This is a genomic window from Streptomyces sp. NPDC002004, from assembly GCF_053593975.1.
Genome location: NZ_JBSFDP010000004.1, coordinates 171,009 through 217,972 on the forward strand (window position 1 = coordinate 171,009; position 46,964 = coordinate 217,972).

Genomic DNA, 46,964 nt, shown 5'->3' on the forward strand with positions numbered 1-46,964 from the left:
AAGGGCCGTAGGGCGACCGGTATGACGACCCTCACTGACCGATCCGCACAGAGCCACGGATCAGAAGGTCGCAGGTTCGAGTCCTGCCGAGCGCGCACGGACCGCAGGCCCCGGAGAGATCCGGGGCCTCCGGCGTTTCCCGTCCCGCCACGGGGGTGCTGGTCGCCGAGGGCTGCTTCCTCCCTCGGGGCTCGGGGCGCGGCCGGCTGGGGTGCGTTCCCTGCCCCTGCCCCTGTCCCTGTCCCTGTCACCGTCGCCTTCGCTAATGCGTCAACTGGTGCATTAGTGTACGGTGTTGAGGAGATCACAACTGCACACGGGAGGGAGCATTCATGCCGTTGTCCCGGCGTATCGCTTCGGCGGTCCCGAGTGGTGTGCCCCTCGTCGGTGCGGCTCTCGGAGTCGGAGCAGGGTCCGCCGGTGCAGCCGACACCACCTTCAGCATGGCTCCTCACACCGACCGCAACGCCGTCTGCGCCTGCGTCAACACCGAGTTCGCCGGTGTCCACGGTGTCTGCTCCAGGCCTTGCGCGGTCGCGGCCTGAACCCCCCACAGCAGGGGCCCGCTCGGGGGAGGGGCTCGTGCGTGAGGCCGACGGTTCGGCCCGCCCGGCAGGGATGAGAGGCCCCGGACGTCGAGTCCGGGGCCTCATGCGTTGCCCGGACGGCGTCGGTGCGGAGCGCGTCAGGACACCCGGCCGTGCCGGAAGCTTCCCCCGGTGGCGTTGTCGGACCCCGGGGATAGCGTCGTCGTATGGCGTGGTGGTGCACCGGGGTGCGGTGGGACGCGGGGGACGGGGGCGTCCCCGTGCTCGGGTGGTACGGCGACGGGGTGGGGGCACGCGGGAGCCGGCTGGTGCTCGGCGCGGTGCCGGCCTTCCGGGGTGTCGGGGAGAGGCGCTGTCTCGGTGTCCCGCGGGGCGGGGGATGGATCAGGTGCCCCAGGGAGGCGGCGGTGCCCGCCCGGGGGACGCGGGCCCAGTGCGAGGAGTGCGCCCGGATGGACCGTGCGCACTCCGTCGCCGCCGACACGTTCGCCGACGATCCGCGGCCGTACCACGTGTACCTCGCCTGGTTCGGTCCCGGGATGGTGAAGGTGGGGATCACCCGGGTCGAGCGGGGGCGGGCACGGCTGCTGGAGCAGGGTGCCGTGGCGTTCACCTGGCTGGGGCGCGGGCCGCTCATGGCCGCACGGCGCACCGAGGAACTGCTGCGCGCCGCCCTCGGCGTGCCGGACAGGATCTCGTACGCGCAGAAGCGGGCGGTGCGGGCCCTGTTGCCGCCACCCCTCGAACGGGCCGCCGAACTCAGCGAGTGGCACCGGGCCGCCCTCGCTCTGGGCGACTGGCCCGAGTCCCTGGAACGACTGCCCTGTGCGATCAGCGACCACGGTGAGGTCTTCGGCCTCGAAGGACTGCCTGCCGCCGGTGCCGTGGTGAGCGAGCTGACGGACGGCGGGGTCGTCGCAGGCACCCTCATCGCCGTCGCCGGGCCCGATCTGCATCTGCGGGAGGCCGCGGGGCGAACGGGCGGGCGCGTGATCGTCCTCGACGGCCGGCTCCTCGCCGGGTGGCGTCTGGAGGCGGTGAGAGAGCGGGAGGGAGCGGGCGGAGCGCGGGCGGGGGGAGCGGAAGCGGGGGGAGCGATAGGGACTGGAGAGGCTGAAGGGGCTGGCGGAGCTGGAGGGGCGAAGGGCTCGGGGGACGCGGTGGTGCCCCGGGTGGGTGCCGGGCCCGGACCGTTGCGGACGACCGTTCCCCTGCGGGACGTATCGGCCGTCCAGGGCGGGCTCTTCTGAGGCTCGTCCGGCCGCACGTCAACGAACGGATCCCGTACGGTCAAGTGATCGATCCCGTACGGTCAAGGCTCGGTGACCGTTGTCCACAGGGGTGGACAGGCCCGCCGCCCGGACCGGATCGTGGTCGTCATGAGTGATCACGTCACAGCACCTGACGCATCCGTCCCGCCCGCCGACGCCTCCGCGCCGGTCGGTCCGTCCGCCCTCGCCGGGGCGCCCACTTCGGACCTCGCTCCCGCCGGCGCCCCGGCGTCCGTCGAAGGCCCCGCGTCCGTCGACCCCGCCGCCGGCGTCCCCGCCCCCCTGCCCGCCGGCCTCCCCGTCCCCGTCCCGGCTCACGAACCCCCTTACTACGCGGCCATCTTCACCTCCCTCCGCACGGACGGGGACAACGGATACGGCGAGACCGCCGCCCGTATGGACGAGTTGGTCAGGGAGATACCCGGGTTCCTGGGCGAGGACAGCGCGGCGACCCCGGGCGGGCTGCGGATCACCGTGGCGTACTTCCGTGACGAGACCGCGCTGGCCGAGTGGCGGGCGCATGCGGAGCACCGCGCGGCGCAGCGGCGCGGGCGCGCCGAGTGGTACGAGCAGTACGTCCTCCACGTCGCCAAGGTCGAGCGGAGCCATGGGTTCGTCCGTGCAGGAGAGTGAGGGAAGCGGCGCCGTCCGCGCGTTCTGGCAGCGGCTCGGGCTGCCCGGGCTCGTCGACGTGCACACCCACTTCATGCCCGAGCGCGTCCTGCGCAAGGTGTGGGAGTACTTCGACGGCGCGGGGCCGCTGACCCGGATCGAGTGGCCCATCGCCTACCGGCACGACGAGGAGCAACGGCTCGCGGTGCTCAGGGAGTTCGGCGTGCGGGCGTTCACCGCGATGCTGTACCCGCACAAGCCGGGCATGGCGGCATGGCTGAACGGATGGGCCGTCGAGTTCGCCCGCCGGACCCCGGACTGCCTGCACACGGCGACGCTCTTCCCGGAGCCGGGCGTGGCGGAGTACGTCAGGGAGGCGGTGGAGGCCGGGGCCCGGGTCTTCAAGGCGCATGTGCAGGTGGGGGCGTACGACCCGTCGGACCCCCTGCTCGACCCGGTCTGGGGTGTCCTCGCCGAAGCCGGCATCCCCGTCGTCATGCACTGCGGTTCCGGCCCCGCGCCCGGTAAGTACACCGGACCGGAGCCCGTGGCGCGGGTGCTGGCCCGGCACCCCCGGCTGCGGCTGGTGGTCGCACACCTGGGGATGCCCGAGTACACGGACTTCCTGGAGCTCGCCGAGCGCTATAGGGAGGTGCGGCTGGACACGACCATGGCGTTCACCGACTTCAGCGAGCGGTTCGCGCCCTTCCCCCGGGGCGAGTGCGGGCGGATCGCCGACCTGGGAGACCGGGTACTGCTCGGCAGCGACTTCCCCAACATCCCGTATCCGTACGTCCATCAGCTGCACGCACTGGAGCGGCTCGGCCTCGGGGACGACTGGCTGCGCGCGGTCTGCCACGACAACGGGGCGCGGCTGTTCGGCCTGACCTGAGCCGGCGCCCGCCGGGGTTTTCTCAGGGATTTCACAGGTTCCGGCAAGGCCGTTCTCAGAGCCGCGGCGCAGTCTGTGGGGCATGACCGCGACCGCGCCCCAGGGGCGTACCGAACTGCTGAGGCCGGACGGGAGCCCCGTCCGGGTGCTTGTCGTGGACGACGAGGTGGCGATCACCGAGCTGCTGTCCATGGCCCTGCGTTACGAAGGCTGGCAGATCCGCAGTGCGGGGGACGGGGCGGCCGCGGTGCAGACCGCGCGCGAGTTCCGTCCCGACGCCGTCGTGCTGGACATGATGCTGCCCGACATGGACGGGCTGGCCGTGCTCGGCAGGCTGCGCCGCGAACAGCCCCACGTCCCCGTGCTGTTCCTGACGGCGCGGGACGCCGTCGAGGACCGGATCGTCGGGCTGACCGCGGGCGGCGACGACTATGTGACCAAGCCGTTCAGCCTGGAGGAGGTCGTCGCCCGGCTGCGCGGACTCATCCGGCGGGCGGGCGCGGCCGACAGGCGCAGCGAGTCCCTGCTGATGGTGGGCGACCTGACCCTCGACGAGGACAGTCACGAGGTGTCGCGCGGCGGGGAGTCCATCCATCTGACCGCCACCGAATTCGAGCTGCTGCGCTATCTCATGCGCAATCCGCGCCGTGTGCTGAGCAAGGCACAGATCCTCGACCGGGTCTGGAGCTACGACTTCGGCGGACAGGCCAACGTCGTCGAGCTGTACATCTCCTATCTGCGGCGGAAGATAGACGCCGGCCGGGAGCCGATGATCCACACGCGGCGGGGCGCCGGATACCTGATCAAGCCGGCGGTCGACCCGGCCGTCGCCCCGTGAGACCCGGCCGGGAGTCCGGCGGACATGATCGCCGCACGGTGACACGGGACCACGGTTCCGGCGGACACGGCCGTCGCCCCCCGAGAGCGGGGCGGCGGTCGCCCCGTTCGCTGCGCACCCGGCTCGTGGTCTCGGCCGTCGTCCTGATCGCCGTCGTCGCCGCGGTGATCGGCACGGTCACCACACTCGCCGTGCAGTCCTTCCTCTACCAGCGGCTGAACGACCAGCTCAGGGTGGCCGTGCAGCGTGCGGAGCATCTGCCCGATCCCGAGCGGGACATGGAGCGGGACCGCGGCAGGCTGGACTTCGTGGCGGCCCCGGGCCAGCCGCTGGGCACCGTCGGCACCCGCACCGGTCCCGACGGACGGTTCACCAGCGGCGCGAAGAGCATCGACGGGACCGGTTCGCTGCCTTCCTCGCACCTGGCGTCCCTGACCGCGGACCAGCTCGCCGTGCTCACGTCCGTGCCGCGGGACGGCCTCCCGCACGACATCACCCTGCCCGGGCTCGGCGACTACCGCGTCCGGTCCACCGGCGACGGATCGGCCGTGATCGGCTTCCCCGAGAACGATGTGCAGGGGACCATCGGCACGCTGGTCCTCGTCGAGGTCTGTGTCACCGGCGCCGGTCTGATCGCCGCCGGGATCGCGGGCGTCGCGATGGTCGGGGTCGCGCTGCGGCCGCTGCGCAAGGTCGCCGCCACCGCCACCCGGGTCTCCGAACTTCCGCTGCACAGCGGCGAGGTGGCCCTGCACGAACGCGTCCCGGACGCCGAGGCCGACCCGCGCACCGAGGTCGGCCAGGTCGGCGCCGCGCTCAACCGCATGCTGGACCACGTCCACGCCGCGCTCGACGCGCGCCAGCGCAGCGAGACACGGGTGCGCCAGTTCGTGGCCGACGCCAGCCACGAACTGCGTACCCCGCTCGCGTCGATCCGCGGGTACGCCGAGCTGACGAGGCGGGGCCGGGAGGCGACCGGGCCCGACACCCGGCACGCCCTCGGGCGCATCGAGTCCGAGGCCGACCGGATGACGGGTCTCGTCGAGGATCTGCTGCTGCTCGCCCGCCTCGACGCGAGCGAGGCCGCCGGAGAGGCGGCGGCAGGGGGCGCGGCGCGCCCGCTCTCGTACGAGACCACCGACGTGTCCCCGCTGGTCGTGGACGCCGTCGCCGACGCCCGCGCCGCCGGGCGGGACCACGTGTGGCGCCTGGACCTGCCCGACGAGCCCCAGCTCGTCCTCGCCGACCCCGCCCGCCTGCACCAGGTCCTGGTCAATCTGCTGGCCAACGCCCGTACGCACACGCCCCCGGGCACCACCGTCACCGCGCGCGTGCACCGGCACGAGCCCTGGGTGTGCCTGGACGTCCAGGACGACGGGCCCGGCATCCCGCCCGCGCTGCTGCCGCACGTCTTCGAACGGTTCGCGCGGGGCGACTCCTCGCGCTCGCGCGCCTCCGGGTCGACCGGGCTCGGACTCGCCATCGTCCAGGCGGTGACGGCCGCGCACGGGGGCGCCGTGACGGTGGACAGCGTGCCCGGGTGCACGGTCTTCACGGTGCATCTTCCGGCGCACGCCCCGGGCGCACCGGCCCCGGGCGCGCACGCCCCCGCCGGCCGGCCCACCGGCCCCGTCCCGTACTCACAGCCCCGCCACAGGCTCACCACACAGGCCTGACAGGGCACTTGGCGAGTGTCGGTGCCATGCAAACCGACTCTCTCCCCGGCACCGGGTCCGCCCCGGGCGCCCTGCCGGCCCGGTGCCCCGTCCCGGTGGGCACGGACGGCGGCGTACCGGTTCTGGATGTGGTGATCCCCGTCTACAACGAGGAGAAGGACCTCCAGCCGTGCGTGCTGCGGCTGCACGACCATCTCGCCCGTACCTTCCCCTACCGCTTCCGCATCACGATCGCGGACAACGCGTCCACCGACCGCACCCCCCAGGTCGCGGCCCGGCTCGCGGACGCCGACGACCGGGTCCGGTACGTCCGGCTGGAGCAGAAGGGCCGCGGCCGAGCGCTGCGGGCCGTCTGGTCCGCGTCGGACGCACCGGTACTCGCCTATATGGACGTCGACCTGTCGACCGACCTGAACGCCCTGCTGCCACTGGTGGCCCCGCTGATCTCGGGCCACTCGGACCTGGCGATCGGCTCACGGCTGGCCCGCAGTTCGCGGGTCGTGCGCGGGCCCAAGCGGGAGCTCATCAGCCGCGCCTACAACCTGATCCTGCGCGGTTCGCTCGCCGCGCGCTTCTCGGACGCCCAGTGCGGCTTCAAGGCCATCCGGCGCGATGTGGCGAGGGTGCTGCTGCCGCTCGTCGAGGACACCGGCTGGTTCTTCGACACCGAGATGCTGGTGCTCGCCGAGCGGGCCGGGCTGCGGATCCACGAGGTGCCGGTCGACTGGGTCGACGACCCCGAATCGACGGTGCACATCGTGCGGACGGCGACGGAGGACCTCAAGGGGGTCTGGCGGGTGGGCCGTGCGCTCGCCGTGGGCGCGCTGCCCCTGGACCGGCTCGCCCGGCCCTTCGGGGACGATCCGCGCGACCGCGAGGTGCCCGGCGTACCGCGCGGACTGGCCCGCCAGCTCGTCGGCTTCTGCGTGGTGGGCGCGCTGTCCACGCTTTTCTATCTGCTGCTGTACTCCGTCTTCCGCACGGCCGCGGGGGCCCAGATCTCCAATGCGCTGGCGCTGCTCGTCTCGGCGGTCGCCAACACGGCGGCCAACCGCCGGCTCACCTTCGGCGTACGCGGCCGGGAGCGCGCGGTGCGGCACCAGGCGCAGGGGCTCGTCGTGTTCGGCGTCGGCCTCGCCCTGACCAGCGGCTCGCTCGCCGCCCTCGGCGCGGCGGCCGGCGGTGCGGCGTCCCACGGTACGGAGCTCGCGGTGCTGGTGGCCGCGAACCTCGCGGCGACCGTGGTGCGGTTCCTGCTGCTGCGGGCCTGGGTGTTCCCGGAGCCGGAGCCGGCGTACGGGCAGAGTGACCGGAGGGAACGACGTTGACCATGTACTCCCAGACCTCCCCGCAGCCGGTGGCGGGTGCCGTGCACGGTGCCTCCGGCGCGACGACCGCCCGCGGGGGCGGGAAGGAACCGTCCCGGTTCGCGCTCCCCGCGCTCCTCCTCGTCACCGCGCTGCTCTACCTCTGGAACCTGAGCGCCTCGGGATACGCCAACTCCTTCTACTCGGCGGCCGTTCAGGCGGGCAGCCAGTCCTGGAAGGCCCTCTTCTTCGGGTCGCTGGACGCGGGGAACGCGATCACGGTCGACAAGCCGCCGGCGGCGCTCTGGCCGATGGCGCTGTCGGTCCGCGTCTTCGGGCTCTCGTCCTGGGCGATCCTCGTCCCCGAGGTGCTGATGGGCGTGGCCACGGTCGCCGTCCTGTACGGGGCCGTGCGGCGCCGGTTCGGTGCGGCCGCGGGGCTGATCGCGGGCACGGTGCTCGCGCTGACGCCGGTCGCCGCGCTGATGTTCCGCTTCAACAACCCGGACGCGCTGCTCACCCTCCTCATGACCGTCACGGTGTACTGCGTATTGCGCGCACTGGAGGACGGGCGCACCCGGTGGCTGGTGTGGGCGGGCGTCGCGGTCGGCCTGGCCTTCCTCACCAAGACCCTCCAGGCGTTCCTGATCCTGCCGCCGCTGGCGGTCCTGTACGCGGTGTGCGCGCCGGTGCGTCCGCTCAGGCGCGCGGGTCAGCTGCTGCTCTCCGGACTGGTGACCGTCGCCGCGGGCGGCTGGTGGGTCGCGGTGGTGGAGCTCTGGCCGGCCTCGTCGCGCCCGTACATCGGCGGCTCGCAGCACAACTCGTTCCTGGAGCTGACCTTCGGCTACAACGGCCTCGGCCGTATCAACGGCGACGAGACCGGCAGCGTCGGCGGAGGCGGCGGGCCCGGCGGCGGCGCGGGCGGCCAGTGGGGCGAGACGGGCCTCACCCGGATGTTCGGCGCGGAGGTGGGCGCCCAGATCGCGTGGCTGCTGCCGGCCGCCCTGATCCTGTTCGCCGCGGGCATCGCGCTGACCTGGCGGGCGAAGAGGACGGATGCGGTCCGGGCGGCCTTCCTCGCCTGGGGCGGGGCGCTGCTGGCGACCGCCGCCGTCTTCAGCTTCATGGCCGGGATCTTCCACCAGTACTACACGGTGGCGCTCGCGCCCTACATCGCGGCGCTCGTCGGCATGGGCGCGACGGTCCTCTGGGAGGAGCGCACCCGCCTGTGGCCGAGGCTCGTGCTGGCCGGGACGGTGGCGGTGTCGGCGATCTGGGCGTACGTTCTGCTCGACCGCACCCCGGACTATCTGCCGTGGCTGCGCTGGGCCGTGCTCGTCGCGGGGATCGGGGGCGCGCTGGGGTTGCTGCTGGCACCGCAGCTGGGCCGCCGTGCGGCGCTCACGGCGGTGGCGCTGAGTCTGACGGCCTGTCTCGCGGCTCCGCTGGCGTACACCCTCTCGACGGTGAACACGGGCCACACGGGCTCGATCGTGACGGCGGGTCCGGCGGGGGCGAGCGGGATGGGCGGCCCGGGCGGCGGGCCGCGGGCCGGTGGTCCCGGCGGTGCTGCGGGCGGCATGGGCGGTCCCGGCGGTGCTGCGGGCGGCATGGGCGGTCGCGGTGGCGCGGCGGGTGGCACCGGTGGTCCGGGTGGCGCCATGGGCGGTGGGCCCGGGGGGAACGCTCCGGGCGGCGGCATGGGACAGTTCCCGGGTCCGGGCGGCGGGAACGGCGGCGCGGGTCGCGGTGCCGCCGGGGCGCAGCCGCCCGTGCCGGGCCGCGGGAACTCCGCAACCGGCCCCGGCGCCGGCGGACTCCCCGGCGGAGGCCGCCTGCCGGGCGAGCGGGGCGGCAGGAGCGGGGCGATGGGAGGCCTTCTCGACGGCCCGAGCGTGAGCGCCCGGGCCGAGGCGATGCTGAAGGACGGCGCAGGCGACTACACCTGGACCGCCGCGACCGTCGGCTCCCAGAACGCCGCGAGCTACCAACTCGCCACCGGCACCCCGGTGATGGCGATCGGCGGGTTCAACGGCAGCGACCCGTCCCCGACGCTCGCCCAGTTCAAGCAGTACGTCGAGGACGGACGGATCCACTACTTCCTGTCGTCCTCCGGAGGACGGGGCGGCGGCATGGGCGGCCCCGGGGGCCGGTCCGGCGGCACCGCCTCCCGGATCACCACCTGGGTGGAGGCCACCTTCAAGAAGGTCAAGGTGGGCGACGCGACCTTCTACGACCTCACCCGCAAGAAGGACATCCCCTAGCGGCCCCGCCGCAGCAACAGGTCCGCCACGACGGGGCGGTGGTCCGAGGCGAGCGTCTCGGCCACCGCCACGTCGCACACCCGGACGTCCCGCCGTGACACGGCGACGTAGTCGATCCGCTTCACCGGCACGTCCGCCGGGAACGTGTACCCCGCGGAACCCGCCTCCGGTCCCGGACCCGCGTCGGCCAGCTCCTGCCACAGCGGGGCGAGTTCGGGCGCGTCCGGCGTCGCGTTGAAGTCGCCGAGCAGCACCTGCCGCGGACACCGCCCGGGCCTGTCGCAGTCCTCAGCCATGATGCGCCGCATATCGGCGACCTGGGCGATCCGGACCGCGGGACCCTGCCGGTAGTCGAGGTGCGTGGCGTACACGTGCACGGGCAGCCCCCGTGCACGGACGACGACCTCGGCGAATCCGGGTGCCGGTGCCGGGACCGGGTTCGGGTCCTGCGTGGACAGCCGGGTGATGTCGTGGTTCTCCGCAGCCGTCACCGGATACCGGGACAGCACGGCGACCCCGAACTCCCGCCGTGGAGCACCCTCCTGCGGCGGATCGAGGCTGTATATCGGCGCGAAGAACACATGCATGTCCAGCCGTCGTGCCAGCTCGGCGGCGACGTCGCGCCACTCGCTGCGCGCCCCCCACCGGACGTCGACCTCCTGGAGCCCGACGACATCGGCGTCCAGGTCGCGCAGGGCGGCCGCCTGCCGGTCGAGGTCGAGGACGCCGTCCATCCCGGCACCCGCATGGATGTTGTACGTCGCGACCCGCAGCGGAACGGCCGCCGCACCGGGTCCCCCGCCGCCCGGCCCGTCGTGCGCCTGCGCGGGAGGCGCGGCGAGCGCCCCCCATAAGCCCATGGCCAGCAGGAAGGGAAGGGTGCGCCGTCGACGCGGTGACATCCGGCTTCTCACTCGACCTCGGCTCCTCGGCTCGACCTGGTGGTGTCGCGGACCTCAGGGCGTGCGTGCGGAACCGTATCGGACAAAACCCGGTTGTACGGCGTACGAGGGGCCCTCTACGGTGTAAGTCTTCCGTCCCCATACACCGTAGAGGAATCGACATGACGGCGACCACCGCCGAGACCCCGACCCGGCCGGGCCCTCAGGGCCACCCCCGGCGCTGGCTGATCCTGGGTGTCATCTGCCTCGCCCAGCTCACCGTGCTGCTGGACAACACCGTCCTCAATGTCGCCATCCCGTCCCTCACCCGGGCACTGGACGCCTCCACCGCCGACATCCAGTGGATGATCAACGCCTATTCGCTGGTGCAGTCGGGCCTGCTGCTCACCGCCGGAAGCTCGGCGGACCGCTACGGCCGCAAGAAGATGCTGGCCGCGGGCCTCGCGCTGTTCGGCACCGGCTCGCTGGTCGCCGCCTTCGCGCAGAACGCCGGGCAGCTGATCGCCGCCCGCGCCGGCATGGGCGTGGGCGGGGCGCTGCTCATGACGACCACGCTCGCCGTGGTCATGCAGATCTTCGACGACGCCGAGCGCGTCAGGGCGATCGCCCTCTGGTCGACGGTCAGTTCGCTCGGCTTCGCCGCGGGACCGCTGCTCGGCGGCTTCCTGCTGGACCACTTCTGGTGGGGGTCGCTGTTCCTGATCAACATCCCGGTGGCGGCGCTCGGGCTGGCCGCCGTCCTGCGGCTGGTCCCCGAGACGAAGAACCCCCAGGGCGACCGCCCCGACATCTTCGGCGCGCTCCTGTCCACCGTCGGCATGGCGGCGCTGGTCTACGCGATCATCTCCGGCCCGGTGGACGGCTGGACGTCGGTCCGGGTCCTGGTGTCCGGGTGCGTCGCGGCCGCCGTCCTCGTCGGATTCGTGCTCTGGGAACTGCACACCCCGCACCCCATGCTGGACATGCACTTCTTCCGCAACCAGCAGTTCACCGGCGCGGTCGCCGGGGCGATCCTGGTGGCCTTCGGCATGGGCGGTTCGCTCTTCCTCCTCACCCAGCACCTCCAGTTCGTCCTCGGGTACGGCCCCTTGGAAGCGGGTCTGCGCACGGCCCCGCTCGCCCTCACCGTCGTGGCGCTGAACCTCACCGGCGTCGGCGCCCGGCTGATGCCCCGGCTCGGCACCCCCGTGACCATCGCCGCCGGCATGACGATGCTCGCCGGGGGCCTGGCGGCCATCGCGCTGCTCAGCTCCGGAACGGACGGCGGCTACGGGGGCATGCTCACCGGCCTGATCGTGATGGGCGCGGGCATCGCGCTCGCCATGCCCGCGATGGCCAACGCGATCATGGGCGCGATCCCGCCGGAGAAGGCGGGCGTGGGCGCCGGCGTCAACGGCACGCTCGCCGAGTTCGGCAACGGGCTCGGCGTGGCCGTCCTCGGCGCGGTCCTCAACGCCCGCTTCGCGTCCCTGGTCGCCGTCTCCGCCGCCTCCCTCCCGGCGGCCCTGGCCGCAACGCACTCCTCGGGCGAGCGGCACCGCATCGCCGATGCCTTCGCCCAGGGCCTCCAGACGAGCCAACTGGTCGGCGCGGCCGCGGTGCTCCTGGGCGGGCTCCTCGCGGCGGCGCTGCTGCGCAGGGCGGCGGCGGGGGCGCGCCCCGGGGCGTGACCCGGCGGCCGCCGCGCACAGTCAGCGCGCGGCGGCCGTCCCGGAGCGCGCCGGGCGCACCCATCGTCCGAGGGGCGCGCATCCGGCGCGCGGACCCTTGAGCGGGGAGCGCCCCTGGCGCGTTGATCTCGATACGGGGCGCGGTCGGCTCTCCGGCCTCCCGGCGGGGCACGCCCGGCGCCTTGACCTCCGGGCTACCGGGAAGGCTCCTCCCGCATAGCATCGGCTCAGGCAAGACGAGAAGAGGTGCGGCATGGTGAGGGCAGCCGACCGGGCCGGACGTCCGGCGCGCAGCAGTGTCTGGCTGCAGGACAAGGCGCCCCGCGGTGGCGCGACGCGCAGGAGCGACCAGCCGTCCGGACTGGACCGGGACCACATCACCGAGGTCTCCGTGCGGCTGCTCGACGCGGAGGGACTCGCCAAGTTCTCGATGCGCCGCCTCGCGGCGGAACTGAACGTCACGGCGATGTCGGTCTACTGGTACGTGGACACCAAGGACGACCTCCTCGAACTCGCCCTCGACACGGTCTTCGGCGAACTGCGGCTGCCTCCCGCCGACTCGCCGGCCGACTGGCGCGACCAGCTGCGCGCGCTCGCCGCGGAGTACCGGTCGATGCTGGTACGGCATCCGTGGGCGTCGTCCCTCGCCGGCACCTTCCTCAACATCGGGCCGCACTCCCTGGACTTCTCGCTGGCCGTGCAGCGTGTGATCCGGGGGAGCGGACTGCCGGTGCACGGCCGGGCCGGGGCGATCGCGGCCGTCTTCCAGTTCGTGTACGGCTTCGGCACGATCGAGGGCCACTTCGTCGAGCGGGTCGAGGCGGCGGGGGTGAGCCAGGACGAGTTCTACCGCGAGGCCATGTCCACCATCACGACGAAGATAGAGGTGGCCGAGGTCGTCCAGGAGGCCACGGCCATGATGGAGGCGCGGGGCGGCGACACCGTCGAGGAGATGCGGGAACGCGACTTCGTGTTCGCCCTGGACCTGCTGATCGCCGGGATCGAGGCGATGGTGGAGCGGGCCTGGGAGTAGGCGGCGCCGCGTCACCCTCCCGGGCACGAGGCCTCGGAAGGGTGGCACCTTCCTCCGGTGAGGAGCCTCGGAAGGGTGGCACTGTCCCCCGGTGAGGAACTCCGGAAGGGCGGTGCCGTCGTCCCGTCAGGAGCCCTCCGGCTCGGCGAGCCGTGCGGGGAAGCCGCCCGTGGCCACGGGGCCCCACCGCTCCGGGGTGATCCGGATGATCGACTTTCCCTGCTTGAGCATCGCGGCACGGTACTCGTCCCAGTCCGGGTGCTCGCCGGCGATGTTCCGGTAGTACTCGACGAGGGGTTCCACGGAGTCCGGGGCGTCCAGCACCTCCGCCGTGCCGTCGATCTGGACCCAGGGGCCGTTCCACTCGTCGCTGAGGACCAGGACGCTGACCCAGGGATCCCGGGCGGCGTTGCGGGTCTTGGCCCGCTCCGGGTAGGTGGAGACCACGATCCGGCCGGAGTCGTCGACACCGCAGGTGAGGGGTGACGCCTGGGGCGACCCGTCGCCGCGCCGCGTCAGCAGGATCGCCCGGTGCCGGGGGCGCACGAAGTCCAGCAACTCGTCCAGCGAAACCGGGGTGTTCGTAGCGATGTGGGGTGCCATGCGGGCACCCTACGCGCCCGGCAGCGTTTCGCCCTGGACCGCCTGGATGTCCAGTTCGACCTTCAGCGTCGTGCCGATGGCCGAGATGCCGGCCTGGACCACCTGGTTGTAGTTCATCGCGAAGTCCTCGCGGCGCAGTTCGGCGGTGGCGCGGAAGGCGGCGCGCACACCGCCCCACGGGTCGGGGCCGGTGCCCAGGTACGACAGGTCCAGGTCGACGTCCCGTACGACACCGTGCATGCCGAGCTCCCCGTGCACCGTCCAGCGGTCGGCGCCGGCCGGACCGATGCCAGTGGACCGGTACGTGATCTCCGGGTACCGCTCCACGTCCAGGAAGTCCGGGGACGTGAGGTGCCGGTCCCGCATGCCGTTGCCGGTGTCGATCGACGCCGCGCGGATGACCGCCTCCACACGGGACTTCTCCACGTCGTCCGCGGCGATCTCGATCCGTCCGCCGAAGTCCGTGAACCGCCCGTGCACGCTGGAGATCCCGAGGTGCTGGGCGACGGCGCCCACGGCGGAGTGCGCGGGGTCGATGGTCCAGGGTCCGGGCGGCGGGAGTTCGCTGCCGCCCTGACGGGCCAGCACCACCTGGCCGACCTCCGCGCGGCCGCCGGCCGTGACCAGCGCGGTGGACGCGACGGGGGCGTAACCGACGGCGGTGACGATCACGGTGTAGGGGCCGGGCGTGAGCGTGGTCGCGTCCCGGACCGAGCCCTGGGCGTCGGCCTCCGCGCGGAGTACCTGGGCGCCGGTCATGTCGGTCACCGTCACGACCGCGTGGGGGACGGCCCAGCCGTCGCGTGTACGGATTGTTGCGGTCAGCGCCATTGCCGGAGGGTCTCCTTGGGTTGGTGTTGCGGTGCCCGGGCCGGGGAGCCGGTGGTCGTCGCCTTCCGGGCGCCCGGCACCGGGGCGCCCCCATCGCCCTGCGGGCGGCTGCCCACGGGGGATCGGCCGGGGACGCCCGCCACGGGGGGATCGGCTGCGGGACGGCTGCCCGCGGCGGGACGGTTTCGGCAGAAAGAGAAGGCGCCCCCGGGTGGGGCGGGCCGTCCCAACCCGTGGCCCACCCTGGGGGCGCCCGGTCCGGGCCATGGGCGCCGCCTCCGCTCGTCGGACGGTGCTCACGGCCCGGGGTCCGTCACTCGCCCGGGTGGGCGAGTTCGATGTCGTGGGCGTCGCTTCCGCGGCCCGACACGGTGAGCGCGGTCGCCACGGGCGGGTAACCCGTCGCGATGACCGTGTACTCGCCGCCGTCGAGGTCGCCGAAGGCGTACGCCCCGTCGGTGCCCGTGGTCGCGGTGCCGACGACGTTGCCGGCCGCGTCGACGAGCGTGACGCGGGCGTCGGTGAGCGCCACCCCGCCGGCCCGTACGGTGCCCCGCACCTGCGCGCCGGAGTTCAGCTCGACCTCGACCCGGGTGACCCCGGTGCCGCCGACCTCGACGGGCAGGGCCGTCGGCCGGTGACCGGCCGCGTTGACGGCGATGGTCACGAGGCCGGGCACCAGCTCGCCGAAGGCGAACTCGCCCTGCTCGCCTGTGGTTCCCGTGGCGAGGACGTCGCCGCGGACATCGGTGACGATGACCATGGCGCCCACGACCGGTGCGCCCGTCTCCGCGGACCTCACGACACCGCTGAGGCCGCTGGTGCCGCTCAGCAGGATGTCGTAGGCGACCGGCTCGTCGGCGACGACGACCGTGGAGGCCTGCGGCTGGAAGCCGTCGGCGGACGCGATCAGGACGTACGAACCGGCGCCGGGCGCGTCCAGGGCGTAGGCGCCGTCGGCCTGCGCGACCGACCGGCCCAGCTGGCGTCCGCCGAGGGAGATCAGCGTGACGGCGGCCCGGGCGACCGGTGCGCTCTCGGCGCCGCGGACGAACCCGCGCACGGGTATCCCGCCGCCGGCGGACCCGGCCGCGCCGTCCGCAGCCGCGGCGACGGTGGCCACGGCGGCGAGCCGCTGGGTGCCCTCGAGGGCCTCGGAGCCCTCACCGGCGGGCTCGGTGGACGCGACGGCCCAGCTCGGGACCTTCTCCTCCTGGACCGGGGCGGCGGTCTCGGCCGCCAGGGGGGCGGCCGTGGCCTCGGCCGGCGCGGCGTTCGCCGCGGCCTGCTCCAGGCCACCCGCGGTACGCAGCGGAACCTCCTTGATGAACAGCGTCACGAGGAAGGCGAGGAACGCGATCGGCGCGACGTACAGGAAGACGTCGCCGATGCCGTGCCCGTAGGCGCTCTCCATGATGGTGCGGAACGGCGCGGGCAGCTTGTCCAGATCGGGGATGCCGCCACCGCCGGTGCCGGCGTGGCCCAGGGCCCGGCCCTTGGGGCCGAGTTCGGCGAGGCCGTCCCTCACGTAGTCGGTGATCCGGGTGGCCATGACGGAGCCGAGCACCGAGACGCCCACCGCACCGCCGAGCGAACGGAAGAAGGTGACCGTGGAGCTGGCCGCGCCGAGGTCCTGCGGGGCGACCTGGTTCTGGGTCGACAGGACCAGGTTCTGCATCATCATGCCGATGCCGAGGCCCATGATCGCCATGTAGATCGCGAGGTGCCAGTACGGGGTGTCGTACCGCATCGTGCCGAGCATCCCCAGGCCGCCGGTCAGCAGGACACCGCCGACCACCAGCCAGGACTTCCACCGTCCGGTCTTGGTGATCACCTGGCCGGACACGGTCGAGGAGACGAACAGCCCCGCGATCATCGGGATGGTCATCACACCCGACATCGTCGGCGACTTGTCGCGCGCCAGCTGGAAGTACTGGCTGAAGAACACGGTGCCCGCGAACATCGCGACACCGACGAAGAGGGAGGCCAGCGAGGCCAGCGCGATGGTGGGGTTGCGGAACAGGCGCAGCGGGATGATCGGCTCGCTCGCCCTGGTCTCGACGAAGAGGAAGACCAGCGTGAGGAGGACCGAACCGCCGACCATCGTGTACGTCTGCCACGACAGCCAGTCGTACTTGTCGTCCGCGAAGGTCACCCAGATGAGCAGCAGGCTGACGGCGGCGGTGATGAAGAAGGCGCCCGCCCAGTCGACCTTGACCTTCCGCTTGCTCACCGGCAGGTGCAGCGTCTTCTGCAGCACGACCAGCGCGATCAGCGCGAACGGCACACCGACGTAGAGGCACCAGCGCCAGCCGAGCCAGCTGGTGTCCGTGATCACGCCGCCGAGCAGCGGACCGCCGACGGTGGCGACGGCGAAGGTGGCACCGAGGTAGCCGGAGTAGCGACCGCGCTCACGCGGGGAGATCATCGCGGCCATGATGATCTGCGCCAGGGCGGACAGACCGCCGGCGCCGATGCCCTGAATGGCACGGGCGGAGATCAGCATGCCCGGGTTCTGGGCGAGACCGGCCACGACGGAGCCGGCGATGTACACGCACAGGGCTATCTGTACGAGCGCCTTCTTGCTGACCAGGTCGGCCATCTTGCCCCACAGGGGCGTCGTCGCCGTCATCGCGAGCAGCGACGCGGTCACGACCCAGGTGTAGGCGCTCTGGCCACCGCCGAGATCCTTGATGATCGTCGGCAGTGCGTTGGACACGATCGTCGACGAGATGATGGCGGCGAACATGCCGAGCAGCAGCCCGGACAGTGCCTCCATGATCTGGCGGTGTGTCATCGGAGCGCCGTCCGGCGCTCCAGAGTGCTTGGCATGGCTGCCCCGCACACCGGCTGGTGTGGTCGTTGCCATGGACTTCCTTTTCTCAAGCGGGTGTACGGGTGGTCAGGTCTGTGATGGGTGAGGTGTCCGCGATGACCGCTGCGGCGGCCGCGACATCCGCTGCGGTGTCCGCGAGGTCCGCGCCCGGGTAGGGGAACCTCGGGGACGACCGGCAGTCGCCGAAGCTCTCGCGCAGCCGGGCCATCAGCTCGATGAGCCGGCCGACCTCGTCGTCGCTCCAGTCGCCGAGCCGGTACGCGAGCAGCTGCGCCGTCCGCTCCGAGAGCTCGACGAGCTGCTGCTCGCCCGCGCCGGTCAGCCGTACGATCCGCGACCGCTTGTCGGCCGGGTCGGGGATCCGGTCGATCCAGCCGCGCTCCGCCAGATGGGCGACATGTCTGCTGGTCACCGACATGTCGACGGCGAGCAGCTCCGCGAGCCGGCTCATCCGCATCTCGCCGTACCGGCCCAGCAGGGTCAGCACGCCGGCGGCTCCGGACGGGCAGTCGTGCGGCAGGATCCGCGCGAGGTCACGCTTCACGGCGCCGATGGCACTGAGCTGCCGAGCCAGCTCCTCGAATTGGCCTCGGGCGGCCATCGCACCTCCCATATTTGATTGCTTGCAGCAACCATAGGGCGTTTGGTTGCCGCAGGCAAATTAAATGGTTGCGTAAGGCATTAAAATCCCGGCAAAGGGAGGGCTGGCGGGGGCGCCTTGAGTGGAGTCGCGCCCCGCCGCCCGCCGCCCGCCGCCCGCCGCCCAACGCCCACCGCGCGGAAGCCGCCCGGCGGGGGCTGCCCCCGATACCCCTTGTGCGGCACCGCGGCCGGCGCCGCTGCCCGGTTGTTCGTGGTGGGGCGGGGCGCGTGCTGGTGTGCGGCGCCTGGGTGGTGCGCCGTCTGTCCGTGGTGGGTCGGGTGCGCGCCGGGACCTCCGTCCTCGGACCGGCGCGCCTCCGTCACACGTCCGGCGACCCGGTACCTGCGCGCCGGCCGCTGCGGGCGGAGGTCCCGCCACGCCCCCTCGTGCCGGAGGGCGGCCGCGCCGCCGTGGGGCTGCGCCGACGGTGCGGGAGGGGGCGTGCTGCGGCTCCCGCTGCCGCTGTGGGCAGTCGTTCCTTCCCTGGTGCCTGGGCGGTGCCCCCTAGGGCGATGGGGGTCCCCCTGCTCATGGGGGTGCCCCCTGCTCATGGGGGTGCCCCCTGCTCGAGCGAAGTCGAGAGCTTGGGGGAGGAGGCGAGAGCTTGGGGGAGCAGTCGAGAGCTTGGGGGAGGGTGGGCACAGCCCCCGGTGCCGGGGAAGCGGCGTGTGGCGTGGAGGTGGTGCTGGGGACCCGCCGTGTGGTGGTGCCGGGAGGGCCGGGGCGATGCGGCGCCAGGGGCAGGGCACGGCTCCGGGTGCCGTGGAGGGGGTGCCCGGGGCGCGGTCCGCTGCGGGGCCGGGGTCCGGTGTGAGGTGGGGGCGGGGCCCGCCTGCGGGGTGGCTCCGGCGTGGGGAGACGTGGTGCCGGGGAACTGGGGAGGAAACGTGCAGTGGGGGACCCCAGGGCTTGGGCCGGTGCAACGTTTTCGCTAGGGTCCAGAGCCATGGCACAGAACCACCAGGGCCCCGAGGGCAACTACGACCCCGCGGGCAGCACCCAGATGTTCCGCGCGTTCGTCGACGAGGGCGCCCCTCGGGCCGCCCCCCGGGCGGCGGCTTCCTCAGGCCCCCGCGTGGGCCTGATCGTCGGCGTCGTCGTCGCCGTGGCGATCGTCGCCGTCGTGGCCTGGCTCGCGCTCAAGTAGCCGTCCGCGGCGGCGCCCACGCCCCGCTCACTTCCAGTCGACCGAGACGTCCCGCGTCTCGATGTGCATGCCGAGCGGTACGCGCCAGGAGTCGACGCAGACCGTCCAGGTCTTCTTCCTCGTCCTCCCGGGGGCGATCGGCACGGGCAGGTCCTCGGCGGTCTCGATGGTCGCCCAGTCGATGCCGAGGGCGCCGATGATGTGCGTACCGAAGGTGACCGTGCCCGAACGCACGGGTGTGCCGCCGGTGTTGCGGAAGGCGACGGTCACGTCCTCGCACCAGCGATGGTCGCCGGGGGTGCGGTCCGGTGTGCCGACACTCAGCGCCGCCGGGGCGCCGGGCGTCGTCGGCTTCGGCGAGCCGGTGCCCGGGTGGTCCCTGCCCGGAGGAGTGCTCGGTGGATGCGACCCGGGTTGCCGGGTGCCGGACCCGCCCGGTGCGGACGTCCCTCCGGCACCGGGGGAGTGCGTCGTACCGCCTGATTCCGCCCGGGCGTCCGGAGTGCCGGAGGTGTCCGGGCCATCGGGCGGTGCAGGGTTCCTGGTGGGCGATGCGGTGCCGTCGGGTCCCTTTCCTGCGTCGGCGCGGTCGAGCGGGACCAGCCGGACTCCGTCCGTCGGTGCCACGTTCCGCGAGGGGCCCGTGTACGCCCCGGCCGAACCCGTCGCCACATAGCCCGCGTGGCCGTCGCCGCCCGTGGTCGCGGCGACGAGGCCGCCCAGACACACCACCACTGCCGTGGCACCGGCCACGGCGCCTCTGCGGCCCTGCGCCCACGCTGGTCGTCGCATCGCGCCAGTGTGTCTGACGGGGCGTCAAATGGGAACCGCTCGTACGGGGTCCCGGTGGGGCTCCGACCGTCCGAGCGGCCCGCAGGCGGCTCAGTCCGAGATGAGGCCGTCCCTGAGCTGCGCAAGGGTCCTCGTCAGCAGCCGCGAGACGTGCATCTGCGAGATGCCCACCTCCTCGCCGATCTGGCTCTGCGTCATATTGGCGAAGAAGCGCAGCATGATGATGCGGCGTTCGCGGGGCGGGAGTTGGGCGAGCAGCGGCTTGAGGGACTCGCGGTACTCGACGCCCTCCAGTGCGCTGTCCTCGTAGCCGAGGCGGTCCGCGAGGGAGCCCTCGCCGCCGTCGTCCTCGGGTGCGGGCGAGTCCAGGGACGACGCCGTGTACGCGTTGCCGACGGCGAGGCCGTCGACCACGTCCTCCTCGGACACGCCGAGTGCGGCGGCGAGTTCGGGCACGGTGGGCGAGCGGTCCAGCTTCTGCGAGAGCTCGTCGCTGGCCTTCGTCAGGGCGAGCCGGAGCTCCTGGAGGCGGCGCGGGACCCGTACCGACCAGGAGGTGTCGCGGAAGAAACGCTTGATCTCGCCGACGACCGTCGGCATCGCGAACGTCGGGAACTCCACGCCCCGTTCGCAGTCGAAGCGGTCGATCGCCTTGATCAGCCCGATGGTGCCGACCTGGACGATGTCCTCCATGGGCTCGTTGCGGCTGCGGAAGCGCGCCGCCGCGTACCGCACGAGCGGGAGGTTCAGTTCGATCAGGGTGTCGCGGACGTATGCGCGTTCGGGGCTGTCGCCCCCCTTGGCGTCCAGTGCGGCGAGCCGCAGGAACAGGGAGCGGGACAGGGTGCGGGTGTCGATGGCCTCCGGACCCGGCGCCGGAAGGCCCTGAAGCACGTTGTCCGGCGCGGAGTCGCTCTCGGTGAGCGTGAGCACCTTCGAGCTGCCCTGGTCTGCGGACATGCCACCCCCTTGAGGTCGCTGACGGTCGCGGCCGGCGCTCCGTCCGAGGAACGCAGCCTCCACCTGAATACCGGCGGCGGGGCCGCGGCAAACGCGGTTCCAGCAGAATGTCACATGTCGGCAACACGCTGTAGTGACATGTCGACATGTATGGAGCGAGTACGCGCAGGGCAGAGGGGGTTCGGCGGCCCGGAGGCGGTGTTGCTGTCGGCAAGAGCGCCGGCGCACACCACCCTCTACGGTTACGCTTCGATCCGATTTGCGGATCTGAGGCGCGCAAAGCTCCGTGCGAGCAACCTTGACACGTGCATCTGTGACACCCCGAGTTCCGCGCTGATCTGCGACTGCGTCAGATTGCTGTAGTAGCGCAGGAGAAGGATGCGCTGCTCGCGCTCGGGGAGCTGGACGAGGAGATGGCGCACCAGGTCGCGGTGTTCGACGCCGTCGAGCGCCGGGTCCTCGTAGCCGAGGCGGTCGAGCAGGCCGGGCAGTCCGTCGCCCTCCTGGGCGGCCTCCAACGACGTGGCGTGGTAGGAGCGTCCGGCCTCGATGCAGGCCAGCACCTCCTCCTCGGTGATGCGCAGCCGCTCGGCGATCTCGGCGGTCGTGGGGGTGCGCCCGAAGGTGGTCGTCAGGTCCTCGGTCGCGCCGTTGACCTGTACCCAGAGCTCGTGCAGCCGCCGCGGTACGTGGACGGTGCGGACGTTGTCGCGGAAGTATCGTTTGATCTCGCCGACGACGGTCGGCATGGCGAAGGTCGGGAACTGCACACCGCGGTCGGGGTCGAAGCGGTCGATCGCGTTGATCAGCCCGATGGTGCCGACCTGGACCACGTCCTCCATCGGCTCGTTGCGGCTGCGGAAGCGCGCGGCCGCGTACCGCACGAGCGGCAGGTTCGCCTCGATCAGCGCCCCCCGTACCCGGGTGTGCTCGGGCGTGCCCGGGTCCAGTTCCTTGAGCTGTGCGAAGAGCACCTGGGTCAGCGCCCGGGTGTCGGCGCCCCGGCTCCTCGGGGGTGTCTCGCCTGTGGCGGGCGCCTCGCTCCTCGAGGTTTCCTCCTGGGGCGGTGCTTGAGGTGCGGTACTGGCCGGCACGGTCAACGCCACCCCTTTACGACATGTTCGACGACTAACCTTCAACTCATCCGTCAAAAGCGGTCATAGCATCACAAGACATGTGCACTGTGTGCAAGCACCGCATAACACCGTGTTGAGGGTCAGTTGGGCATGAAACAGCCCCCTGCCGGGTAGGCGGGGGGCTCATCCGTGCCGGGGATCAGAACGGGTAGTCGGCGATCACCCACGTCGCGAACTCTCGCCAGAGGGCCACCCCGGCCTGGTGGGCCGGGTGCTCCAGATAGCGCTTCAGCGCATCGGTGTCCTCGACCGCGGAGTTGATCGCGAAGTCGTAGGCGATGGGGCGGTCGGAGATGTTCCAGTCGCACTCCCAGAACGTCAGCTCCGGGATCTGGTCGCCGAGCGCCCGGAAGGCCTTCACGCCCTCGACGACACGCGGGTCGTCACGCTCGACGCCCTCGTTGAGCTTGAAGAGGACCAGGTGGCGGATCATGGGGCGCTCCTTGCGACGCGGGCCCGCCGCTCAGCTCTTGCCGCCGTTGGCGATCCACGTCATGAAGTCGCCTATGGCCTGAGCGGCGCTCGAAATGCCCTCGAACCCTATCTGTACGTAGTCGGCCGCCTTGGCAGGGTCCGTGATGATGACGTAGAGCACGAAGACGACCAGTACATAGAGTCCGATCTTTTTGCTCTGCACCACGCTCCGGCCTCCCCTGCCTGCTGCAACCCGCCTTCCGGGTCCCGTACAGGTAGTACAAGCTACAAGAAGGGTTACGCCGTGCGGCGGAGCCCTTCGTCACGGATGGGACACCGTGGGCGCGGGGGCGGCCCGCACGGCCTGCCCCTCCGCTCCCCGCGGTGCGTCGCGTGCGGTGCTCCGGGCGGCGCCTGCCGGGGGCTTCGGCGGGTGCGGCGCCGGCAGGTCGGGCGGCGAGCGGTCGGCGGCTCCGTCCCGACGGCACGGTTCGTGCAGGTGAACCGGCCGGTCGCCGACAGCGGGTGTCCCGGCCGCCCGGTGTGCGGAGTGCCGAAGGATCACTCGGTAGGGGGGCGGCCCGGTCCGGACGGCGGATCGCTCCGGGGCGGAACGCGAGGGCGATCATGTGGTGCGGGGCCTGGACGGGGCGGAAGAACGAGAAGGGCCCGGTCCATTGGACCGGGCCCTTCTGCAAGCGGTAGCGGAGGGATTTGAACCCTCGGTGACTTGCGCCACACTCGCTTTCGAGGCGAGCTCCTTCGGCCGCTCGGACACGCTACCGAGGGAGATCCTAGCCCACGTTGGGCCGTGCTCTGAAATCCGTTTCCCGAGGACGGCCTCCGGCCGCCTTCCGAAGCCGTCCCCGGGGGGCCGGAGGGGCCGGCCGGGCCGGTCAGCGGCCCCGGAAGAACTCGGTCAGCAGGCGTGCGCAGTCGTCCGCGAGAACGTCCGCGACGACCTCGGGGCGGTGGTTGAGCCGACGGTCGCGTACGACGTCCCACAGCGAGCCGGCGGCCCCGGCCTTCTCATCGCGTGCCCCGTACACGACACGGTCCACCCGTGACTGCACGATCGCGCCCGCGCACATCGTGCACGGTTCGAGCGTGACCACGAGCGTGCAGCCGGTCAGCCGCCACTCCCCGAGCTTCGCGGCGGCCCTGCGGATCGCCAGGAGCTCGGCGTGCGCGGTCGGATCGCCGGTCGCCTCGCGCTCGTTGTGCCCGACCGCCAGCACCGACCCGTCGACGGACAGCACGACGGCGCCGACGGGCACGTCGCCGCCCCGGACGGCCAGTTCGGCCTCGTCCAGGGCTCGGCGCATCGGCGCCCGCCAGCGGTCGCGTACGGGATCGTGACCGGGTCCCGCGGGATCCGGGTGCATCGGATCCGGGCGTACGCGATCGGGACCGGGATCGGGGTGCGGAGTGCTCACCCGGGGAACCTAACGGACGGTCTCCAACACCTCCGCCGCGCCCAGGACGTCGGCGATCTCGCTGAGCGCGTCGCCGCCGCCGAGGGCCAGCAGGTCCTTCTCGTCGACACCGAGGTCGGCCAGGATCCCGGTGTCCCCGATCGGTCCGGACGGCATGGCGTCGGCGTCCCCGCCGACGTCGTCCCGGTCCCCGGAGGCGTCGTCGGGCTCGCCCTCCTCGGTGCCGTCGAGGTCGAGCGCGTCCAGGTCGTCGACGTCCGCGCCCTCGGGTTCGCGGCCGAGCAGTTCGTCCGTGAGCAGGATCTCTCCGTACGAGCTGCGGGCTGCGGCGGCCGCGTCCGAGACGTAGATACGAGGGTCGTCCTCGCCTTCCACTCGGACGAGGCCGAACCACACGTTCTCCTGCTCGATGAGCACGAGCACCGTGTCGTCGTCGACCGACGCTTCGCGGGCAAGGTCGGTCAGATCCGACAGGGTCTCCACATCGTCGAGCTCCGTGTCGCTCGCTTCCCACCCGTCTTCGGTGCGCGCGAGCAGTGCGGCGAAGTACACCGTGACTCTCCCACTGGTCTTAGGCGTGCCGGTTGGGGTTCCCCCCGGCGGAGGCTGCGGACGGGGAATTGCTGTTGAAGGCCCCGCCCACTCGGAATCGTGGCAGAAACAAGGCGTTGAGGAGAGGTCTTCCGTGCCCTGTGTCTGGGTCGCGTCTCGCGGATTCGCCGATCACGGCCGTGCCGGAGCCTCTTCGGTCACCGGCGTCCCGGGTTCGGTCACCGGTTCCCCGGGCGCGGCGGAGTCACCAGCGGAAGGTCCGCATACGCATCTGCTGCCGCATCCGGGCTGCCCGGGCGCGGCGTGGCTGGACGCGGGCGCGCAGCTCCCGCGCCTCCGTGAGCTCGCGGAGGAACTGGGCGCGGCGCCGCCTGCGCTCGGCGTCGGTCTCGCTCTGCTCCGGGTCGGCTCCCCGGTTCCGCTCCCGGTCGGGCATCGGCCACCACCCCAGTTCGTCCTTCCCACTTTCCCTCCGATGGACGGTTTGATGCCAGGGCCGACCTGCCGAATGCCCGGTCGCGGCCGGAGCGGGGGCGCCGGAAGCCCGGTTACTGTTGTGGGCATGCGTCTCCACGTCGTCGACCACCCCCTGGTCGCCCATAAGCTCACCACGCTGCGCGACCAGCGCACCGACTCCCCGACCTTCCGGCGGCTCGCCGACGAGCTGGTCACCCTGCTCGCGTACGAGGCCACCCGCGACGTGCGCACGGAGCAGGTCGACATCCGGACCCCGGTCGCGACGACCACGGGCGTGAAGCTGTCCCACCCGCGGCCGCTGGTGGTGCCGATCCTGCGGGCCGGTCTGGGCATGCTCGACGGCATGGTGCGTCTGCTGCCGACCGCCGAGGTCGGCTTCCTCGGCATGATCCGCAACGAGGAGACGCTCGAGGCGTCGACGTACGCCACGCGGATGCCGGAGGACCTGTCCGGCCGCCAGGTGTACGTCCTCGACCCGATGCTGGCCACGGGCGGCACCCTCGTCGCGGCGATCCAGGAGCTGATCAAGCGTGGCGCGGACGACGTGACGGCCGTCGTGCTGCTCGCGGCGCCGGAGGGCGTCGAGCTGATGGAGCGGGAGCTGGCGGGCACGCCGGTGACCGTGGTGACCGCATCGGTCGACGAGCGTCTCAACGAGCACGGCTACATCGTGCCGGGGCTCGGGGACGCGGGGGACCGGATGTACGGGGCCGCCGAGTAGCGGCGCCCGCGCGGGCCGGGCGCTCGACGGGCGTCCCGGCCCCGGTTCGGCCCGTCGGTCCGGTCCGGCGGGTCAGTGCGGGTTCAGCACTTCTTCTTCGACTTCGCCGTGGTGGGCGCGGGCTCGCTCAGCGCCGTCATGGCCTTGTCGGCGTCATCCTTCTTGGACAGCTCCTTGAAGGCGTCGCCGAGGATGAGGTCGACCTTGTTGCCGGCCCGGGTGTCGGTGCGCAGCTCGGCGCCCGCCAGCTGGGTGCCCAGCACCGGCAGCGCGGTGTCCATGGAGGTCTTGGGGCCGAGCAGTATCCCGACGCCCTTCAGCTTCTTGTCGAACTGCTCCGGGGCATTGCCCACGTCGCCGATGGCGAAGCCTCGCTTCTTCAGCTCGTCGGCCGTCAGCTTGGCGAGGCCGCTGCGCTGTGTCGCGTTGTAGACGTTGACGGTGATGTCGCCCGGCTTCGGCCTGGGCTTCGCCGCCAGGGCGGCCACCGTGTTCTTCGGCGCCGGCTTCGCACAGCCGTGGCCCCCGGCCTTGGTGGTGCTGCCGCCCGTGAAGACGTCGATGAGCTGCAGCGTTCCCCAACCGATCACGCCCAGTGCGGCGACCGACGCGACGACCGCGAACACGATCCTGCCGCGTCGGCGGGGCCGACGCATTCGCGGGTATTTGTCCCCCGTGATGCGGTACTGGCCGCCCATGCCGGGGGGAGTGAGCATGCTCATGAGCGCAGCGTAGTGCGGTGCGGCCGTGATGCCTACAGGATGATCATCGGATCGGGTGCATCCCCACCCGAAAGGTCCAACGGCGAGGCCATTGCGGTGACGTGCAGGGGTGCCGGGGCTGACGGTCGGGGGCCGCGGTTGACGGTCGTGTTCGCGGGGGCCGGGGGCCGGGGTGGGGGCCGACGGTCGCGCGGGGTCGTCGAAGATCCCCCGCGGTGCCCAGGGGTTCCCGGCGGGGCGTGACCGACCCCCCGCGGTGCTCGGAAGCTCCCGCCGGGGTGTGGCCGGGTTCCCGAAGATCCCAGGGCTCGCGTGGTCGGGTGCCCGGGCGTCGGGAGGCCTGACCCGGCGCCTCGGCCGGGGGTTCAGGAGCCTCCGGGCCGAGTCCGCCGTGTGCCGGGGCGGTGCCGCCCGCCCGGCTCAGTCGAGTTCGAGTACGCGGGCGTGCAGCACCTGGCGCTGCTGGAGCGCGGCGCGCACGGCCCGGTGCAGGCCGTCCTCCAGGTAGAGGTCGCCCTGCCACTTCACGACGTGCGCGAAGAGGTCGCCGTAGAAGGTCGAGTCCTCGGCGAGCAGCGTTTCGAGGTCCAGCTGGCCCTTGGTCGTCACGAGCTGATCGAGGCGGACCGGACGCGGTGCGACGTCCGCCCACTGCCGGGTGCTTTCCCGGCCGTGGTCGGGGTACGGCCGGCCGTTTCCGATGCGCTTGAAGATCACACGGAAAGCCTACCGGTCAAGGCTCTCCGGGCGCAGCCATGACGGCCGAGTGCGAGGCTGGGAAATGCCGCCTTAATTGGGTGCAAACCGGTAACAGCCAATCAGGGAACAGGGGTCTGACATGAGTTCCGCGAGCCCTGTCGGGCCGACGCCCGCCGCAGAAGGGCCCGCCGTTACCGGGCCCGCCGGGGACATCGCGCACGGATATTCCTTCACGGGCCCCACGCTCGATCTCGGTGCGCTCCTCTGGGACGGGCGGTGCCTGCCGGACGCGGCGGTCCGCATCCCGCTGGGCATGCTCAGCCGGCACGGCCTGGTCGCCGGGGCCACCGGCACCGGCAAGACGAAGACGCTGCAGCTCATCGCCGAACAGCTGTCGGCACAGGGCGTGCCCGTGTTCCTCGCGGACGTCAAGGGCGACCTGTCGGGGATCTCGGCGCCGGGCGAGGCGACGGACGGCGTCCGGCAGCGGGCCGCCGAGGTGGGCGGGGGATGGGAGCCGGCCGGCAGTCCCACCGAGTTCTACGCGCTCGGCGGGCTGGGCCACGGCATTCCCGTGCGCGCCACCATCACCAGCTTCGGTCCGGTCCTGCTGTCCAAGGTGCTGGACCTCAACGCCACTCAGGAGCAGTCGCTCGGCCTGATCTTCCACTACGCCGACCAGAAGGGCCTGGAGCTCGACGACCTCAAGGACCTGCGGGCCGTGGTCGCCTTCCTGACCTCCGACGAGGGCAAGCCCGAGCTCCGGACCATCGGCGGTCTGTCCACTGCGACCGCGGGGGTGATCCTGCGGGCGCTCACCGCATTCGAGCAGCAGGGCATGGGCGACTTCTTCGGGGTGCCGGAGTTCGACACGGGCGACTTCCTGCGGACGGCGGCGGACGGCCGGGGGATGGTCTCGCTGCTGGAGCTGCCCGCCGTGCAGGACAAGCCGCGGCTCTTCTCGACGTTCCTGATGTGGCTGCTCGCGGACCTCTTCCACGATCTGCCCGAGGTCGGGGACGTGGAGCGGCCGAAGCTGGTCTTCTTCTTCGACGAGGCGCATCTGCTCTTCGACGGCGCGTCGAAGGCGTTCCTCGACGCGATCACGCAGACGGTGCGGCTGATTCGCTCGAAAGGAGTCGGCGTCTTCTTCGTGACGCAGACCCCGAAGGACGTGCCGAGCGCCGTGCTCGGCCAGCTCGGCAACCGGGTCCAGCACGCGCTGCGCGCGTTCACACCGGAGGACCAGAAGGCGCTCAAGGCCACCGTGAAGACGTTCCCGGACTCGGCGTACGACCTCGAGGAGCTGCTCACCTCGCTGGGCACCGGCGAGGCCGTGGTCACCGTGCTGAGCGAGCGGGGCGCGCCGACGCCGGTCGCCGCGACCCGGCTGCGGCCGCCGTCCTCGCTGATGGGCCCGGTCGACGCCGCCGGCCTCGACCGGGCCGTCCGGTCCTCGCCGCTCCACGCGCGGTACGGCGCGGCGGTCGACCGGGAGTCGGCGTACGAGAAGCTCACGGCACGGGAGGCCGAGGCGGAGGCGCGGGCCGGCGCCGAGGCGGCGCGGCCCCGTGCGGGGCGCCCGTCCGCCCGCCCCGAGCCCACGCTCGTCGAACAGGTGGTCGGCAGTGGCGTGTTCAAATCCCTGGCCCGCTCGGTCGGCACCCAACTCGGCCGCGAAATCACCCGAACGCTCTTCGGCACGGCCCGCCGCAGGCGCTAGCGCACCCTCACCGGACGGCGCCGCCGGTCACCGCGCCGCCGGTCACCGAGTCGCCGGGTCGCCGGGTCACCGCACCGCCGGTCACCGAGCCGCCTCGTCGCCCAGCGATCGGGTGATCGATCCGGCGGCCCGTCGGTCCACCGGTCCATGAGCCCATGAGGCCGTGGGCCCACCGGTCCGCGGCCCCCGAGCGCCGCGGGCCGTCACGCCGTCGCGGCGGGAACGGGACCACCGGTGTCCCGCCGCGGCGGCGCGCCCCGTCCGCGGGCCCTGCGGCGCGCGGAACGCCCGGTCAGGAGGCGGACGGCGGGCGTTGCCGGGTGGTGTCGTGCGCCGGCGGTTCTGTGCCGGCCGGAGCCTGGTGAGGGTCCGGAAGGGGGGGTGGCGGGGTCCCGGGGCGGGGTGTCGTGGGTGGTGCGGGCGGCCTCGGCGCGCAGCAGGGCGTGCAGGGCCGCGTAGGGGTCGATGGGCATGATCATGTCTCTGTCCTCGGTCGTTCCGTGATGGGGGCCGGGCGGGTGCCGGAGCCCTCAGCAGCGCAGGACGACGGAGCGCAGGGAGTGCAGGGAGCCCGTGGGGGCGGGGAGCGTGCCGACGGTCGGCCGGGACGACGCACGCGAGGCCGCGCACGGGGCCGTGGTGCGGGGCACCGGCAGGCTCATGACGTGCCGGGTGGCCGGGCGCGACTCGGCCCCGGGGAACTCGTGCTGTTCCTCCGCGCCGCCCGGCTCCGTGGAGACCACGGCGGGCGGCGGGGAGAGGGTCTCGGCCGGGGCGTTCTGCGCGCTCGCCGTGAACGCCGTGATCAGGGCCAGGAGGACGATGAGCGCCCGCACCCGGGCGACACCGCGTCGGGCGCGGCGTGCAGGGGGCACGACGGCGCTCATACAGGGGGTGTGCCCGGCGCCACGGCCATGGTGCGCGGTCACGGCCGAGAACCGCCCGGACGGGGGACAGGAGGCGACCCGTCCGGCCCTGCCGCGCGGGTCGCCCGGGGTGGTCAGGTGGGCCCACTTGCCCGCCAGGGCTCGGCCCGCCCGCTTTCTACCGGGCTCGGCCCACGCCGCCCACCTTCCACCGGGCTCGGCCCGTCCGCGTTCTGCCGCGTTGCTCGGCCCGCCCCGCCTGACTCCTACCGGGCTCGGCCTACCCCGCCGCCTTCTTCCGTGCCGCCCCCGCGGACTTGGTGCCCTTGGACCCGGCGCGCGCCGGCTTCGGCCCTCCCGCCGTCCCGGCCGCCTCGGTGGACTTGGCCGCCTTCGCCGCCTTGGCGGCGGCCTTCATCTCCTGCTTGTGGGCGCGCACCTTGGCGAGGGACCCGGGGTCGGAGATGTCGGCGACGGAGCGGTACGCCCCGGCCTCGCCGTACGCGCCGGCGGCCTCCCGCCAGCCCTTCGGCCGCACGCCGAGCTGCTTGCCCAGCAGGGCGAGGAAGATCTGGGCCTTCTGGGTGCCGAACCCGGGCAGCTCCTTGAGGCGCCGCAGCAGCTCGTCGCCGGTCTCGGCACCCTCCCGGATCGCCGTCGCGTCACCGTCGTAGTGCTCGACGACGTACCGGCACAGCTGCTGGATGCGGGCCGCCATCGAGCCCGGGTAGCGGTGCACGGCCGGCTTCTCGGAGAGCAGCGCGGCGAACGCCTCCGGGTCGTACGCGGCGATCTCGTGCGCGTCGAGGTCGTCGGTGCCCATCCGGCGGGCGATCGTGCAGGGGCCCGAGAACGCCCACTCCATGGGGACCTGCTGGTCCAGCAGCATGCCGACGAGCTGGGCCAGCGGGCTGCGGCTGAGCAGTTCGTCGGCCTCGGGCTGCTGGGCGAGATGAAGGGTGACGTCCATGGTGTCGATGATGGCGTGCCCGGGGCGGCCCCGCACGGACGTACCCGGGGGCGGCCCCGAACGGAACGCCGCTCCGTATGAAGTTAGGCTAGCCTAACCTGCGAGGGGTGCCCGGGAGAACGACCCGGGCCACGAGGAACGCGTGGGGGGTTCCGTGTCCACCGAGGTCAGGCGCGACGCCTGGGGCATACCGCACCTGAGAGCCGGTGACGCCCGTGAACTGGCCTTCGCCCAGGGCCGGATCACGGCCGTCGACCGCGCCTGGCAGCTAGAGGTCGAACGGCACCGGGCGCAGGGCACGTCGGCGGCGTTCCTGGGCTCCGAGTCGGTCGACTGGGACATGTTCGCCCGGCAGGCGCGCATCGACGACACCGCGCGCCGCTGCCACCGCCACCTGGAGTCCGGTGACCCGGAGACGGCGGAGTGGATCCTCGCGTACGTCGAGGGCGTCAACGCCGGTCTCGCCGAAGGCGCGCTCCGCGCCCCGCAGTTCGCCGCGGCCGGCCTGACCCCCGGCCGCTGGCAGCCCTGGACCCCGCTGGGCGTGTGGCTGTCCACGCACATCCTGTTCGCCGGCTTCCCCGCCAAGCTGTGGCGCGACGAGGCGGTACGCCTCCTGGGGCCCGAAGCGGTCGGGCTGTTCGCCACCGACGGCCCCGGTACGTCCGGCAGCAACGGCTGGCTGGTGCCGGGCTGGCGCACCACCACCGGCGCCGCGATCCTCGCGGGCGACCCGCACCGGTTCATCGAGGATCCGGGCGTCTACCAGCAGATCCACCTCGCGTGCCCGGAGTACGACGTGGTGGGGCTCGCCGTCCCCGGGGTGCCCGGCATCGCCCACTTCGGCCACACCGGCCCGGTGGCCTGGTCGATCACCAACGCCATGGCCGACTACCAGGACCTGTACCGGGAGCGGCTGCGGCGTCGTGACGACGGCAGCGTCGAGGCGTACGGCCCGGACGGCTGGGAGCCCGCAGCCGCGCACGGCGAGACCGTCGAGGTCGCCGGCGGCGGTCCGGTGCGCGTCGAGGTGATCGAGACCGCCCGCGGTGTGGTGGTGATCGGAGGGCCGGACGGGGCGTACGACGACGGCGCCGACGGCACGGACGAGGGCGGCGCCCTCCCCGACGGCAACGCCGTCGCCCTGCGCTACCCGCCCCGGGTGACCGGGGACCTGGGCTTCGGCGCACTGCCCGCCCTGCTCCGGGCCCGTACGGTCGCGGACGTGGACCGTGCGCTGGACGGCTGGGCCGAGCCCGTGAACGTCGTCCAGGCCGCCGATACCGAGGGCGGACTGCTGCACCGGGTGGCCGGCCGGGTGCCGCTGCGCGACCCGGAGAACGGCCGACGCGTCGTACCGGCCTGGGAGCCCCGGTACGCATGGCGCGGCTGGCACGGCCCGATGCCGCGCGAGACCGTCGGCACCGATGTCGCGGTCATGGCGAACCAGCGGGGCATCGCCGGACCGCTGGGCGTCGAGTTCGCGCCCCCGTACCGGGCCGACCGCATCCAGGAGCTGCTGGACGCGCGGGCCCTCTGGTCGGCCACGGACATGCCCGCGATCCACATGGACACCCGACTCGCCTCCGCGGGGCCCCTGTTGGACATGCTCGCCGGGCTCGACGACCTCGGCCCCGACGCCGTACGGCTGCGCGAGCGACTGCTCTCCTGGGACCGGAGGATGGCGGCGGACTCGACGGACGCGATGGCGTACGCCGAACTGCGCTCCGCGGTCGTGCGGGGCCTCGCGGCACATCCGGAACTGGCCGTGCTCTGCGAGCCCGGCGCCCCGCCGGAGCAGGGCCCGTCGCCGCAGCCGGGCGAGCCGGCCGGACGGCCCGGGGCGTCCGCCGTGGCCCGGATGCGTCCCGTGCCCTCCGTGCCCCCCGTGTTCAGGCCCTGGCTCGCGCCGGTCCCGCGGATCGCCTTCGCCCTGGAGACGCTGCTGACGACGGACCGGCTCCCCGGCATCGACCGCGCGGCCGTCGTGCGCACCGCCGCCGAGGAGGTCGCGGCGCGCGGCCCGGGGCGTACGTCCTGGGGCGAGGCCCACCGTCTGGTGCCGTGGCAGGCGCTGCCCGGTGACTCAGACGAGCGCCCCGCCCTCGACGGCGACCACGACTGTGTGCTGTGCACCTCCAGCATTCCGGGCGTCACCGACCTCAGCTTCCGTGGGCCGGCCGCCCGCTACGTCTGGGACCTCGCCCGCCGCGACGCCAGCCTCTGGGTCGTTCCGCACGGCGCGTCCGGCGCCGGCGGCCCGCACGGCCGTGACCAGCTGCCGCTGTGGCTGCGCGGCGACCTCGTTCCGGTGGTCACGGACTGGGACCTGCTGACCCCGGAACCGTCCTACCCGTCCGCCGAGGAGAACCATGTCCGCTGACCCCGTCCGGAAACACCGCGCCGTCCTCGACGAACGCCACGTCGACGGATTCGGGACGGTGACCCTGCGGCCCGTCGACCCGGAGGCCGACGCCGATGTGCTGCACCAGTGGGTGAGCCAGGAGCGCGCACGGTTCTGGGGGATGAACGGGTTCACCCGCGAGCAGGTCCTCGAGACGTACGGGCATCTGGACTCGCTCACCACCCACCATGCGTTCCTCGCCTGTCTGGACGGCCGGCCCGCCGCGCTCTTCCAGACGTACGAACCGGAGGCCGACCGGATCTCCGAGTGCTACGAGGCCGAGCCCGGCGACATCGGCATCCATCTGCTGATCGGCCCGCCGGAAGGCCACGCCCGGCACGGGTGGACGTCCGTGCTCGTGTCCGCGTTCCTGGCCTGGGTCCTCTCGGACACCGCTGTCCGCCGTGTGGTCGCCGAGCCGGACGCCGCCAACCGGAAGGCGATCGCCCGGTTCGCCCGGTCGGGCTTCACGCTCGGCCCGGAGATCGTCCTGCCGGAGGTGGACCTGCCGGAGGTGTACCTCCCGGAGAAGCGGGCCCGGCTCGCCATCCTGAACCGGGAGGTCTGAGGGGGCGGTCCCGCCGAGGCGCGGGCGCGGGCCGCCCCGGGCTCAGCGGCCCGCCACTTCCCCCTGCGCCACCTCCACCGACCCGTGCAGATCGCTCGCCGCGTCCACGGCACACACCCCGGAGAGGGCCACGCACGCGACGACGGCGACCGCGAGCACCCGGTGCGCCCGCCACGCCCGGCGTTCCCGAGGCGCGGACTCCAGCAGCGCGGCGACCCGCCGCGGCACCGGCCCCGCCGCGACGGCGGGCGTCAGCCGGCCGCGCCCCGGCCCGCCGGGCCCGGCGGTATGTGCGGCCAGCGCCGCCCGCCCGATGGCACGCGCCGCGAGCCGCCGGTCCCCGACCGCGTCCGCCGCCGCCTCGTCGGCCCACCGCTCCAGCGCATACGCGAGCGGGCCCCGCAGCACCCGCAGAGCCGGATGCAGGGCGGCAGCCACCTCGCCCACCGCGAGGAACACATGGTGGCGCCCGGCGACATGGGCCCGCTCGTGCGCGAGGAGCACCTCGCGCTCGTCGGCACCCAACGCCCGCAGCATTCCGCTGCTGACAACGACCCGCCCGGTGCGGCGGGGTCCGGACCACCCCGGCAGGGCGTAGGCGTACGGCCGCTCGTCGGCCCGTACCGAAAGATCGCCCGCGGTGCCCGCCGCCCCGGCGCCCGGCTCGCCCCCGTGGGCGGCCCGCACCTCGTGCACGAGCCCGTGGACCGTGCGTGCCACCGCGCCCCCGGCGAGGGCGAGCAGCACCCCGGCGACGCACGCCGCCGGCACCACGTCCAGCGCGGGGTCACCGAGCAGCGGCGGCGAGACGTGTTCGAGCGCGGCCACCGGCGGCAGGCGCAGCGCGCCCGCGAGGGCCAGCAGCCCGAGCGCCGCCGTGCCGCAGCCGGCGAGCACGACCGCGCAGCCGGCCAGCGCCCAGGCGGCGGCGCGCGGCGGCAGCACCGCGGAGAGGCGGCGCACGGCCGGCGCGGTGAGCAGGGGCATCAGAAGGGGCACCCACACGGCGTACATCACAGGCCCCGGCTCCTCTCGACCCTCTGTCCCTCCTCGGACGTTCCGTCCATGGAGGCGAGAAGGGCGCGCAGCACCTGCTCGTCCTCGGTGCTCAGTTCGGAGACGAAGCGGGCCAGCACGGTGCTGCGGTCCTCGTCCTTGTCCAGTTCCGCGTGCATACGCCGGGCGGTGAGCCCGGCGGCGTCCTGGGCGGGTGCGTACACATATCCGCGTCCGGCCCGTGCGCGCGTCACCGTGCCCTTGGTGTGCATCCGGGTCAGGATGGTCGTCACCGTCGTACGCGCGAGGCCGCCGCCGAGCGCGACCTGCACGTCGAGGGGTGTCATCGGCGTTTCGGCAGCCCACAGTGCCGCAAGCACGTTCGCCTCCAGCTCGCCGGCCGGACGGCGATCCGCGTGCGTGTCGCCCATGAGACCCTCCTCGACGCTCCGCTCGTCTACAGTGCTGTAGACCGTCTACATCCGTGTAGTCACCATAGTCGGACTCGTCGCCGTCGCTCCGGGAGTACCGCGAGCGACACGCATGACCTGGACGACACCGCACGGCACGACGCGCCACGGTACGGACGGCCACAGCAGGGACGCGCCCCGCACGGTACGGCGCGTCACAGTACGGACGCGTCGGCACAGGGACGCGACACAGCACGGCAGGGCACGACGACGCACCGATCGACGTCGGTGGCGCGCCCACCGTGAACGACCTCAAGGAGAGGAGCCACTGTCCATGGCCGTAGCCCCGTTCGGCCCGCCGCTGGCGGTGAACGTGCTGGACGCCGGTTCACTGCTCTCGGCGTTCGGCGCGCTCGGCGTCGCCGTGGTCCTCTTCGCCGAGACAGGCCTGCTCGTCGGATTCTTCCTGCCCGGCGACTCGCTGCTCTTCACGGCGGGCCTGCTCTGCGTACCGGGCAGCACCGGCGCCGCGGCGGACGGCGTCCACCTCTCGCTGCCGCAGGTGCTGGTCGCGGCGGCGGTCGGCGCGCTGGCCGGTGCCCAGACGGGGTACTGGATCGGGCGCCGCGGCGGCCGCGCGCTCCTCGCCCGCAGCCGCGCGAAGAAGCTGCAGGAGGGGGCCGTCCGTGCGGAGGAGATCCTCGCCAAGTACGGCCACGGCAAGGCGGTCGTCCTGGCCCGCTTCGTCCCCGTGGTGCGCACGGTGCTGAATCCGCTCGCCGGGGCCCTGGACGTCCCGGCCCGCGTCTTCACGCTCTGGCAGGTCGTCGGCGGCCTGGTCTGGACGACCGGACTGATCCTCGGCGGGTACGCGCTGGGCTCGTCGGTGCCCAACGTCGACCGCTATCTGCTGCCCCTCGTCGGCCTCATCGTCGTCGTGTCGCTGCTCCCGATCGCGCTGGAAATGCGCCGTTCCCGCGCGGCGGCCCGCGAGTTCAGGGGCTGACGGGGCAGGGCGTCCCGCGTCGGCGTACTGCCGCCGCCCGGCCGGTCGTCGGCACTGCCGCCACCCGCCCGGTCAGGCGCCGACGGGGCTCGGCGCGTCACGCAGCGCGCCGCCGCCGCGCGCGCCCAGGACGCCCAGGATCTCGGCGGAGATCGCCAGCGCGGTCTCCGCCGGGGTGCGCGCGCCGAGGTCGAGCCCGATCGGGCCGTGCACGGCGCGCAGCCGGTCCTCGGACACGCCCGACGCCACGAGCTCCGCCGTCCGGCGGGCCTGTGTGTGGCGCGAGCCCAGCGCACCGATGTACGGGACGCCGCGGTCCAGCGCCGTACGCAGCGTGGGCACGTCCACGTCGGGGCTGTGGCTGAGGACGACCAGACAGGCCGCGTCGGGGTGGGCGGCGAGCAGCCCCTCCGCCTCACGTGCGTCCTGCGTGGTCGTGGCGTTCCAGCCCAGCAGTCCGGCCTGGGCGGTGAGCAGATCGGCGAGTTCGCCGCCGCCCACGATGACCAGATGCGGCGCCGCGGGATACGCCTCGATCAGGACGAGCCCGGAGTCGTCCCGCCGCGCGTCCCGGCCCGCACGGTGCGCGGCGAGCATCCGCCGCGCCCGCGCCACGTCCCCGGACTCCGCGCCGGTGCCCCCGCCGCCCTCGTCGGTCGCCACGCCCCGTACGACCGTGCTGGTCGCCCGGTTCGCCACGTCGTCGAGACGGGTGATCAGCGCCCCGCCCGCGCCGTCCGCGAGCAGGTCCCACCACGCGACGGGAACCGTGTGCAGCGGCTGCAAAAGGATCTCGGCCCGACCGCCGCAGGTCAGCCGTGCCGCCTCGGCCTCGCCGGTCTGCACGGACACCGTGCAGACGCGGGCCGAGCCGTCCGCCGGGACCGCGGCGGTCTCCGCCGCGAGACGCGCGTCGAAGGCGCCGCGGTAGAGGCTGCCCGCCGACTCACCGCCGGCGTCGACGAGCAGGGCGTCGTCCGGACGGCGCGGCCCGAACCCCTGCTCCGTGATCGGCCGGGCCAGCACGGCCCGCCGTCGCTCGGCCGCCCAGCGCCGGGCGGTCTCCGCCAGTTCGCGCATCGTGGTCGCCCTCCTGATGAGTCCGCGTCCTGTCTCGCGCACGCGGCCCGGTCCTGGAAAATGCCTGCTCAGCGGGTGTCTTGCCAAGGGAATTCTAGTGACCGGCCGACGGCGTGGACCAGCCCGCGCCCGGTGCGGGTGCGCCGCCGCCGGGCTTCGAGCGGCCCCGCCGGCGTTAGGGTCGGGCGAATGCAGCAGTCGCCCGCCGCCCTGGTCCGTGAGTTCCACCGCGCCTTCGGGCTCGACGCCCGCGCCACTCCGACGGAGGTCCCGCCCGAGCTGGCCGCCCATCGCAACGACCTGCTCGCCGAGGAAGTGGCCGAGGTCGCCGAGGTAGCGGTCGCCGGCCCGCTCGACAGCCTGGCGCACGAACTCGCCGACGTCGTCTACATCGCGTACGGCACCGCCCTCGTCCACGGCATCGACCTCGACGCGGTCATCGCCGAGGTGCACCGCGCCAACATGACCAAGCTGGGCCCCGACGGCCGGCCCGTCCGCCGCGCCGACGGCAAGGTCCTCAAGGGCGACCACTATCGGGCCCCGGACATCGCCGATGTGCTGCGCCGTCAGGGGTGGTCGGCGCAGTCGCCGTCCTGACCCCCGCACACGCCGCGCCGGGCCCGGGCGCCCGGCGTGGCTTTCACCGTGGCTCGCGGTGCGTCCTGGCCGTGCATCCCGGCGCGGCTCCTCGCGATGCCATGCGGCGTGTCCCCCACCGTGCCTGTCCCTCCGCCCCGTTGTGGTGCCTCCCCTCCCCTCCCCTTTCCTCCCCTCCCGTCCCCGGCGCAGTGCCTCCGCTCTGCCCCGGCGCGGTGAGTCCGTACTCTCCCGCCGACGCGGTGGGACCCCTCCGCCGCCCGGCGCGCGTGCGCAAGGACCCGGAAGGCGCGCTGGATGAGCGTCGTGCGCGGCGCGGTGCGGTTGTGGCGGGTGTTCACGGGGGCGCGCGAATTCGCGCGCACCACCACTCGAATGTCGCGAAACGGCAACGAGGCTTCCCCGGCATCCCGAGTTGTTGAAGTCTTGAAAGCGCAATGAGGGGGAAGTGTGAACATCGAACTGCGCGTCTGTCGCGCGTCCAGGAGAGGGGACCTGGACCCGGCGTGAATCGCCGGTGAGCAACGGGACGGCCGCCGCCCGACGGGCTGAGCAAAAGCCGTCCTGCTTCACGTCAACGCAGTTTCCGACGCTGCGGATTCCTGCACGGCTGCATGCCTGCCCCGGGCACGGCTGCATGCCCGTGTGCCGGCGTATCCGCTCTCGGGACCGTCTTTCGCCGCGCCGCGTGCGAGGCGAGAAATCCAGAGGATTCATCATGCACGTCAGCGTTTTGGGACAGGGCTACGTAGGCCTTCCGCTGGCCCTGCGCGCGGCGGAGGCCGGCTACACGGTGGCCGCCTACGAACCCGACACCGTCCGCTGCGGTCGGCTCGCGGCCGGCACGTCCTACGTCGAGGACATCTCGTCCGCCCGTCTGGCGCGGGCGCTGGGCTCGGGCGCCTACCGGCCCACCAGCGACCCGGACGGTGTGAAGGGGTTCGACATCGCGGTGATCACGGTGCCCACGCCGCTCACCGACCGCGCGCCGGACCTGAGCTGTGTCCGTGACGCCGCCCAGGTCCTGGCGCCACGGCTGGAGCCCGGCGCCACGGTCGTCCTGGAGTCCACCACCCATCCCGGGACCACCCGCAATGTGCTGGTCCCGCTGCTCGAAGAGGGGTCCGGCCTCAGGGCCGGCCGGGATTTCCACGTCGGTTTCAGCCCCGAACGCATCGACCCCGGCAACGCCACCTGGACGCTGGAGAACACGCCGAAAATCGTGGCCGGTCTCACCGAGGCCTGCCTCCACCGTGTCAAAGCGTTCTACGACTCCGTCGTGGACATCACGGTTCCCGCGTCCGGGCTTGAAGAGGCCGAACTCGCAAAGGTATTCGAGAACACCTTCCGGCACGTCAACATCGCGCTGGTCAATGAACTCGCCAAGCTCGGACACCTGTTGAACATAGACGTCGGAAACGCCCTCGACTGCGCGGCGACCAAGCCGTTCGGATTCATGCGTTTCTCGCCGGGTCCCGGCGTGGGCGGTCACTGTCTGCCCATCGACCCCGTCTACCTGTCCCACCACGTGCGCCAGGAACTGGGCGAGACCTTCCGCTTCGTCGAACTCGCCCAGGAGGTCAACGAACGACAGCCCGCCTATGTGGTGGACCGGTTGCAGGACTCACTCAACAAGCGTTCGAAGTGTCTCAAGGACGCCCGCATCCTTGTGCTCGGAATGGCCTACAAGCCGGGCACCGCCGACACCCGCGAGTCGCCCGCTCGCCAAGTGGTCGACCTGCTGGCCGACAAGGAAGCCACCTGCACGGTCGTCGACCCCCATATCTCCGGTGCGACCGGTATGCGTCACCTGACGGATGTGACGCCCGCAGAACTGGCCGCTGCCGACGCCGTACTGGTGCTCACCGACCACCCCGAGTTCGACTTCGACAGTGTTCGCATGCACGCGGCCTACGTCCTGGACACGCGGCGAGCCGTCGCGGCGGCTCCGCACGTCGAGCACCTGTGACCTGCATCTTTCCACTTGGCCGCAGCCTCGCAGCGGTTCCAAGTCCCCTTCTCCGCTCCTCGGCAAAGGAACATCGTGTCTGAGAACTCGCAGCTCGCCCGTACCGGTTCAGCCGCCGGCGCCATCGTCGTCGGCGGGACCGTCATCACCGGCTGGTGGCTTCTGGGCGTCGCCGCCGCCGTTGTTTGTCTCGGTGCCTTGCTGATCCGCGTCGGATTCCGCCGCAACCGCTCCGCCGGACAGTCGTGACCGCGCCCCGTACGTTAGCCGCGCACCCGCACCACTCCGGTGCGGTGCTGGCCGGAGCCGTGGCTCTGACCGCCGCCGCGGCCTGGGCCGCGCAGCACGCCATCACCGCCACCCACTACGGTGACGCCGCCCGAGGCCGACTGGGGGCGGTGTGGGCCGTCACGTTCGTGCTGCTCATGGCGCAGACGGTGATGTACCACTTCGACCGGCCCTACAAGGCGACCGCCCGCATCCGCCGTCAGCTCTCCGAGCTGCATGTCGCAGTACTCGTGCCCGTCTACAACGAGGACGAAGGCTATCTGCGCATGGGCCTGCAGTCCCTGCTCGACCAGACCCGTCGGCCCAACAGCGTCCACATCGTCGACGACGGCTCCACCAACACCGACTACGCGGCCGTGAAACAGTGGTGGGCCGGCGCGGCGGACATCGCCGGTATACGCACGACCTGGAAACGCGTGCCCAACGGTGGCAAGCGACACGCTCAGGGGCACGGCGTCATCGCGAGCCCCGAGGCCGACATCTACGTCACCCTCGACAGCGACAGCTGCCTGGCCCCCAACGCCCTCGAAGAAGTCCTGATCCCCTTCGGCAAGTCGTCGGTGCAGTCCGTCGCCGGCATTGTCCTGGCCACCAACCACCGGGCCAACTTCCTGGCTCGCATCACCGACCTGTGGCTGCTGACCGGGCAGCTCATCGACCGCTCCGCCCTGTCCACGGTGGGTGCCGTCCTGGTCAACTCCGGCCCGCTCGCCGCCTACCGCGCCCCGGTCATCCGGGACAACCTCGACGCCTACCTCGGCGAGACGTTCCGCGGGCGGCCGGTCACGCTCTCCGACGACAGCCTGCTGACCCTGTACGCCTTGCTGCGAGGCAAGACCGTCCAGCAATCCACCGCCGTCGTCTTCTCCGCCATGCCGGAGAAGTTCGGCCACCTGTGCCGGATGTACCTGCGCTGGATGCGCGGATCAACCATTCGCTCGCTCTGGCGGATGCGGTACCTGCCCCTCGGCAGCGTTGCCTACTGGATCCACTTCCTGCGCTGGTTCCAGGTCATCCTGTCCACCACCGTGCTGGCGTGGCTGCTGCTCGTGGAACCGCTCAAGTACCACAACACGCCGGACGCGTCGTTCCTGCTGCTGCCCTTCCTCATCGGCTGGGCCCAAGGGCTTCGTTACCTGAGCATCATCCGCTCCGACGAGCGCATCCGCTCACGAGCGGTCACTTGGCTTCTGATGCCATGCGCCGTGGTCTTCGCCTGGACGGTGCTGCGCGTCATGCGCTGGTACGGAGCAGCCACGTGTTCCAACACAGGTTGGGGCACACGCCAGGCAGGCGCCGAGGTCTCACTCGCCGGCCCGGCGCGTCTCGCCGAGGTGAATCCCCAGGCTGAAGACGCCCTCGGAACCCGTGTTCCCTCGCGCGCCGCCGCGCCGGCGCCCTCGCACGGACGGCACAAGGCCCGGGCCCAGGCCCAGGCGCCGACACCGGCCAAGCTCCTGGACCCGTACACCGAGACGACACTGGAGACGACGATGGCGATCCGCACCGGCCACGTCAGGTAGCGGCCCGTGTCGGGGCCGGTGCGCGCGACTCCGGCCCGCCGGGCGAGCGCCCCGGCCGCCGGCCGGACGGGACGGTCCGTCAGCCCTCCCGTCCGGCCGGTGACCGTCCGCGTACTGGTCGAAGAGCCACCCGCTCCCTCGTCCGTCATGAGTGCCACCGCAGCGCCCGCGGGCCGCGCCGCGGTGGCATTCGTGGCGGACATCGGTGTGTTCAGGCCATCGGTCGACGCGTTGCCGTGGCGGTGCGTCGGTCATGAGGCGCCGTGACGGTGATCACACGACGGCCCGCCGCCGGGCGTGAACCTTCTGCCGTCCATCGGGGAACAGCAGGTGACACGATCTGTCGGACTGGTGAGGGGGAGACCTTGTGAGCGGACCACCGCCGCGCGGAGCGCGCGTGGAGGCGAGCGAGGAGAGCGACGTGGAGGTCGTGGTCCAGTCGCTCGAGCAGCCGGAACTGTTCGCCCGGCTCTACGACCGGTACGCCGCCGATATCCACCGGTACGTCGCCCGGCGCCTGGGCATCGGGGCGGCCGACGACATCACCGCCGAGACCTTCCTCGTCGCGTTCCGGATCCGCTCCCGCTACGACATGTCCCGCACCAGCGCCCGTCCGTGGCTGTACGGCATCGCCGGCAACCTCATCGGCAAGCAGCGCCGCGCGGAGGTACGGGCGCTGAGGGCGCTGGCCCGCACCGGACACGACCCCGTCGCCGCGTCCTGGAGCGAGACCTGGGTCGAGCGGACCGAGAGCCGGATCGCCGCACAGGGACCGCTCGCCGGTGCCCTCGCCGCCCTCCCGGCCCGCGACCGGCACGTCCTGCTGCTGGTCGCCTGGGCCGATCTCACCTACCAGGAGGTCGCCGAGGCCCTGGACATCCCGGTCGGCACGGTCCGCTCCCGGCTCAACCGGGCGCGGCAGAAGGTACGTACGGCGCTGGGCGCCGATCCCGCATTCATGAGCGACGCGGTGGAGGTGGCGTAGCGATGGACGAGATGACCCAGGTGAAGGAGCTGCGCGCCGACGCCCCCCTCCCCGACCGCGGGCGACTCGCGCCCGGCCGGGCGAGGCTGGTCGAGACGGCGAAGGGTGGCCGGCGTCCCCGCACGGTGTGGGCGCGGCAGAAGTTCGTGATCGCCGCCGGTGTGGCCGCGGTGACCGCGGTCGCCGTCGCGGCGTCGGTGCTCGCGGACCGGAGCGACTCGGACCGGACGGTACGGCCCGCGGTCTCCCCGGGCATGAACCTGAAGGGGCTGAGCGCGCCAGGGTTCCTCCGGCGGGCGGCCGCGGAAGTGGAGCAGCAGGGACCGGTCACGGTTCCGCGCGCCAAGCAGTGGATCTACGTCAAGGGCATCCAGGAGGACTCACGGCCCGAGGTACGGAGGCACATCCGCGCTTCCGAGGAGTGGATCCGTTACGACGGCGGTGCGATCGCCGACATCCCGCCCTTCCCCGGAGCGAAGCTCTCGGTCCGCACCATGCATCTGGAGAACGGCGGGGAGGGCGACGACCGTTCGCCGCGTGAGATGTACCGGTTCCTGTCCACCCTGCCGGCCGACGGCGAGAAGACGCTCGCGGCGATCCGCACCGCCCATGCCATCGGCGACGTCAAGGGCGAGACCAGGGGCGAGCGGGACTACCGGGAGATCAGCGTCCTGCTGGACGCCGATGTGATGCCGTCCACCGGACTCGCCGGTCTCTACCGCGCCCTCGCGACCCTGCCGGGCGGGAAGGTCAGCGACCACCTCGTGAAGAGTGCCACCGGACGCCGGGTCATCGCCCTGCGCTACGAGAGGTCCGGCGGTGGCAAGCAGGGCGGGGCGATGGCCGACGAGTGGCTGTTCGACCCGCAGACCTACCGGGTCGTCGGGCAGCGTTTCGTCCAGGGCGGCGAGGTACTCGGCGGCAGTTCGACCCTGACCACCGCCGTGGTCGACAAGGCCGGTCAGCGCAGCTGACCCGCTGGACACGGGCGGCCCGCGCCACGGGGGTGCGAGGGCCGCCCGTGTCCAGTCACAAGCCACCCCCCGAGCATTGACCCAGGGGCGGTGTAGGGCGCGGGCGTGTGCCGGGCCGCCGAGCCCGTCCTGGTCGATGTGCCGGACGTGGTTCGTTTCCCGGAACGGCTGCGCAATGCCTCGATCCGCCGTGCGGGACTCAGGGTCCGGGATCCTCGAACTGTTCCAGGAGGAAGTCGACCGGTGCGTGGCTCCGGGCGGCGGACCCGCCGTCGTGGAGAGGCTGTTCCGCCCAGATGACCTTGCCGCGGGTCGTGTAGCGCGTTCCCCATCGCTGGGCGAACTGCGCCACCAGGAACAGCCCTCGTCCGCCTTCGTCCGTGGTTGCCGCCCGCCGCAGGCGCGGCGAGGTGCCGCTGCCGTCCGACACTTCGCAGATCAGACAGCGTCCGTGCAGCAGCCGCACTTTGACCGGCGGTGAGCCGTACCGGATCGCGTTCGTGACCAACTCGCTGAGGATCAGTTCCGTGGCGAATCCGGTCTCCCCCAGCCCCCACTCCAGCAACGTCTCCCTGCAGCGCGCCCGCAGCAAGGGAACGCCCGCCGGGTCCGGTGGCACGTCCCACTCGGCCACGCGCGAGCGCGGGAACATCCGAGTACGCGCCGCCAGCAGGGCGATGTCGTCGGAGAAGTGTGCCGGTCTCAGCGCGTCGATCACGGCCTGACACGTCTTCTCCGGGGTGTTGCCCCCGGACCCGCCCAACGCCCGGCACAGCTTCTCCAGCCCGACGTCGATGTCGCGGGTGCGGTCCTCCACCAGGCCGTCGGTGTACAGCACCAGTTGTGAACCTTCCGGCAGGGACAACTCGGCGGTCTCGAAGGGGTGGCCTCCCAGGCCGAGCGGCATCGAGGCCGGCACGGCCGGACGGACGACCGACCCGTCCGGACACACCACCACCGGTTCCGGGTGTCCTGCACGGGCCATCGTGAAGGACCCCGCCACCGGGTCGTAGACCGCGTACAGACATGTCGCTCCGGTCACGCCCTCCCCCTCGTGGCCGTCCGCGGCATCCTCCGTGCTCTCCTCGTTGTCCATGCGGACGACCAGGTCGTCGAGATTCCCGAGCACCTCGTCCGCGGGCAGGTCCAGGGTGGAGAAGTTGTGCACCGCGGTGCGCAGTCGGCCCATCGTCGCCGCCGCGTGCAGCCCGTGACCGACGACGTCACCCATCACCAGTGCCACTCGAGCGCCCGGAAGCGGGATGACGTCGAACCAGTCACCGCCCACCCCCGCCTCCGCGGGCAGATACCGCCAGGCCACCTCCAGTGCGTCCTGCTCGGGCTGCCCCCGCGGCAGCAGACTGCGCTGCAGCGTCACTGCCATCGCGTGCTCCCGAGTGAACCTCCGTGCGTTGTCGATGGCCATCGCCGCGCGCGCGGCCAGCTCCTCCGCGAAGGAAAGATCCTCCGGCTCGAACGTCGCGGAATCCTCCGTCCGGTAGAAGTTGGCCACACCCAGCGGCACGCTCCGCGCCCGCAGAGGCACGGTCACCAGCGAACGCAGCCCGCACTCCAGGGCCTTCCGGGCGCGCTCAGGATCCTGCTCCCGCCAACCGCGCGCCTGCCACAGGTCCGCCTCCAGCACGGCCCGTCCCTCCTGCAACGTCCGCATCTGCGGGGTTCGGGGCGAGAACGTGATCACTTCGCCCAGCGGATACACCGGCATCATCCGCTGCTCGCCGCCGATCGCCGCCCGGCGCAGATGCCGCCAGCCCTCCGCCGTCGGCTCCCACCCCCGCAGCACCGCGTCCAGCAGATCCACCGTCACGAGGTCGGCGAACTGCGGGGCCGCCACATCGGCCAGCTCCTGGGCCGTACGCCCCACATCCAGCGTCGTCCCGATCCCCACTCCGGCCTCGTACAGCAGCTTCAGCCGCTCCCGGGCGACCTCGGCCCGCCCCGAGACCACCGCCAGCTCCGTGCTGTCCCGCAGGGTCACCACGCTGCCTCCCCGGTCGGTCTGCGGGTACGTGGGCCGTTTGTTCACCACCAGCAACCGGTCCTGCGCGAGATGCACCTCATCGGTGATCGCCTCCCGCGAGGTCAGCACGCGCATGATCTGCTCCGGCAGCCCCAGCTCCCGCACCGGGCGCCCCTGCGAGTCCGCCGGCAGTCCGAGCAGCCGCGTCGCCTCGTCGTTGGCGAGCAGCAGCCGCCCGTCGGCGCCGGTGATCAGCACCCCTTCCCGCACCGCGTGCAGGACCGCGTCGTAATGCTCGTACACCTGCGCCAGCTCCGCCGGGGCCAGGCCGTGCGTCTGGCGTCGCAACCGCCGGGACACCAGCGTCGTCCCGGTCACGGCCAGCGCCAGCGCTGCCGCGCCGCTGCCCAGGATGATCGGCAGTTGCGGCATCCACAGTCCCGCCACGTTCTTGACGGTGAGCCCGGCGGAGACCAGGCCGACGACCTTGCCGCGCGAGTCGGTGACCGGGACGACCGCCTGCACGTCCGTCCCTCTGCCCGCGGGCAGAAGTGGCCCGCCGGCCTGCTCGACGACGGTACGGCCCTTCAGCACCGGTTCGATGTTGCCGACGAACTTCTTCCCGATCTCGCTCGGGTAGGGGTACGTGTAACGGATTCCCGCCGTATTCATGACGACGACGAAATCCACGCCCGCGCGCATCCGTGCCGCCTCGGCCCGCGGCTGGAGCACCGCCGTGGGGTCCTGGCTCCGCAGCGCCTCCGCCACTCCAGGGGCATTCGCGAACGACTGGGCAGCGACGACCGATTCCCGTCGCCCCTGCTCCACCGCGTCATGCGCCGCCTGGAGCACCATGCCCACCACCGCGGCCACGACCAGCAGTGCCACGATCACGACCTGGAGAAGGAACACCTGCCCGGCCGCACTGCGCAGGTTCAGCAGGGACGCGCGACCTTTGTGCGAGCGTCCGACGGGCGGATGACGCACCGGACTCCGTGGAAGCCCGGAAAATGCCTCCATATACCTTTCATACACCGCTGTACGGGCCAGGACCGCCCACCCGGTACCGTCTGCGCGCTCAGGACGACCGGACATCCGTCCAGACCCGTGATCCGCGGGTGCCGTATGAGGGCGGTCACCCCGTCGACGGGCGTTGGCGGCGCTTCAGCTCCCTTGGAGGCGCCGAGGATTCAGTGCTGTTGACGTCACCCGTGGATGTCGGCCGGAGCGAGCGCTTCTTGCGGAAAGCGGCGCCGCTACACCTCGCGACCGGGGGCGGCGCCGACCTCCAGCACCGGGGCGACGTTGGTTGGCTGTGGGTTCAGCCCGAAGGCGCGCGCCTTATGCCCATGCGGGCGACTGAAACTCTAAATGGATCAAATTGACATATGTGGCAGTATGGCGTACGTGGCATTTGATTGAACTCTCAGCTGGGAGAGCTCAGACAGGCGAGAGGAGTCCATCATGATCGCCAAGCTGCTCGGCAAGCTGTTCTTCACCCGCCACTACGGTGCGTACGGGGAGCACGACTGGAGCGCGTACGCCGGCGACGACTCGGCCTGACCCCACTGCCGGGGGGGGGGGGGGGGGGGCCCCCCCCCCCCCCCCCCCCCCCCCCCCCCACCAGCCCCGCGGCCGC

Annotated in this window: 44 protein-coding genes and 1 tRNA gene; 22 read left to right on the forward strand and 23 right to left on the reverse strand. The window is 72.6% G+C overall.

Annotation, left to right across the window (positions count from 1 at the left end; translation table 11 throughout):
• Window positions 1-754 precede the first annotated feature (754 nt).
• The 7 genes from ACWCP6_RS09135 to ACWCP6_RS09165 all read left to right on the forward strand — a co-directional run bounded on the left by ACWCP6_RS09135 (window position 755) and on the right by ACWCP6_RS09165 (window position 9,411).
• A complete protein-coding gene (locus tag ACWCP6_RS09135; protein ID WP_450931726.1) occupies window positions 755-1,798 on the forward strand; it encodes a DUF2797 domain-containing protein in 1,044 nt (347 codons plus the stop codon).
• A gap of 129 nt (window positions 1,799-1,927) precedes the next feature.
• A complete protein-coding gene (locus ACWCP6_RS09140; RefSeq protein ID WP_450931727.1) occupies window positions 1,928-2,452 on the forward strand; it encodes an antibiotic biosynthesis monooxygenase in 525 nt (174 codons plus the stop codon).
• On the forward strand, window positions 2,427-3,323 hold the full coding sequence (locus tag ACWCP6_RS09145) for an amidohydrolase family protein (protein ID WP_450931728.1): 897 nt from the start codon (window positions 2,427-2,429) through the stop codon (window positions 3,321-3,323). Before ACWCP6_RS09140 ends, ACWCP6_RS09145 begins: the two co-directional genes overlap by 26 nt.
• A gap of 82 nt (window positions 3,324-3,405) precedes the next feature.
• On the forward strand, window positions 3,406-4,161 hold the full coding sequence (locus ACWCP6_RS09150) for a response regulator transcription factor (protein ID WP_450931729.1): 756 nt from the start codon (window positions 3,406-3,408) through the stop codon (window positions 4,159-4,161).
• A 38-nt stretch (window positions 4,162-4,199) separates the two neighbouring features.
• Window positions 4,200-5,837 (forward strand): HAMP domain-containing sensor histidine kinase, encoded by a 1,638-nt coding sequence (locus tag ACWCP6_RS09155; protein WP_450931730.1) that lies wholly within the window; start codon window positions 4,200-4,202, stop codon window positions 5,835-5,837.
• A 26-nt stretch (window positions 5,838-5,863) separates the two neighbouring features.
• Window positions 5,864-7,165: a glycosyltransferase gene (locus ACWCP6_RS09160; RefSeq protein WP_450931731.1), complete on the forward strand. Its 1,302-nt coding sequence runs from the start codon at window positions 5,864-5,866 to the stop codon at window positions 7,163-7,165.
• Between the two features lie 2 nt (window positions 7,166-7,167).
• Window positions 7,168-9,411 (forward strand): ArnT family glycosyltransferase, encoded by a 2,244-nt coding sequence (locus ACWCP6_RS09165; RefSeq protein WP_450931732.1) that lies wholly within the window; start codon window positions 7,168-7,170, stop codon window positions 9,409-9,411.
• Here ACWCP6_RS09165 and ACWCP6_RS09170 read toward each other — a convergent pair.
• Complete coding sequence (locus ACWCP6_RS09170; protein ID WP_450931733.1) at window positions 9,408-10,313, reverse strand: endonuclease/exonuclease/phosphatase family protein; 906 nt, start codon at window positions 10,311-10,313, stop codon at window positions 9,408-9,410. The genes ACWCP6_RS09165 and ACWCP6_RS09170 overlap by 4 nt on opposite strands.
• 161 nt (window positions 10,314-10,474) lie before the next feature.
• Between ACWCP6_RS09170 and ACWCP6_RS09175 the strand changes: the two genes are divergently transcribed.
• On the forward strand, window positions 10,475-11,983 hold the full coding sequence (locus ACWCP6_RS09175; protein WP_450931734.1) for an MFS transporter: 1,509 nt from the start codon (window positions 10,475-10,477) through the stop codon (window positions 11,981-11,983).
• A 253-nt stretch (window positions 11,984-12,236) separates the two neighbouring features.
• A complete protein-coding gene (locus ACWCP6_RS09180) occupies window positions 12,237-13,016 on the forward strand; it encodes a TetR/AcrR family transcriptional regulator (protein ID WP_450931735.1) in 780 nt (259 codons plus the stop codon).
• Between the two features lie 126 nt (window positions 13,017-13,142).
• Here the strand turns inward: ACWCP6_RS09180 and ACWCP6_RS09185 are convergent, their stop codons facing one another.
• The 4 genes from ACWCP6_RS09185 to ACWCP6_RS09200 form a co-directional block, all read right to left on the reverse strand.
• Window positions 13,143-13,619, reverse strand: coding sequence for a PPOX class F420-dependent oxidoreductase (locus ACWCP6_RS09185; protein ID WP_450931736.1), 477 nt, complete (start codon window positions 13,617-13,619; stop codon window positions 13,143-13,145).
• A gap of 9 nt (window positions 13,620-13,628) precedes the next feature.
• Window positions 13,629-14,450: a YceI family protein gene (locus ACWCP6_RS09190; RefSeq protein ID WP_450931737.1), complete on the reverse strand. Its 822-nt coding sequence runs from the start codon at window positions 14,448-14,450 to the stop codon at window positions 13,629-13,631.
• Between the two features lie 313 nt (window positions 14,451-14,763).
• Window positions 14,764-17,319 (reverse strand): MFS transporter, encoded by a 2,556-nt coding sequence (locus tag ACWCP6_RS09195; protein ID WP_450931738.1) that lies wholly within the window; start codon window positions 17,317-17,319, stop codon window positions 14,764-14,766.
• Window positions 17,320-17,332: 13 nt separating this feature from the next.
• A complete protein-coding gene (locus ACWCP6_RS09200) occupies window positions 17,333-17,887 on the reverse strand; it encodes a MarR family winged helix-turn-helix transcriptional regulator (RefSeq protein WP_450931739.1) in 555 nt (184 codons plus the stop codon).
• Window positions 17,888-18,875: 988 nt separating this feature from the next.
• Here ACWCP6_RS09200 and ACWCP6_RS09205 point away from each other — a divergent pair.
• The gene (locus tag ACWCP6_RS09205; protein WP_450931740.1) at window positions 18,876-19,076 is read left to right on the forward strand and encodes a hypothetical protein; all 201 of its coding nucleotides are present in this window, start codon (window positions 18,876-18,878) and stop codon (window positions 19,074-19,076) included.
• A 27-nt stretch (window positions 19,077-19,103) separates the two neighbouring features.
• Here ACWCP6_RS09205 and ACWCP6_RS09210 read toward each other — a convergent pair whose 3' ends face one another.
• From ACWCP6_RS09210 to ACWCP6_RS09250, 9 genes are all read right to left on the reverse strand, one after another.
• Complete coding sequence (locus ACWCP6_RS09210; protein ID WP_450931741.1) at window positions 19,104-19,868, reverse strand: hypothetical protein; 765 nt, start codon at window positions 19,866-19,868, stop codon at window positions 19,104-19,106.
• A 90-nt stretch (window positions 19,869-19,958) separates the two neighbouring features.
• Window positions 19,959-20,828: an RNA polymerase sigma factor SigF gene (locus tag ACWCP6_RS09215; protein ID WP_450931742.1), complete on the reverse strand. Its 870-nt coding sequence runs from the start codon at window positions 20,826-20,828 to the stop codon at window positions 19,959-19,961.
• Window positions 20,829-21,070: 242 nt separating this feature from the next.
• Window positions 21,071-21,934, reverse strand: a complete 864-nt coding sequence (locus tag ACWCP6_RS09220; RefSeq protein ID WP_450931743.1) for an RNA polymerase sigma factor SigF — start codon at window positions 21,932-21,934, stop codon at window positions 21,071-21,073.
• Window positions 21,935-22,103: 169 nt separating this feature from the next.
• Window positions 22,104-22,397, reverse strand: a complete 294-nt coding sequence (locus ACWCP6_RS09225) for a Dabb family protein (protein WP_450931744.1) — start codon at window positions 22,395-22,397, stop codon at window positions 22,104-22,106.
• Between the two features lie 30 nt (window positions 22,398-22,427).
• Window positions 22,428-22,604 carry a hypothetical protein gene (locus ACWCP6_RS09230; protein ID WP_450931745.1) on the reverse strand — a complete coding sequence of 59 codons (177 nt, stop codon included), beginning with the start codon at window positions 22,602-22,604 and terminating at the stop codon, window positions 22,428-22,430.
• A gap of 473 nt (window positions 22,605-23,077) precedes the next feature.
• Window positions 23,078-23,162 (reverse strand) — tRNA-Ser (locus tag ACWCP6_RS09235).
• Window positions 23,163-23,274: 112 nt separating this feature from the next.
• On the reverse strand, window positions 23,275-23,763 hold the full coding sequence (gene tadA / locus ACWCP6_RS09240) for a tRNA adenosine(34) deaminase TadA (protein WP_450931940.1): 489 nt from the start codon (window positions 23,761-23,763) through the stop codon (window positions 23,275-23,277).
• A 60-nt stretch (window positions 23,764-23,823) separates the two neighbouring features.
• Window positions 23,824-24,366 carry a tRNA adenosine deaminase-associated protein gene (locus ACWCP6_RS09245; RefSeq protein WP_450931746.1) on the reverse strand — a complete coding sequence of 181 codons (543 nt, stop codon included), beginning with the start codon at window positions 24,364-24,366 and terminating at the stop codon, window positions 23,824-23,826.
• A 244-nt stretch (window positions 24,367-24,610) separates the two neighbouring features.
• Window positions 24,611-24,802 (reverse strand): hypothetical protein, encoded by a 192-nt coding sequence (locus tag ACWCP6_RS09250; protein WP_450931747.1) that lies wholly within the window; start codon window positions 24,800-24,802, stop codon window positions 24,611-24,613.
• A 126-nt stretch (window positions 24,803-24,928) separates the two neighbouring features.
• Between ACWCP6_RS09250 and upp the strand changes: the two genes are divergently transcribed.
• A complete protein-coding gene (gene upp / locus ACWCP6_RS09255; RefSeq protein WP_450931748.1) occupies window positions 24,929-25,564 on the forward strand; it encodes a uracil phosphoribosyltransferase in 636 nt (211 codons plus the stop codon).
• Between the two features lie 83 nt (window positions 25,565-25,647).
• Here the strand turns inward: upp and ACWCP6_RS09260 are convergent, their stop codons facing one another.
• Both ACWCP6_RS09260 and ACWCP6_RS09265 read right to left on the reverse strand, forming a co-directional pair.
• Window positions 25,648-26,262, reverse strand: a complete 615-nt coding sequence (locus ACWCP6_RS09260) for a LytR C-terminal domain-containing protein (RefSeq protein ID WP_450931941.1) — start codon at window positions 26,260-26,262, stop codon at window positions 25,648-25,650.
• A gap of 444 nt (window positions 26,263-26,706) precedes the next feature.
• Window positions 26,707-27,003, reverse strand: coding sequence for a type II toxin-antitoxin system VapB family antitoxin (locus ACWCP6_RS09265; RefSeq protein ID WP_003999914.1), 297 nt, complete (start codon window positions 27,001-27,003; stop codon window positions 26,707-26,709).
• 121 nt (window positions 27,004-27,124) lie between these two features.
• Between ACWCP6_RS09265 and ACWCP6_RS09270 the strand changes: the two genes are divergently transcribed.
• Entirely contained in the window at window positions 27,125-28,708 is a 1,584-nt protein-coding gene (locus ACWCP6_RS09270) for a helicase HerA-like domain-containing protein (RefSeq protein WP_450931749.1), read from the forward strand.
• A 203-nt stretch (window positions 28,709-28,911) separates the two neighbouring features.
• Here the strand turns inward: ACWCP6_RS09270 and ACWCP6_RS09275 are convergent, their stop codons facing one another.
• The 3 genes from ACWCP6_RS09275 to ACWCP6_RS09285 all read right to left on the reverse strand — a co-directional run bounded on the left by ACWCP6_RS09275 (window position 28,912) and on the right by ACWCP6_RS09285 (window position 30,544).
• Window positions 28,912-29,187: a hypothetical protein gene (locus ACWCP6_RS09275; protein ID WP_450931750.1), complete on the reverse strand. Its 276-nt coding sequence runs from the start codon at window positions 29,185-29,187 to the stop codon at window positions 28,912-28,914.
• 51 nt (window positions 29,188-29,238) lie between these two features.
• Window positions 29,239-29,595: a hypothetical protein gene (locus ACWCP6_RS09280; RefSeq protein WP_450931751.1), complete on the reverse strand. Its 357-nt coding sequence runs from the start codon at window positions 29,593-29,595 to the stop codon at window positions 29,239-29,241.
• Between the two features lie 259 nt (window positions 29,596-29,854).
• A complete protein-coding gene (locus tag ACWCP6_RS09285; protein ID WP_450931752.1) occupies window positions 29,855-30,544 on the reverse strand; it encodes an HhH-GPD-type base excision DNA repair protein in 690 nt (229 codons plus the stop codon).
• A gap of 154 nt (window positions 30,545-30,698) precedes the next feature.
• Between ACWCP6_RS09285 and ACWCP6_RS09290 the strand changes: the two genes are divergently transcribed.
• Together ACWCP6_RS09290 and ACWCP6_RS09295 are read left to right on the forward strand one after the other, a co-directional pair.
• On the forward strand, window positions 30,699-32,927 hold the full coding sequence (locus tag ACWCP6_RS09290; protein ID WP_450931753.1) for a penicillin acylase family protein: 2,229 nt from the start codon (window positions 30,699-30,701) through the stop codon (window positions 32,925-32,927).
• The gene (locus tag ACWCP6_RS09295; protein ID WP_450931754.1) at window positions 32,917-33,516 is read left to right on the forward strand and encodes a GNAT family N-acetyltransferase; all 600 of its coding nucleotides are present in this window, start codon (window positions 32,917-32,919) and stop codon (window positions 33,514-33,516) included. Before ACWCP6_RS09290 ends, ACWCP6_RS09295 begins: the two co-directional genes overlap by 11 nt.
• A 42-nt stretch (window positions 33,517-33,558) precedes the next feature.
• On the opposite strand, the gene ACWCP6_RS09300 is transcribed toward ACWCP6_RS09295, so the two are convergent.
• Both ACWCP6_RS09300 and ACWCP6_RS09305 read right to left on the reverse strand, forming a co-directional pair.
• A complete protein-coding gene (locus ACWCP6_RS09300) occupies window positions 33,559-34,530 on the reverse strand; it encodes a M56 family metallopeptidase (RefSeq protein WP_450931942.1) in 972 nt (323 codons plus the stop codon).
• Window positions 34,530-34,943 carry a BlaI/MecI/CopY family transcriptional regulator gene (locus ACWCP6_RS09305; RefSeq protein ID WP_450931755.1) on the reverse strand — a complete coding sequence of 138 codons (414 nt, stop codon included), beginning with the start codon at window positions 34,941-34,943 and terminating at the stop codon, window positions 34,530-34,532. The genes ACWCP6_RS09300 and ACWCP6_RS09305 overlap by 1 nt, the downstream gene beginning before the upstream one ends.
• A 313-nt stretch (window positions 34,944-35,256) precedes the next feature.
• On the opposite strand from ACWCP6_RS09305, the gene ACWCP6_RS09310 reads away from it, so the two are divergent.
• A complete protein-coding gene (locus ACWCP6_RS09310) occupies window positions 35,257-35,928 on the forward strand; it encodes a DedA family protein (RefSeq protein ID WP_450931756.1) in 672 nt (223 codons plus the stop codon).
• A gap of 72 nt (window positions 35,929-36,000) precedes the next feature.
• On the opposite strand, the gene ACWCP6_RS09315 is transcribed toward ACWCP6_RS09310, so the two are convergent.
• Window positions 36,001-37,050 carry an XdhC family protein gene (locus ACWCP6_RS09315; protein WP_450931757.1) on the reverse strand — a complete coding sequence of 350 codons (1,050 nt, stop codon included), beginning with the start codon at window positions 37,048-37,050 and terminating at the stop codon, window positions 36,001-36,003.
• A 147-nt stretch (window positions 37,051-37,197) separates the two neighbouring features.
• Between ACWCP6_RS09315 and ACWCP6_RS09320 the strand changes: the two genes are divergently transcribed.
• The 7 genes from ACWCP6_RS09320 (at window position 37,198) to ACWCP6_RS09350 (ending at window position 43,344) form a co-directional block, all read left to right on the forward strand.
• The gene (locus ACWCP6_RS09320; RefSeq protein WP_450931758.1) at window positions 37,198-37,605 is read left to right on the forward strand and encodes a pyrophosphohydrolase domain-containing protein; all 408 of its coding nucleotides are present in this window, start codon (window positions 37,198-37,200) and stop codon (window positions 37,603-37,605) included.
• Between the two features lie 297 nt (window positions 37,606-37,902).
• Window positions 37,903-38,046, forward strand: a complete 144-nt coding sequence (locus tag ACWCP6_RS09325) for a hypothetical protein (protein ID WP_450931759.1) — start codon at window positions 37,903-37,905, stop codon at window positions 38,044-38,046.
• A 277-nt stretch (window positions 38,047-38,323) separates the two neighbouring features.
• Window positions 38,324-39,574, forward strand: coding sequence for a nucleotide sugar dehydrogenase (locus ACWCP6_RS09330; protein WP_450931760.1), 1,251 nt, complete (start codon window positions 38,324-38,326; stop codon window positions 39,572-39,574).
• 75 nt (window positions 39,575-39,649) lie between these two features.
• On the forward strand, window positions 39,650-39,823 hold the full coding sequence (locus ACWCP6_RS09335; protein ID WP_450931761.1) for a hypothetical protein: 174 nt from the start codon (window positions 39,650-39,652) through the stop codon (window positions 39,821-39,823).
• Complete coding sequence (locus ACWCP6_RS09340; RefSeq protein ID WP_450931762.1) at window positions 39,820-41,385, forward strand: glycosyltransferase; 1,566 nt, start codon at window positions 39,820-39,822, stop codon at window positions 41,383-41,385. The genes ACWCP6_RS09335 and ACWCP6_RS09340 overlap by 4 nt, the downstream gene beginning before the upstream one ends.
• Before the next feature lie 367 nt (window positions 41,386-41,752).
• Window positions 41,753-42,370, forward strand: a complete 618-nt coding sequence (locus ACWCP6_RS09345) for an RNA polymerase sigma factor (RefSeq protein ID WP_450931763.1) — start codon at window positions 41,753-41,755, stop codon at window positions 42,368-42,370.
• 2 nt (window positions 42,371-42,372) lie between these two features.
• On the forward strand, window positions 42,373-43,344 hold the full coding sequence (locus ACWCP6_RS09350; RefSeq protein WP_450931764.1) for a CU044_5270 family protein: 972 nt from the start codon (window positions 42,373-42,375) through the stop codon (window positions 43,342-43,344).
• A 199-nt stretch (window positions 43,345-43,543) separates the two neighbouring features.
• Here the strand turns inward: ACWCP6_RS09350 and ACWCP6_RS09355 are convergent, their stop codons facing one another.
• A complete protein-coding gene (locus tag ACWCP6_RS09355) occupies window positions 43,544-46,345 on the reverse strand; it encodes a SpoIIE family protein phosphatase (RefSeq protein ID WP_450931765.1) in 2,802 nt (933 codons plus the stop codon).
• Window positions 46,346-46,964: the final 619 nt, after the last annotated feature.

Bases quoted from the DNA above. Each gene is read 5' to 3' on its own strand.
- ACWCP6_RS09140 (WP_450931727.1), top strand. From the start codon at position 1,928: ATGAGTGATCACGTCACAGCACCTGACGCATCCGTCCCGCCCGCCGAC.
- ACWCP6_RS09300 (WP_450931942.1), bottom strand. From the start codon at position 34,530: ATGTACGCCGTGTGGGTGCCCCTTCTGATGCCCCTGCTCACCGCGCCG.
- ACWCP6_RS09180 (WP_450931735.1), top strand. From the start codon at position 12,237: ATGGTGAGGGCAGCCGACCGGGCCGGACGTCCGGCGCGCAGCAGTGTC.
- ACWCP6_RS09190 (WP_450931737.1), bottom strand. From the start codon at position 14,450: ATGGCGCTGACCGCAACAATCCGTACACGCGACGGCTGGGCCGTCCCC.
- ACWCP6_RS09170 (WP_450931733.1), bottom strand. From the start codon at position 10,313: ATGTCACCGCGTCGACGGCGCACCCTTCCCTTCCTGCTGGCCATGGGC.
- ACWCP6_RS09195 (WP_450931738.1), bottom strand. From the start codon at position 17,319: ATGGCAACGACCACACCAGCCGGTGTGCGGGGCAGCCATGCCAAGCAC.
- ACWCP6_RS09310 (WP_450931756.1), top strand. From the start codon at position 35,257: ATGGCCGTAGCCCCGTTCGGCCCGCCGCTGGCGGTGAACGTGCTGGAC.
- ACWCP6_RS09145 (WP_450931728.1), top strand. From the start codon at position 2,427: ATGGGTTCGTCCGTGCAGGAGAGTGAGGGAAGCGGCGCCGTCCGCGCG.
- ACWCP6_RS09305 (WP_450931755.1), bottom strand. From the start codon at position 34,943: ATGGGCGACACGCACGCGGATCGCCGTCCGGCCGGCGAGCTGGAGGCG.
- ACWCP6_RS09325 (WP_450931759.1), top strand. From the start codon at position 37,903: ATGAGCGTCGTGCGCGGCGCGGTGCGGTTGTGGCGGGTGTTCACGGGG.
- ACWCP6_RS09275 (WP_450931750.1), bottom strand. From the start codon at position 29,187: ATGATCATGCCCATCGACCCCTACGCGGCCCTGCACGCCCTGCTGCGC.
- ACWCP6_RS09320 (WP_450931758.1), top strand. From the start codon at position 37,198: ATGCAGCAGTCGCCCGCCGCCCTGGTCCGTGAGTTCCACCGCGCCTTC.
- ACWCP6_RS09225 (WP_450931744.1), bottom strand. From the start codon at position 22,397: ATGATCCGCCACCTGGTCCTCTTCAAGCTCAACGAGGGCGTCGAGCGT.
- ACWCP6_RS09215 (WP_450931742.1), bottom strand. From the start codon at position 20,828: ATGTCCGCAGACCAGGGCAGCTCGAAGGTGCTCACGCTCACCGAGAGC.
- ACWCP6_RS09210 (WP_450931741.1), bottom strand. From the start codon at position 19,868: ATGCGACGACCAGCGTGGGCGCAGGGCCGCAGAGGCGCCGTGGCCGGT.
- ACWCP6_RS09165 (WP_450931732.1), top strand. From the start codon at position 7,168: ATGTACTCCCAGACCTCCCCGCAGCCGGTGGCGGGTGCCGTGCACGGT.
- ACWCP6_RS09330 (WP_450931760.1), top strand. From the start codon at position 38,324: ATGCACGTCAGCGTTTTGGGACAGGGCTACGTAGGCCTTCCGCTGGCC.
- ACWCP6_RS09160 (WP_450931731.1), top strand. From the start codon at position 5,864: ATGCAAACCGACTCTCTCCCCGGCACCGGGTCCGCCCCGGGCGCCCTG.
- ACWCP6_RS09355 (WP_450931765.1), bottom strand. From the start codon at position 46,345: ATGGAGGCATTTTCCGGGCTTCCACGGAGTCCGGTGCGTCATCCGCCC.
- ACWCP6_RS09135 (WP_450931726.1), top strand. From the start codon at position 755: ATGGCGTGGTGGTGCACCGGGGTGCGGTGGGACGCGGGGGACGGGGGC.
- ACWCP6_RS09270 (WP_450931749.1), top strand. From the start codon at position 27,125: ATGAGTTCCGCGAGCCCTGTCGGGCCGACGCCCGCCGCAGAAGGGCCC.
- ACWCP6_RS09150 (WP_450931729.1), top strand. From the start codon at position 3,406: ATGACCGCGACCGCGCCCCAGGGGCGTACCGAACTGCTGAGGCCGGAC.
- upp (WP_450931748.1), top strand. From the start codon at position 24,929: ATGCGTCTCCACGTCGTCGACCACCCCCTGGTCGCCCATAAGCTCACC.
- ACWCP6_RS09175 (WP_450931734.1), top strand. From the start codon at position 10,475: ATGACGGCGACCACCGCCGAGACCCCGACCCGGCCGGGCCCTCAGGGC.
- ACWCP6_RS09280 (WP_450931751.1), bottom strand. From the start codon at position 29,595: ATGAGCGCCGTCGTGCCCCCTGCACGCCGCGCCCGACGCGGTGTCGCC.
- ACWCP6_RS09285 (WP_450931752.1), bottom strand. From the start codon at position 30,544: ATGGACGTCACCCTTCATCTCGCCCAGCAGCCCGAGGCCGACGAACTG.
- ACWCP6_RS09350 (WP_450931764.1), top strand. From the start codon at position 42,373: ATGGACGAGATGACCCAGGTGAAGGAGCTGCGCGCCGACGCCCCCCTC.
- ACWCP6_RS09295 (WP_450931754.1), top strand. From the start codon at position 32,917: ATGTCCGCTGACCCCGTCCGGAAACACCGCGCCGTCCTCGACGAACGC.
- tadA (WP_450931940.1), bottom strand. From the start codon at position 23,763: ATGCACCCGGATCCCGCGGGACCCGGTCACGATCCCGTACGCGACCGC.
- ACWCP6_RS09185 (WP_450931736.1), bottom strand. From the start codon at position 13,619: ATGGCACCCCACATCGCTACGAACACCCCGGTTTCGCTGGACGAGTTG.
- ACWCP6_RS09250 (WP_450931747.1), bottom strand. From the start codon at position 24,802: ATGCCCGACCGGGAGCGGAACCGGGGAGCCGACCCGGAGCAGAGCGAG.
- ACWCP6_RS09200 (WP_450931739.1), bottom strand. From the start codon at position 17,887: ATGGCCGCCCGAGGCCAATTCGAGGAGCTGGCTCGGCAGCTCAGTGCC.
- ACWCP6_RS09260 (WP_450931941.1), bottom strand. From the start codon at position 26,262: ATGGGCGGCCAGTACCGCATCACGGGGGACAAATACCCGCGAATGCGT.
- ACWCP6_RS09205 (WP_450931740.1), top strand. From the start codon at position 18,876: ATGGCACAGAACCACCAGGGCCCCGAGGGCAACTACGACCCCGCGGGC.